The sequence below is a fragment of the Pedobacter terrae genome (genome assembly GCF_900100705.1).
Taxonomy (GTDB): Bacteria; Bacteroidota; Bacteroidia; order Sphingobacteriales; family Sphingobacteriaceae; genus Pedobacter; species Pedobacter terrae.
Genome location: NZ_FNCH01000002.1, coordinates 1 through 57,671, shown reverse-complemented (window position 1 = coordinate 57,671; position 57,671 = coordinate 1). Strand labels below are relative to the sequence as shown.

The window sequence follows — 57,671 nt, the reverse complement described above, 5'->3', positions numbered from 1 at the left end:
CCCAGATGGATCTTTAGCTGGTCTAATTTTTTAATTTTATTAGGCGTGTTTCTCGGCGTTCGTCGTAACTTTAAGGGCATAGGCTGGTTGGTCTTAATTTTGGTTGGTACTTATAATACCTTAATTCATATACCCGGACTTGATCTCGACCTATCTAAATATGCTTTAGGCTTTGGTTTGGTAATCGTTGGCTGCTTTTTAATTTTCAGACCAAAGCATGTTTCGCTTTCTAAGAAAAAGGATAAACGTAAAGCCAGTTTTGATTTTGAAGGCGAACCAGATCAAGAATCAGTAAATAGTAACGATGTTATTGATGTAATGGCGGTTTTTGGCGGTAGTCATCAAACGGTATATACCAAAAACTTTCAGGGGGGCGATATTACGGCCGTTTTTGGCGGGGCTGATATTGTAATGACGCAGGCTGATTTTCCTGAAACCGTATCCCTTGATGTAACAGCGGTTTTTGGTGGGATTAAATTAATTGTACCGCAAAATTGGGCTATAAAATCGAACGTAACGGCATTATTTGGTAGTGTTGAAGATAAAAGATCACATGTGATGCCGGTAGCAGAGCTAAAAAAGACATTGATTTTAGATGGAACAGCTTTATTTGGTGGGATTGAAATTAAAAGTTTCTAAACATTTATTATAAATATCGCCTATGAAATGGTTTGCAGTAAATTGTATCTATCAGGTAATTTGTGGTGAAGGAAAGCATACGCCCCAGTTTAATGAACAAACGCGTTTAATCCAGGCAAAAGGGATCAGGCAAGCCTTAAGTAAAGCTAATTTGAATGCCGTACATTTTAATCCTGCTCTTAACAATTGCCAGGGAGATAAAATAGTATGGAAGTTTTTAGGTGTAGGTGGGATATCTGAGGTTGTAGAACTTACAGATGGTGCAGAAGTAAGTTCGAAGATGGTTGAACCCCAATCGGTTTCATTATATCTGGAAAAGCTGGCGCACCGCAATAAATCATTAACTAATCAGAATCGTTTTGACAACTAGACCTTTATCCGTTCCGCAAATACAGAAACTATCAATCACCATTGCAATCGTGTGGACGGTAATGTGTGCTGCTGGATTGCATTATGTAGTTAATTTTTCCTGGTGGATAGCGATAACGGATAGCTTAACCAATAATTTTTTACTGGCATTGGCCTGTATCGGGGTAAGCAATATGCTGGGGTATTATCAGCCAAAAAACGAAAGAATGCTTTACGTACTGATTGTTGCACTGGCCCTTACATTTGTAATTATTTATGCCGCCAAATATAGCATGCTTTATATTTTTGCCGATTATAAAGAATATAAAGATTTTTATAACTTTTCTTTTGCGTTTAGAGGTTTAATCTCTTTTATGTGTTTGGGCTGGTGTGCCTTGGCAAATATATTATGGTATAGGTTAGAAGAACAGTCAGAAACACACGAAAGACTCTCTGCAGCAAAGAGTTTGGCTAAAGAAGCAGAGTTAAATAAGTTAAGGCACCAATTGCAGCCGCATTTTCTTTTTAACAGCCTAAATTCAGTATTTGCACTTACCATGGTTAACCCAAAAGAAGCTGGGGTAATGATTACAAAATTGGCTTCTTTTTTACGTGGTACCTTAAAACGTGACGATGAATTATGGGTTTCGGTTGAGGAGGAGATGGAGTACATCCAATTGTATCTCGATATCGAAAAAGTAAGATTTAGCCATAGATTGAATATTGAAGTGAATGTAGCCGAAGATACCTTAAACCTTTGCCTGCCAGGTACATTGTTGCAGCCCATTGTAGAAAACGCCATTAAATTTGGCCTTTATAATACCTCTGCTGGCATTACGATTAAAATTGATGTTACGGTTGAATATAATATTTTACAATTGCGCGTTCAAAACCCTTTCGATCCGGAAATGAAAGCTGCCGGAGGAACCGGATTTGGTTTAAGTGCCATTAAACGCAGGTTGTATCTGTTATTTGCGAATACCCATTTATTACAAACCGATATTGAGGCAAATAATTTATATATTACCACCCTAAAAATTCCACAAAAAAATGATCAGGACAATACTAATTGATGATGAGCCTTTAGCGAGAGATATTGTAAAGTATTACCTTTCAGATCATGCAGAAATAGAGATTGTAGCCGAGTGTGCTGACGGATTTGAAGGTTTAAAAGCCATCACCTTGCATAAGCCTGACCTCATTTTTCTCGACATACAGATGCCTAAAATTAGCGGTTTCGAAATGCTTGAGCTTGTTGAAGATAAACCTGCAGTAATTTTTACCACCGCTTTTGACGAGTATGCCATCAAGGCCTTTGAGGTTAATGCAGTAGATTATCTCCTCAAGCCAATTGATAAATCGCGCTTTGATGCTGCCATCAAAAAACTACCATGCAAATTAAATCAAACCGAGAATACAGAAGCTGTTTTAGATGCTGCAGCCTTAAGCCCGGCCCAAAACAATAGGGTAGTGGTTAAAAAAGACGGCGTAATTAAGATTATTCCTGTTGCTGATATTAACTATTTAGAGGCTGATGATGATTATGTGAAATTGAGTACCGTTGACGGTGCGTTCTACAAGAACAAAACCATGGCTTATTTTGAACAAACACTTGATGCCAATCAGTTTATCCGCATACACCGATCATACATCATTAACCTGGCACAGGTAACCAAAATTGAGTTAAAAGAGAAAGATAGTTATGTGGTGTTGTTGAAGTCTGATATCTGGTTGCCAGTAAGTAAAACGGGTTATTTGAAATTGAAGGCAGCATTGGGCTTGTAAAAAAAAGTAATATTTTATAACTGGCGTCACCCTGAATTTATTTCAGGGTCTACTTTGCAAGAAAGATGCTGAAATAAATTCAGCATGACGTTCGCAGGTAATAGTTATCGCGTCCTATTGCTAAGGATCATTGATAGAGACGTTTAGTAAAACATATAACAGATATTTATAAATAGCCACAGGGCCTCGTTTTTCAAAAGATTTTTTACATTTGCACTTAAATAGAAAAAATAATAATTAATCACGCTTGCATTTGTAGAGAAATCGCTTTATATTTGCACCTCTTAATTTTACAATAGATAATATACAGTCATGAAAAGAACATACCAACCTTCGCAAAGAAAGAGAAGAAACAAACACGGCTTCCGCGAAAGAATGGCAACAGCTAACGGCAGACGAGTATTAGCATCACGTCGTGCTAAAGGAAGAAAAAGATTAACAGTTTCTGACGAACGCAAGCATAAAGCATAATTTTTGATTGCTTTTCCGTTAATTCGGGATCGGCAGATCAAAATCTGCAATGATCAATCAAAAATATATGTACACATTCAGGAAAGAAGAACGGTTATGCAGCAGGAAACATTTAGACCTGTTGTTTAAAAACGGTTCTTCTTTTTTATTATACCCCTTTCGGATTTCTTATCTTTTTGTTGATGCATCTGCTGATGTGCAAGCACAGGTAGTAATCAATGTGCCTAAAAGAAGATATAAACGGGCGGTAGACCGCAATCTGCTCAAGCGTCGCATCCGCGAAGCTTATCGCCTAAATAAACAAGATAAATTATACTTGCCTTTACCTACAGATAGGGGATTGCTTTTGTTCTCTATCCAGTTTGTGGGGAAGAATAAGTATGAGTTTGCTTTTATTGAGAAAAAACTGAACGCTACCTTCAAACGTTTCCAAAATTTAATCCAGCCCGATGAAATTCATCAATAAAATTTTCGGATGGTTGTTTTTGGGTTTGATTAAAATCTATCAATATGCCATTTCGCCTATGCTCGGCGCAAATTGCCGCTTTACTCCAACCTGCTCTCAATATGGTATAGAAGCCATTAAAAAGCATGGCCCTTTTAAAGGTGGCTGGCTGGCACTGAAACGTATTGGCCGTTGTCATCCCTGGGGTAAGCACGGGCACGATCCGGTTCCATAGATGGGTTCATTTATTATGGATTGATTAGTTATTTTCGGTTCTTAGTTCTAATCTTAATAGTAGTCGTCTTTCGACTGAAGTGAAACGGAACGCCCGCCTGTGCGGACAGGCAGCGAGAAATCTATTTAGTCAAGTTTTGATTTTTTAAAGGTCCTTCATTGCATTCAGGATGACAGACAAGAAAGAGACTTGACTTCAGACAATGATTACGGACTCATTTAAACCATCTTCCATAGCCCCTCTTACATCGTCCATTTTTATTTATCTTTGTCTCATGGCTAAAATACTTCAAATAGAAACCGCTACGGCAATCTGTTCTGTGGCAGTATCTGTTAATGGTGAAACAATTTCTTTTAGAGAGGAGCAAGGACAAAACCTGCATGCGGCAAATTTAACCCTGTTTATCGGAGAGGCAGTTAAAGCTGCAGGCTTAAGCTATCAGGAGCTGGATGCCATCGCCGTAAGTAAAGGCCCCGGATCTTATACTGGCTTGCGTATTGGTGTTTCTACAGCTAAGGGACTTTGTTATGCCTTGGATAAGCCCTTAATTGCCATTGAAACATTAGAGATGATGGCTGCTGGCTATTTGTCTAAAAACCTGGATTATTCCGGTTTAATCTGCCCAATGATTGATGCCCGTAGAATGGAAGTATATACCTCAATTTTAGACCGGTCGTTAAACGTAATTACACCAACGGAAGCTAAAATTATTGATGAAACGAGTTTTAACGGGTTCCTTTCAGAACAAGTGATTACCTTTTTGGGCGATGGAGCAGCTAAATGTGCTGAAGTTTTAACACATCCGAATGCAAAATTCGATGCTGCTAATTTCAATTCTGCTAGCTATATGTCGAGGTTGGCTAACGAAGCTTTTAGTAGCAGTAAATTTGAAGACGTAGCCTACTTCGAGCCTTTTTACCTGAAAGATTTTGTAGTTACACCATCTAAGAAGCAACAAGTACAAGGTTAAGTCTATTTTCTTTTAAAAATCGAAAACAGGCTTTTAAAGAAACTATCATCATTGCTATGATCATTAATTCCCGGTATGATATCGGCAAATTGAGGATGGTTAACCACGTTTCCAAATTTAATGCCTACACCCATGTAAAAAGAACTGCCATTGGGCCCGCTTCCCACAGTAGCATCTCTTCTAATGGTACCTATGGTTTGGGAACTTGTTGCGATCAGATTATCGGTACCCATAAACAGTTCGAAATTGGGTGTTTGGTATTTTGCCTGTAATCCAACCATAAAAACACCATTTAAATTGTACAATGGTATTACGCTCCCTGAAAAGTCGTTGGCAATAAAAGTATTTACTAAAGCAATATCGCCACCTTTGTAAAATAGGTTTTTGGAAACAGCTAATGCAGGTTTGTATAAACCGTAGCGTTTAGACATATAAAAATCAAGTTTAGCATTCGTAGGGGCCAGAAACTTTTTGGGTTGTCCTGATTTCAAGAAGATATCTTTTATTTGCTGATTGGTATTCGACTGGTTGTTCTCAATATCATCGATAGTTTTTGGTTGTTCTAAAATTGTGCGTTGGGTATTGTTGCGCCACCAGATAAATCCTAAATCTTTAATGTTCGCCATTAAAAATAAACCTTTTTTCGTTGTATAATTACTGCCAAAACCTAATGATAAACCAGGGTTTTTAAAATTCGGGAAAAGGGTTTTATTACTTACTTCATTAAATTCAGAAAAATTGGCTGAATAAGTTCCGTTGAAGAGAATTACTGGTCCAGCTGCCTCAGGATCGATATATAATTGAGAGTTATAGATATTTATTTTATTGTAAAGCATGCCACTCAATACACTAGCTTTTAAACCAAACGCAAGTCTTTTGTTCCAATTTTCGCGATAAGTGAAGCTAAATTGATGGTAGCTTTGTTGATAACCTTTGGTGTCGAAGATTCCGGAATACAGCTGGTTTTTATTAAACCGATCGAAGGAATCGAAAATAGCTAAAGTTTCGTTGGTGTAATCGATATGGGCATCAGATCTGATCTGCCATGAAAAGCCCATTTCTTTCTGATACTTGTAAGAGCTGAAAAGCCTGAATGTTGCCACATAGATATTGCTGTTTTCAAAAAAATGATTAATCTCGCCTCTGCCGATCAGTAAACTTTCGGTATCAAAAACGCCCTGCTGGGTTAATTTTCTTATGACAAAATTAGAACTTCCCTTATTAATGGCATTTGTTCCAAAATATGGTAAAAAGAAATTAGAAGAGAATTTTCTTGATGAATCTAAAGTAAAAGATTTTTGAGACGGGTTTTCGAATGCATCGAACATGGTTTTAGTGCCAAAAAGCGCATATTGTTGCGCATTTGCAACCCCGAAGCTGGCTACTGCCAGTAACGTAAGTAAAAGTTTCTTCATGTAAAATAGTTTATTGGGATGGTTTACTTAACGGTTACTTAGCGAATCGGGTATTTTTGATTGTATGTGTTTGTTTAAAAGTAAGTTAGTAATAAATTTGTTTTTATCTGCACTCATTTGATAACAAAATGTATCGAAACTTTTTAAACCGCTATCGGCCCGCAAATGCCTGTAGAAATTCAGTTGAATATTATGCCTGAATATATCCACCGAATTCTTGGTATTGATGTAGTAACTTACATTTGAAGTGGTAGAAATTTCATTCACTACATCTAAATATTGCGGCGTTTGTATTAAAAGTCTGTTATTTTTATAATTATTTAAAAATGATTGTACTGTACTGGCATTATTGGCTACAACTAAATTATTATCAATAATGGCATAATAAGGCCTCGCAAATTTTTTAAAGGGCTCACCAAAATAACTGTATAAGATATCGGCCGATTTAAAGAGTTTAATGTCTTCGTTATAATCTGTACTTACATCAAGCAACAACTGTTTTGTTTTTTCGCCATTAGATAATGAAACTGCACCTAGTTTTTCGCCGGTGCTTAACTGAAAAAGAATAAACTGATTCTTCGTGTAATTGTTAAATATCAGGTTTAAATCTGTTCTGTAATCATTCTTTACGCTTTTGATTACCGCACTGGTTTTTGAAAGTATTTTCGTCTGTTCCTGCCAGGTATTTAATTTCTTAAGCCATTTGCCATAATCATCATAAGCATAAAGCATATAATTTGCAGTATTTTCGGGCAGAATATTTTGGATAGATGTCTTTTGGGCCGCAATGTTTTCGAATAGCTTAAGGTAATTATACTGATCTCTTATTTCTGTACTTCCATTAAAAAGAATTTTTTCCTTACTGAAATTGTAATTGAGTACAGCAAAACTGTTCTGTTGGTTAAATAGGGCAATTTCTCCGTTGATGTTACCTGCAATAATATTTTTGAGCAATAGCGGCGCCTGGTTAAAATTGATGTACATATTAGCCAGTACATTTTTGATCTGGTGGTTATTCTCTTTAATATATTCGGTAAAAGGATTTTCCGTTAAACGGATATTAGCATCATTAATCAGTTTTAAAGAAGTTGAAACCGTTAATACCTGGTTATGGATCCCCAAATAAACCTGTAGGCTATCATTTATTTTTACCGTATAAAGCGACTTCGAACTCTCAGTAATTACTTTTTTATGCCTTAGCTGATCATAGAATTTTTTGATGTCGTTATCGGGCTGAATTTGTAAGGTGATCAGGAAGTTAAGGGTTTTATTCGAATCAGGTAGCACACTAATATAAACCTGCTGATCTTTCAAATACCTGTTGAGCAGATGATCATCAACAATACTTGCCTTTAGCTGTTTTAGGAGGTTCATTTTATCTTTGCCCAAAACCTGCTGAATAAGTTGTTGCCCATCAATAATGTTGTAAAAACCTTTGTCGTTCTGAAAAGAAAATACCAAGGCCGCGTTATTGGTTGCCGATTGCAGCGCCAGGTCTTTTGCATCATTATCAATTCCCAATTTCGAAAAATACAGGTAGGCCATAAAGGCTACACCTAAAAATAATGCACTTGTTAGAATTACGATTTTTTTCATCTGCTGTGCAACAAATTTAATTTATTACATTGATTAGTGAGAAGTTCTTTACCAATTTATTAATTTAGCGACTGCTACTTGCAAATAACTATGAATAAACGAATAATCCTTACTGCTTCTTTTTTTGGCGCTGTTGCCGTTTTGTTGGGCGCATTTGGTGCCCACGGATTAAAGGCTTTAATTGATGGCCCGTCATTAGAAATTTGGCAGAAAGGTGTTGATTATCAGTTCTATCATACATTTGCTTTATTATACCTTTCTACCTTTGCCCGTTACCGGAACAAGCTGATTAATATTGCTTATTTCTGCTTCACATTTGGAATCATCCTTTTTTCAGGATCATTATATTTATTGGCTACCCGAAGCATATCGCATTTAGGTTTTACCGAATTTATTGGTCCGATAACGCCAATAGGCGGGCTTTTATTTGTATTGGGATGGATAATGCTCTTTTTTGCGGCATTTAAAGATAAATAATGAATACTTTCGAAAACGATATTTTTTCAGAAAGAGAAACACTTTTTGTGGAAGTTATTTTGCCATTATCTTTGGCGAAAAACTATACTTATCGGGTACCTTTTGATTTAAATGATCAGATCGCTGTAGGAAAACGGGTGGTGGTGCAATTTGGAAAGCATAGAATTTATACGGCCTTAATTAGTGCAATCAGCACAGTGCCGCCTACAGTTTACGAGGCAAAGTATATTATCGATGTGGTAGATGCAGAGCCTGTAATTACCCCCATGCAGCTTAAATTTTGGACATGGATGACCAATTATTACATGTGTAATGAAGGTGATGTAATGGCAGCTGCCCTACCTGCCAGTTTAAAATTGGCCAGTGAAACTATATTGATTCTTCGGGAAGATTATAATGAAGATACCGAACTTACCGATAAGGAAGAAATCATAATCAATGCACTGAAACAACAACAGAAACTCACCGTTAACGATGTTTCTAAGCTACTGGGGCAAAAAACAGTGTATCCGATCATCAATCATTTGCTGGATAAGGAACTCGTACTGGTAGCAGAAGAGGTGGTGCAGAAATATAAACCTTTGCTTAAATCATTCATTATTTTAAATGATTTTTACAGCGATGAAGAAAATCTGAAAGAGCTTTTTAATATTTTAGATAAAGCGCCTAAACAGTTAGATGCGCTATTGGCTTACCTGAAATTACAAAAATCAAATCTTCCGATTGCTAAAGAACAGCTTTTAGCCGAAAGTAATTGCGGTGCAGCGGCATTAAAAGCTTTAACCGACAAAGATATTTTTGTGGTAATGAAAAGGCCGGTTAGCCGTTTGGCTGCTCATGATGAAGAATTTAGTGTTAATTTTGAACTGAACGAAGGTCAGCAGAAAGCATTAGACCAGATTAACCAGCATTTTGAAGAGAAAGAGGTGGTTTTATTGCATGGGGTTACCGCATCAGGAAAAACGCAGGTTTATATTAAACTGATCGAAAAAATTATCCAGCATACCGATGGGCAGGTATTGTTCCTGTTGCCTGAAATTGCCTTAACCACACAAATTGTAGAGCGGATTAAACGTTACTTCGGCAATTCAATCGGCGTATATCATTCTAAATTTAACAATAGCGAAAGGGTAGAAATCTGGAACAAAGTGCGTACAGGTGCTTATAAAGTAATTCTTGGTGCCCGATCGGCAGTTTTTCTTCCCTTCGAACACCTGAAACTCATCGTGGTTGATGAAGAACATGAACCCTCGTATAAACAATACGATCCGGCCCCACGTTATCAGGCGAGGGATGCCGCCATTTATTTAGGATACCTGCATCAGGCCAAGGTGGTTTTAGGTTCAGCTACGCCGTCTTTAGAGAGTTATTATAATGCCTTACACGGTAAATATGGCCTTGTAGAGATGAAAGAGCGCTTTGGTGGGGTTCAGCTTCCTAATCAACAGGTGGTAAGTATTTCAGAAGAAACGAAGAAAAAAACAATGAGTTCGTATTTTTCCAGTGTGTTGATCAAAGATATCGATCTGGCACTTGCGAAAAAGGAACAGATTGTATTGTTTCAGAATAGGAGAGGTTACGCCACCATTCTTATTTGTGCAACCTGTGGTTATACACCAAAATGCGTAAACTGCGATGTAAGTTTAACCTATCATAAAAGCAGTGGTAAATTGCATTGCCATTATTGTGGCTACCAGCAGAGCAGCATTAATATTTGTCCGGCCTGTGGTTCGGTGCATGTAGAGCAAAAAGGCTTTGGTACCGAACGGATTGAAGAAGAACTCAGGTTGCTCTATCCGGAGGTGGCCATTGCCCGGTTGGATATGGATAGCACACGGACCAAAAATGGTTTGCAACAAATTCTGAATGATTTTCAGGAAAAGAAGACTGATATTTTAATTGGTACGCAGATGGTGGCCAAAGGATTGGATTTTGACAACCTGAACCTGATTGGCGTAATCAATGCCGATACCCTTTTAGGTTATCCCGATTTCCGCGCTTACGAAAGAAGTTTTCAACTGCTGGCGCAGGTTGCGGGTAGGGCGGGTAGAAGAGCCGATCAGGGAAACGTTTGCATCCAGACTTACGACGCAGAAAACCGAATCATTAAACAGGTGGTGAACAACGATTATGAGGGGATGTATAATGATGAGATTCTAGAACGGGAGAAATTTCTTTATCCGCCGTTTTCCAGGATGATATTTCTGTACATCAAACATAAAGATTCGCATGTTTTAGACCATGCTGCATTTAGCTTAGCCAATATCCTGAAAGGGAAATTTGGCAAACGTGTTTTAGGACCTGAACAACCTCTGGTAAGCCGTGTACGTAATCTTTATATCAAACAGATTATTATCAAAGCCGATAAGCATACAGCCATTCAAAAAGTTAAAGATGCATTAAGAGAAACGCTTACCCAGTTTAATGCAACTAAGGAGTTTAAAGGTGTTTTTACGCAAATTGATGTAGATCCGTACTAGAAATGATTGAATATGGAATGATTGAATTGTTTTTATTCTCTCCTTCAATATTCTCTCCTTCAATCCTTCTCTTATGTGGAAAATGTATCATTCTCTAACTCAGGTAATCCATTCACCAATTCAATTATTCTCTAATTTTCTCCTTGTATCACCACTAAAAAAAGCTAATTTTGAAGCTCATGGCGTATAAATTTGTTGATAATTACCGGGAACGTGGAGCGAGAAAAAAACTGGTTGAGTTGTTAAAATCTCGCGGAATTGAAGATGAAAATGTATTGACAGCCATAGGTAAAGTTCCACGGCATTTCTTTTTTGACGAAACTTTTTGGAACCAGGCTTACAAAGACATCGCTTTCCCCATAGGTGATGGGCAAACCATATCTCAGCCTTATACAGTTGCATATCAAAGTGAATTGCTCCACATTAAAAAAGGAGATAAAGTGCTGGAGATCGGAACCGGTTCGGGCTATCAAACCTGCATTTTAATGGAATTGGGTGCTACGGTTTTTACGATAGAAAGACAGGAGAATATTTACAACAGGACCATTCAGGTTTTGCCTGGAATGGGTTACAGACCAACATTTTATTGTGGCGATGGCTCTAAAGGAATTGCTGCCCATGCACCATACGACAAAATAATCGTTACCGCTGGTGCACCCCTGGTTCCTGAAATTTTATTAAAACAATTAAAAATAGGTGGCATTCTGGTGATCCCTGTGGGCGATGAAAAAACCCAAAAGATGGTTACGGTGATCCGTGTAAGCGAAACAGATTACGATAAAATTGTATTAGATACTTTTAGGTTTGTACCCTTAGTTGGCGACCAGGCATGGTGACATAAGTTTGGAGTTTGGAGTTTAGAATTGGGAGTTACATTAACGCTAAACTCCCAGCTCCAACCTACCTTTTCATTGCTCTATCCAACTCGCGCTTGGTATCTCTATCTTTAATGCTATCGCGTTTGTCGAATTCTTTTTTACCTTGGGCCAGTGCAATTTCCATTTTAGCAAAACCCCTTTCGTTGATGAAAATCCGTAAAGGAACTATAGTATAGCCTTTTTCTTCCCCTTTAAGCTTTAATTTTCTAATTTCTTTTTTCTGAAGTAATAAAGCACGGTCGCGTTTAATATCATGGTGATAAAATGAACTGTGGCTATATTCAGAGATATGGAGATTGCGTACAAAAAGATTGCCGCCAATAAACATGCAAAATGCATCCGTCATGTTGGCTTTACCTTGTCTTATTGCTTTTATTTCTGTTCCTAAAAGTGCAATTCCGGCTACGTATTTATCCAAAAGGTTGTAGTCGAAATAGGCCCTTTTATTTTTTATGTTGATGTCGTTTTTCAAAATTTTAATAAGTGTGTTACCGTAATATTATACAACGGTGTGTAAAACAAAATGTTTGGCCTAAAAATGCACCATTCATGCTGAACTCGTTTCAGCATCTTCTTAAAGATCCTGAAATAAATCCGATAGCTATCGGATCAAGATGACGACCATTTATGTGATTTGCCCTTAACTAGCTGCAAATATCCTAAAAATTGATGTGATAATTTAGTTTTAATTTATTTCGGGTTTAATGCAATCTCATTCTGAATTTATTTTATAAGTAGAGATGGTATTTTCAATTGTCTTGTAGCTAATTAGTGGTTAGCATCTTTCATAAAAAATGAACGCTGAAAATAAATTCGATAACTATCGGATCAGGGTGACGACTACAGATATGTCTATTTAAACTTGAATTCTCTGATTTTAGTGTGCTATTAGGGAAATTTACCGGCAGTTCCTTTGGCAGTCTCAGTCCCGATTTTTGCTGTAACAAAAGCAAAAAAGCTTTTGGTTTTCGCGGCATTCGATAGCTAAAGGATCGGGTTTATTTAACCTAGGCTATTGCCGGGAGAACAAGCCTGTCATCAGCTTACAAGCCCCCTTGTTTCTTAAACCTGACAGGAGCGAACACGAAGTGCAACGGAGTAAAGCGGATGGCGGGACTGCAGAACCGATGAAAAACTGACATTCATTTTCTGATGATGATGCTTGCATTAAAGAGAAGTCAAGTTTTATAACAACGTGCATATTTAAACCAGACTTCTCCCGGATAAAATATTCATCTGTTTGTAAAAGCTAGGGGATATATTATTATGTTCGTATTTATTCATTTAAGTTTGAATTAAAAATGTCGAAAATGAAATTCAGGAACATCGTTTTAATCTTATTGTTAGCCGTAACTTTTGAGGTAAATGCACAACAACCTACGCTATTACCACAGTTTACCTTTTATAAACTGGATGGAAAACCATTTTCAAACACTGATATTAAACAGGGAAAAAAGAATCTCTTTATGTTTTTTGATTGTACCTGTGAGCACTGCCAGCGGGAAAGCAAAAGCCTGAATGCAAATTATGCCAGGTTTAAAGATGTGAATATTTATATGATTACCATGGATGAGGCATATATTATTCCACAGTTTTTTAACTCGTATGCCAAAGGCTTAAATGCAAAACCTAATGTATTGGTATTACAGGATAAAAAGAGAATATTTATTCCAACATTTTTACCGGTAAAATATCCCGCCATGTACCTGTATTCACCTGCAGGTAAATTATTAATGTACCAATCAGGAGATGGGGGGATCAAAAAAATGATGACATTGGTGAGTAAGTAATCGTTTTTAACCACAGATAGGTAAGCATCATATCTGTGGCTCATTATTTTTAATGCACACGGTCTATCTGATAATTAACACGGGAATATTGACTTTGTGCCGTACAGAATCTACCGTGGTGCCGAAAATAAGGTCTTTTAAGCCTTTATGTCCGTGTGCACCCATTACCAAAAGTTCCATTCCATTGCGGTTACTGATATCTGCTATGGCTTTACCTGTGTTTCCAAAACCAATAAACGGTGTAGCATCATATCCAAGGTCTTCCAGATTAGCTTTGTAACGCTCCAGGTTAACAGCATCGCTCTGCGTTTCGTGGTCCATTACTTCCTTACCCAGATACCGTGCAGCAGCAGTTTCTACAATATGGATGAGGTAATAGTGCGCATCTTTGCCGCCTTGAATTAGCGCATGCCTGATGGTGTTTCTGTCATTTTTAGAGAAATCTACCGCAATTCCGATTTTTTTATAGGTAATCTTATCAATTTTGCCAATATCCAACGCATCACCATGTGGCACAATCTGTCTGGATGCATTTTTTTTCTGTTCTAACAAGGGGTGAAAGAAAACATAGAGAAGAAGTAGCACAATGAGGATTAAAGCCGGAATTACAATGGCATAAATCCACCAGTTATTGGCTTCTTTGGCCCAACCGCTTATTTCTTCCATTACCAGTTTCACATTCAGCGCGATGATCACAATGGCACTTGTCCAGGCCAAAACCTTTACCCATGGTTTAATGGCGAAGTCTTTCATCAGTTTTTTATCTGATGTAAAATGGATCAAAGGAATGATCGCAAAACCCAACTGTAAGCTTAACACCACCTGGCTCAGCACCAGTAGGCCGCCAAGGGCATCGTCTCCATAGTGCAAAATGGTAAAAAATGCAGGGATAATGGCCAGTAGACGGGTAATTAACCTTCTTAACCAGGGTTGGATCCGTAAATTGATATGTCCTTCCATAATAATTTGTCCGGCTAATGTTCCGGTAACCGTAGAGCTTTGTCCGGCAGCAATCAGTGCGATGGCAAATAGGGTTGGGGCTATATTGCCAAAAATATTGGAAAGTAATTTGTGTGCATCCTGAATTTCTGCCACCTCGTGTAAGCCATTTTTGTAAAAAGCTGCGGCAGCAAGAATCAATATGGCTGCATTAACGAAAAAGGCAAGGTTTAAAGCGACTGTGGTATCAATAAGGTTAAACTTTAAGGCTTCTTTAATGCCTTTGTTGCTCCGCTCAATTTTCCTGGTTTGTACCAAAGAGGAATGAAGGTAAAGGTTATGCGGCATTACCGTTGCACCAATAATTCCGATGGCAATATAAAGCGCATCGCCATTAAGTATAGAGGGCTCAAAACCTTTGGCTACTTCTTTAAGGGAAGGTTCTACAATAAACATCTCCACCAGAAAGGAAATCCCGACAATAAAGACCATCGAAACGATAAAACCTTCCATTGCCCTCATGCCTTTATTGAGTAAAAAAAGCAATAAAATGGTGTCGAAAATGGTAATGCTAATGCCCCAGATTAGTGGTAAGCCAAAAAGTAGCTGTAAACCAATGGCCATCCCTATAATTTCGGCAAGATCGCAGGCAATGATTGCAGTTTGTGCCAAAGCAAACAATGGAATGTTGGCCCAGCGGGGATAAGCTTGTTTCGAGGCTTGCGCCAAATCTAATCCTCTAACGATGCCTAAGCGGGCGCTTAGCGATTGTAAAAGCAAAGCGATGAGGTTCGACATCAGTAAAACCCAAATTAATTGGTAACCGAATTTACTTCCGCCTGCTAAATCTGTTGCCCAGTTACCCGGATCCATGTAGCCAACACTGATTAAATAAGCCGGACCAATGAAAGCCAAAATCCTGCGCCAGCCTTTTCTTTTATCGGTATTTACACTTTGATGTACTTCACTTAACGATTCAGTTTTTGCCATTACTGCTGATTAAAATATGTTTTGCAACTTCTCTACTAATATTAACTTGTTTATCTGATACCTGGATCTCAACCGAACCATCGAAATCGGTAACATCACTAACCTGGATTTGTTTGCCCAGGGTAAGCCCTAATTTTTCTAAATGTTTTAAAAATGCAGAACTGTGCTGACTTACGCCGGTAATGGTGCCAGAATCGCCCACTTTTAATTCAATCAATTTAATAAACTGGGTTTTGGCAAATCTTCCGTTTTTATCGGGGATCGGATCGCCATGGGGGTCTGCTTTCGGAAAGCCCAAAAACTCATCCAATCTTTCAATCAGCTCAATCGATTTAATATGCTCCAATTCTTCGGCCACATCATGTACCTCATCCCACTTAAAGTTTAATTTGTCTACCAAAAAAACTTCCCATAATCTATGTTTACGTACAATATCTATCGCTGTGTTTTTTCCCTTCTCTGTTAAGGTAACACCTTGGTATTTAATATAATCAATGAGGCCCTTATCGGCTAATTTTTTAATCATATCGGTAACCGATGCGGGTTTGGTTTGCATCTGCTCCGCAATGGCATTGGTTTGCACATTGGTGGTTTTCTCTGCCAGATGATAAATAGTCTTTAGATAGTTCTCTTCGGTATAACTTTGCATTTATATTTATCTAATTTTATTTTTAGGTAAATCTAAAAATTATTGTTTAAAATATATATGATAAATTATGTTAAAATTTAGAATATAATTTGGTTATGTTTGTATTCTGAAATACCTTTAACACCATATGGCATCTGAATTAGATAAAATAGACTTTAAAATTTTAAGAATTCTTCAAGAGAACGGAAGAATTACTAACTTGCTTTTATCACAGGAAATTGGATTATCACCTGCGCCAACTTTAGAGCGTGTGCGTAAGCTTGAAATGGCAGGATATATTAAAAGTTACCATGCTTTGGTGGATGAAGAAAAACTGGGTTTAGGTATTAAAACCTTTATTCAGATTCAACTCGATTTTCATAAAAACAATACCATCCAGATCTTTTTGGATGAAGTAAATCAAATCAAAGAAATCACAGAGTGTCATCACGTTACCGGTCAGGCCGATTTTTTACTAAAGGTTTATGTGAAAGATATTAAGGCTTACGAACGTTTAATTATGGATAAAATCAGTAAGATTTCTGTAGTGAAAACCTTCCAAACTATGATGATCATGTCTACCACAAAAAAAGAACCTATTGTTCCTTTAGAGTATTAGATTAACAATCAAATAAGAAAAAGGCGATAACCATTAGTAGCTTCTTATCATTGAGTGATTATTCTTTCTGGCTCGCACCCTGAACTTCCGCCCGGCCGGTCGGACAGGTGTTTCAGGGTCTTTTATGTAATAGATCTCTCCATTTCGCTGCGCTTCAGTCAAGATGACGACTTTTTCATTGAAGTCTGTCAAGGAGAACCCTTAGTTTCTTTGTGGGTCAATATTTAGGCAGTGTTTTTTCCAATCCGCATCATTCATTTCAAATTTCACTTCCCCTTTATTTACCACTTTTTTCCAGCCCTGCCTGGTGTAAAATTCTTCTGCACGGGTATTGGGAGCTGTGCCTAACCACACAAGATCCTGTGTTTGATTAAAATACCAATCCATCATCAAGCGGTGCAATTCTTTGCCGATGCCTTTACCTTCGAACTCCGGACGCAGAAAGAGCGCCCAGATGTTATGCTCTTTTAAATCTACAATAGAGAAACCCACTACTGCTCCATCAACTTCGCAAACCCAACCTTTACCACGTTGCGTAATAAATTCTTCGCAATCCTGGTCAGTAACCAGTGCCGGATCGGACAAAATGTTCTCTTTTACGGTATGCCTGACAATTTGCATCGCCGCTATGTCAGTCGTTTTTGCTTCGCGGAAAATCATTTTTGATAAGTTATTGAGAAAATAATTTATTTGAAAAAGCCTTTTAAATGCGCTAATCGTTGATTATTAATCGTAAAGCTAATCAATAAAATGTTTATGACAAATGAATGATTGTGAATTCTGGAATTGGTTCTACATTTGCTTAACGGTGTTAGATTATTTACACCTAATATTCCAATCATGGGAAGTAAAGAAAGAATTCTACGTTTAAAAGATGAAACCAGAACAAAAATTCTGGATGCTGCCTTGAACATTGTTCAAACAGAGGGCTGGCAGGCATTGAGTATGCGTAAAATTGCCGACCAGATTGAATATACCGCTCCAATAATTTACGAATATTTTTCTAACAAAGAGGGCATCCTGCTTGAATTAACCAGGAGAGGTTACCAGATCTTGGCAAAGGATATTCGTGCAGCACGCGACAAACATGAAACCGCAGCAGATAAAATGGAAGCCATGTGGGTTGCCTATTGGAATTTTGCCTTTTCACACACAGAATTTTATCAGTTAATGTACGGTGTAGATATGGTTTGTTGCACCGTGAAAAAGTCATTAAATGAAGCTGAAACGGTTTCGAATATGTTGGGCGATGTTATTGAATCTTTATTCGAGAAAAAACCGGTTTCTGAGGATGACATCTGTCGGAAATATTACACCTATTGGTCGATCATTCACGGCTTGATTTCCATCAATCTGGTTCGCCCTAACGGAAGAACAACTGATGAATTAAACCAGCAAATTTTAAAAGATGCCATCAAAGGCATTACATTATCTATTAACAGTTAGCATTTTTTTTAACAGTAACTTAACGCTGTTAGATTATTTATACACTCTAATTCCAATTAAATTTAATCCATATGAAATCTCTACATCGCTTGTATCCCTTACTTAACACTGTTAAACAGTTTAGTAGTGTTAAGTCACTGTTAACAGTTTCACTACTCTCTATAATTTTAGTTAGTTGTAAATCTTCGCCAGATCAGTCAGCGGCTGCGCCACCGCCGCCAGCCTTGCCGGTAAGCGCCATTAATGCCAGCACAGAAACCACATATATCGAATACCCGGCTTCTATTCAGGGGGCTGTTGATATTGATGTGCGTCCGCAAGTGAGTGGTTACTTACAAAGCGTACTGGTTAACGAAGGCGCTTATGTTACCGCCGGACAGACCCTATTTAAAATTAACGAAAACCCTTATCGCGAGGCTTTAAATAATGCAAAAGCCAGTTTACATGCAGCAGAAGCAGCTATTTTAAATGCACAGCTGGAAGTAGATAAGTTAACACCACTGGTTCAGAATAAAGTAGTTTCTGATATTCAGCTAAAAACGGCTAAAACGGCCTATAAAATTGCGCAGGCTAATGCCGAACAAGCTAAGGCTAACGTTGCATCAGCAAAAATTAATTTAGGTTATACCAATGTTAAGGCTACAGTAAGTGGTTACATCGGTCGTATCCCAAAGAAACAAGGAAGCTTGGTTTCACCAACAGATCAGATTGCTTTAACGCAGTTATCTGATATCCACGAGGTACACGTTTACTTCTCCCTGGCAGAAAACGACTTCAATAATTTTAACGCCAACTACCCGGGTAAAACACCTGCAGATAGGATTAAACATTTGCCTGCGGTAGAACTTTTATTAGCCGATAATTCTGCTTACCCGATTAAAGGCAAAATTGATATGATCGATGGTCAGTTTGATAAAAATACCGGTGCAATTACACTTAGAGCAAGTTTTCCTAATGCCAGCGGAACGCTTCGTTCTGGTAATACGGGCAAAATCCGTTTAGGTCTGCAACATGACAATGCCATTCTGGTACCGCAGGCATCAACAGTAGAAATGCAGGACAAAGTATTTGTATTTACCGTTGGCGACAGCAGTAAGGTGAAAAAGCAAGCCATTACCATTGTAGGTAAAGCCGGCGAAAATTACCTGGTTAAAGATGGAGTTAAGGTTGGCGACCAGATTGTGTTAAGCGGCGTTGATAAATTACAGGAAGGTATGGTGATCCAGCCTCAAAAAGCGGCCGATAAAGTAGCGGTGGCAAAAACAAAGAAATAATAAAAAATTAAAGTTAAAGCAATCATGTTTCAGAAATTTATAGACAGGCCTGTACTTTCAACCGTTATTTCCATTTTATTGGTGATAGTGGGGATACTGGGCTTAACCAAGTTGCCCTTAGAGCGCTTTCCAAATATCGCCCCTCCGTCGGTATTGGTAACTGCGGTTTACCCCGGGGCTAATGCCGAAACGATTTTACGTTCGGTAACACCATCCCTGGAGGAAGCCATTAACGGTGTGGAGAACATGACTTACATGACCTCCAGCGCCAGTAACGATGGTACGCTGGCCATTACGGTTTACTTTCAGCAAGGTACCAACCCCGATCAGGCAGCGGTTAACGTGCAAAACCGGGTTTCGCAGGCTACCAGTCAGTTACCTGCAGAGGTAGTGCAATATGGTATCACTACCACCAAACAGCAAAACAGTTTTATTGGCGCCATAGGGGTGTACTCTGAAGACCCAAAAAAATACGATGCCGTTTTTGTAAATAACTATGCGCAGATCAATATCATTCCCGAACTTAAACGGATCCCGGGTGTAGGTTCTGCCAGTGTATTTGGTGGTATTAAAGATTATTCGATGCGGATTTGGTTAAACCCAAGTCAGCTGGCTACTTATAAAATTACACCAAATGAAGTCATCACCGCCATTCAGGACAAAAACCTGGAAGCAGCTCCCGGTAGGTTTGGAGAAAGAAGCAGTGAAGCTTTTGAATATATCATTAAATATAAAGGTAAACTGACCAAACCAGAGGAATATCAGAATATTGCGATCCGTTCCAATTCTGATGGTTCTATATTACGTTTAAAAGATGTGGCCCGTGTTGAACTGGGTGCTTACAGTTATGGTAGCGTGAACCGTTTAAACGGACACGATGGAATTACCATTGGTGTAATTCAGTTATCAGGCTCTAATGCCAACGAAATACAGATTGCCATTGATAAATTGTTGGCTAAACTTTCAAAAGATTTCCCTGCAGGTATTAAATATAACCAGTTTTACCGCACCAAGACCGATCTTGATGAATCCATCAACCAGGTAGAGCATACGTTGATCGAAGCCTTTTTACTGGTATTCATCGTGGTATTTATCTTCCTTCAAGATTTCAGGTCTACCTTAATTCCGGCCATAGCCGTTCCAGTGGCCATTATTGGTACCTTCTTTTTTATGCAGCTTTTCGGTTTCTCTGTTAACCTATTAACCTTGTTTGCGCTGGTGCTGGCCATTGGTATTGTGGTAGATGATGCGATTGTGGTGGTAGAAGCGGTGCATGCCAAAATGGAAGAAAACCCTTCCCTTAGCCCAAAAGCGGCCACAACCGAGGCCATGAACGAAATTACCGGTGCCATTATATCCATTACCTTGGTAATGGCGGCCGTATTTTTACCGGTAGGTTTTATGACCGGTTCTACAGGTATATTTTACAAACAATTTGCCTTAACCATGGCTATTGCCATCATTATATCGGCCGTTAATGCCTTAACTTTAAGTCCGGCGCTGGCAGCTTTGTTTCTAAAAAATAAACATGCTGACGCTGATCATAAAGCGCCTAAAAAAGGTTTTGTAGAAAAGTTTTATGCAGGCTTTAACGGTGGTTTCAGTTACATGACCAACCGGTATGTTGGTGGGCTAAAAGTATTGATCCGTCATAAATGGCTCAGCATGGCCGGTCTGGCCTTAGTGGTGCTGATAACTATTTTTCTGGTAGGCAGGACCAAAACAGGTTTTATTCCAACAGAAGATCAGGGTTTTGTGGCCATCGCTGTGGCTAGTCCATCCGGAACATCCTTAGCCAATACCAACAAAATGTTAAAACAGGCTGAAGCAGAGTTGAGGGCAATGCCATCGGCAAGATTTGTGATGTCGCTGGCCGGTTATAACTTTTTAACCGCATCCAACAGTCCATCAGCCGGACAGATTTTCTTATTGTTAAAACCAAATGAAGAAAGGGGTGCTGTAAAAAATATCGACGAGATTCAAAATATTGTTAGGGCCAAAATGGCGGCCATATCTTCCGGTACTTTCTTCGTATTCAGTTTTCCAACGGTACCAGGCTTTAGTAATGTAGAGGCCATGAACGTGATGTTACAGGATAAAACCAACGGTAGGCTCGATAAATTTAGTGGTGTAGCGAATAACTTCATCGCGAAGTTAATGGCGAAACCGGCCATTGCCTATGCCTTTACTTCTTATAAAACAGATTATCCACAATTACAGCTGGATGTGAACGACGAAAAGGCCGATCAGCTGGGGGTAAGTAAAAAAGATATCTTACAAACCATGCAAACGTATTTCGGTACGGCGCAGGCTTCAGATTTTAACCGCTTTGGTAAATACTACCGTGTGGTGGTGCAGGCTGATGTTGCCGACAGAACCGATCCGGCCAGTATAGACAGGGTGTTTGTGAAAAACAAAAACGGAGAAAGTGTGCCCATCAGTACCCTGGTTAAATTAACCCGTGTATATGGTTCGGAAACGGCTTCGCGTTATAACCTGTTTAACTCTATTGAAGTAAATGCCATCCCGAAACCAGGTTTCAGTTCTGGTGACGCGATCAAAGCGATAGAAGAAACAGCTAAAGAACAATTGCCAACGGGTTATGCTTATGAATTCTCCGGACAAACCCGTGAGGAGATTTCATCAGGCGGACAGTCGACTGTGATCTTCCTGCTTTGTCTGGTATTTGTTTACTTCTTATTATCTGCACAGTATGAAAGTTACATTTTACCATTGGCGGTAATCCTTTCTATCCCGACAGGTGTATTCGGTGTGTTTGTGGTATTGGGTTTAACCGGTATCGAAAATAACATTTACGTACAGGTAGCGCTCATTATGCTCATCGGGCTGTTGGCAAAAAACGCCATCCTGATTGTAGAGTTTGCCGTGCAGCGACGAAAGGCCGGATTGAGTTTGGTTGATGCCGCTATTGAAGCAGCACGATTAAGGATCAGGCCGATCATCATGACCTCACTGGCCTTTGTGTTCGGTTTATTCCCGATGAGTATTGCAACAGGTCCATCGGCACAAGGTAACCACTCCATCAGTATTGGCGCTGCGGGGGGTATGGTATCAGGCGTAGTGTTAGGTTTATTCATTATCCCGGTACTTTTTGTCATCTTCCAGGCTTTACAGGAAAAAATATCAAAAAAATCATCAAATGAGGTTGTTCGCCACCGTGAAGAACCTATAAATCATACAGTTTATGAAACGGTTTAATATCATTACCATCCTGCTCCTGGCGTTAATCTGGAGCGGATGTTCGGTTTCGAAAAATACAGCGCTGCCCAATATTGCACCTGGCTTATTCAGAAATGGCTCATCAACAGACTCTTCAAGCATTGGCACCATGCCGCTGAAAAGTTTTATCACCGACCTTACTGTTCAAAATTTAATTGATACGGCTTTGGTTAAAAATTACGATATGCAGATTGCGTTAAAAAATATTGATGCGGCTGAAGTATTGTTTAAACAATCTAAACTGGGTTACTTGCCTGAACTGAAACTACAGGTGTCGGCAAATTCTAGCCGCCCTAGCGATAACAGTTTAAATGGGTTAAGCCTGAACCAGTTTACAGGTACCACACACATTGAAGATTATAATGCCAATCTGGGTGTGGTTTGGGAAGCCGATATCTGGGGTAAAATACGCAATCAAAAAGCTGGCGCTTTAGCCAGTTTTTTGCAGACTGAGGAAGCACGTAAAGCCGTTCAAACCCGTTTGGTGGCCAATGTAGCACAAGGTTATTATAATTTACTGATGCTCGATGCACAACTGGAAATCGCTAAAAAGACTTTGAAACTGAATGATAGTACGTTGAGGATTATCAATTTACAGTTCGATGCCGGTCAGGTTACTTCTTTGGCGATACAACAGGCCCAGGCACAACAGTTGGTTGCCGCACAGCTGGTACCGCGTTTGGAGCAAAATGTAACCCTGCAGGAGAATGCACTAAGTGTATTGATTGGTACTTTGCCTAAAGCGATTAACCGCGAGAGCCGTTTAGATAAGATGAATATTCCACAGGATTTAAATGCGGGTTTTCCTTCATCGATGTTAAGCCGCAGGCCTGATATTAAAAGTGCAGAACTGGCTTTAACCATTGCCAATGCAAGGGTTGGTGTAGCGAAAGCCAGTTTATATCCCTCGCTGGTAATTACCGCAAGCGGAGGCATCAACTCGTTTAAAGCCAGCAACTGGTTTAATGTACCGGCATCGTTATTCGGATTGGTAGGGGCAGGCATTACCCAACCGATTTTTCAGCGCGGACAATTAAAAAGCAATTTAGCGCTTGCTAAAATCGACCGGGAGAAATCGGTGATCCAGTTCCGTCAGTCGGTATTAAATGCGGTTGGTGAAGTATCTGATGAGTTAACGAAGGTAGAGAAGTTAAAAACGCAATACAGCATCGCTCAAAAACGGACACAGACTTTACAACAGGCCTCGCGTAATGCCAATCTGTTGTTTAAAAGTGGCATGGCGAACTACCTGGAAGTAATTACGGCGCAAGGTAATTTATTGCAGAGCGAACTGGAATTAACCACCATTAAAACGGAGCAGCTTAATGCTGTGGTAGGATTGTACCGCTCGTTAGGGGGTGGTTGGAATTAATTTGTAAAATTCTGTATCTAAACCTATAAGGTTTTTAAAACCTTATAGGTTTGTGTATAAATTTAGGCACTAAGAGCGCGATGTTCTTGGTGCTTTTTTTATGGATGATAAAATGTTTCTATAGCGATCGCTATAATGCGGTCGTCATTCCCGCGCAGGCGGGAATCTTAATGCTTTCGCTATTCTTTGCCCTTCCCTCGGGCTTGCCTCGGTTAGCCACCGAAGGGCTTTTACTTTTTCCTTGATAAAAAAGTAACAAACCTGAGCGCAGCGAAAGCATGCCTGCCATTAAAAACAACAAACACATAGGCATAACTGAAAGGCTGGCATCGTTTTTTATCAGATAATGTTGTTTTTATCGGTATAAAAGATTGCTGCGCAATTCCTTGTAAAAAGCTACGGAAATCTTTATTGCGGCAGCATCGAGGCTCTCAGCCTGGCTGAGAGCCTCGCTCTCGCTTTGATCCTGCCTTGGGTTGTGGGGTTATGAGGGGTTAACTGCAAAGATTTCCGTGCTTTTTCCGGCGGAAATCCGCGAGGCCGGGTAGCAGGGTGCAGATCGCATGGTGCCTGTTAATATTTTCTAATATGGTTGTTATTCAACCAATAAATCCGTCATTCCCGCGCATGCGGGAATCTTAATGCGCTAGTTATTCTTTACCCTTAGCTCGGGCTTGCCTCGGTTCACCGCCACCGAGAGTCTCTTTCTTTTCTCTCGATAGAAAAGAAACAAACCTGAGCGCAGCGAAAGCATGCCTGCCACTAAAAACAACAAACACAAAGGCATAACTGAAAGGCTTGGATCTGATGTCGGATAAATTCGTCAAAGCTTTGAGGTCGTCAGCACAAGCCCCGATGAAGGATCGGGGAGGGCGTGCTGCCTCTGTGTAGTGGTAGTTTGAAAGTAGGTGCAAAAGCTTTAACGTTTTCTCCTTCCATCATATCCCAGGCCGGATAGCAAGGTGCAGATGGGATGATTGGAGTGATTTCTTATTCAAAAATCGTCATCTCGACCGTAGCGGAGAGATCTTTGAACTTCATAAAACGAAACCGTTTGGCTTACGCAAGATCAAATGGCCTTACTTTTTGGAAAGGCAAAATCGACCATAAATGAACACATTAAAAACGTTTATGAAGAAAAAGAGTTGGAAGAAAGCACCACGATGCAGAAATTCGGAATTTCCGAATTTCTGCAAAAACCGTTTAACTACTACAACCTCGATGTAATTATCTCTGTAGGCTATCGGGTAAAAAGCTTGCAGGGTACCAAATTTAGGTAATGGGCAACCGCCAGACTGAGAGCATATATTATTAAAGGCTTTACCATGAACGATGAACTGCTAAAATAAGCAGGATGCATAGAATCATAGCGTTATTCCAAACGCGATAAAATCGTCATTTCGACTGGAGCGCAGCATAATGCCCGCCTGTGCGGACAGGCCTGCCCGTACAGGCGGGGAGAAATCTTTGAAAAGTATTTAATCAACATCCGCAGTTAACAACATTATACTTGCAGTTGATAGGTTTATACCTGCCGATGGCAGAATTATCAGCGCAGTTAACAACATTATAATTGCAGTTTGTAGGTTTATGTCTGCTGATGGCAGCATTGTTAGCGCAGTTGATAATTCTGAACTTGCGGTTGATCGTTCTAAACTTGCAGTTAACAATATTATACTTGCAGTTGGTAGGTTTATGTTTGCCGTTAAAAGTTATATCAACGCAGTTAATAACATTAAACTTGCTGTTGGTGGTTTTATATTTGCAGTTGATGGTTTTATCAATGCAGTTAACTACTCTATTGGAGAGGGAGGTTATTCTTATTTGGCAGTTAACAGTTTTTAGTTTGCAGTTAACAACATTATAACTGCAGCTAACCGTTTACAGCATGCCTTTTAAATAAAAACAGCAACCGATTTTATTTCTGTTGCTGTTTTAGGATGTATATTGGGGCGGGATGATTTTTTTCATTACAGGTTAAATTTTTACCGTTTTAAACGGGATGCCCGAAATTTGTTTGTACTGCGGGGTATTTACGCCGAATAACGATTTGCAGTAATTCTTGGTATCTAAAGCGAGTGCAACTATACCGGTTTCTGCATCGTACAGGATTTTGTTGCGGTTAAGCCTAAGGGTACTTAACTCGGATGTTCTGGCTACCACATCGCGGTTTTTCTGCAACAAATCGTTGTAAAGGGTGGTAAGCGTGGCCGGCTGCAGCTCTACCTCATTGGGCTTATAGTTAGGGATGGTAGCCAACAGTTTAATCTGTTTATCAAAAGTATCTAGCTGGCTATCGAAACTTTGTTGCGAGGCCGATACCTGGTTAACAACAGTTCCACTTGCTGCCAGCTTCTGTTTGTCTTCTTCTGTTAACTTTACCGATGCCCTTTGACCCTGAATTTTGCGATTGTGGGTAACGGCATTATCAATTACCTGCTGCGCCACATCACTCGCTTTTATCGCATTTACGATTCTGGTACTCAATTGTTTTAAAGGTTTAAAAGCCAGATCGCGCAGGGCTATGGCGTTGCTGTTTTTAGCAGCCGCATCGTGCACTTGCTCGTTAATGGTTTTGGCTGCAGTGGCTTTCTCGGTTAAAGCACTCAGCTGGATGTTGGCATTGCTGGGGTTGTACACCGCGCCATAACCGGTTACATAACTCAACAGGGTTTCAAAGTTGGCTACGTTTTTGGCGTGGCCGGTCTCATTCGTTTTAGACATCACTTGTAGTTTTAAAAAGTAAATAAATTAGATTAATTGGCATTAAGTTAATATTATTTTCTTTACAACTAAAAGGAGTGGAGAGATTTTTTTTAAAAGAATGGGGGAAACCGTACAGAGGGGGCTTATGAATTGCAGAGATTTGATTGAATAATTTAAAACCAAAATTTATGGCCAGTTACAGATTAAATTTGAACCAACAAACCAATGGTGATTATGAGGTTCACGAAGCGGGATGCAGGTATTATCCTGAACAAAATTATGATTACTTAGGGGTATTTAGTTCTTGTGCACCAGCAGTTGCTGAGGCGAAAAGAAAACATCCTTACAAGAAAATTAATGGATGTATTCATTGCTCAGAGCCTTGTCATACTTCGTAACCGAGAGAACCTCTTTAATTGAGGTTCTCTTTTTCATTTTGATTGGTTGAAATTAAGCAGTTTTTGGTATTGTGAGGGCGATAAAAATTTAACAATTTACGCACCTTAACAAACCAGCAAATATTATCTTATACTACTGTTAATGGCAATCAAAAAATCAGAATTATATAGCTCGTTATGGGCAAGTTGTGATGAACTACGTGGCGGAATGGACGCCTCTCAATATAAAGATTATGTACTTACGATGTTGTTTGTAAAGTATATTTCCGATAAATATAAAGGTGACCCGTTTGGTGCCATCGCCGTTCCCGAAGGAGCATCTTTTGATAATATGGTGGATTTAGTAGGAAATGCTGAAATTGGCGATAAAATCAATAAGCAAATTCTTAATCCGATTAAGGAAGCCAACAAGCTCAATGAATTTCCAGATTTTAATGACGAAAATAAACTGGGTAAGGGAAAGGATTTAGTTGACACCGTTTCTGAATTGATAAGAATATTCAATGATCCAAAGCTTGATTTTTCTAAGAATTCTGCGGAGGGTGATGATATTCTGGGTGATGCTTATGAATACCTAATGCGTCATTTTGCAACTGAAAGCGGAAAAAGTAAAGGACAGTTTTATACTCCTTCAGAGGTATCAAGGGTGTTGGCAAAAGTAATTGGTATCAATCAGAATAATTCTTCAATACAAACAACAGCTTATGATCCGACTTGTGGTTCTGGTTCTTTATTGCTTAAAGTTGCAAATGAAGCAGGCAAAAGTATAACACTTTATGGCCAAGAGAAGGAAACGACCACAGCCAATTTAGCTAAAATGAATATGATTTTGCATAATAACCCAACCGCGGAAATTATTGCAGATAACACGTTGAGCCGTCCGTTTTACAAAGAAGAAAATGGTTCACTTAAAAAGTTTGATTACGTGGTGGCCAATCCGCCTTTTTCTTTGAAAAGCTGGAGCAATGGCGTGAATGTGGATAGCGATGATTACGATCGTTTTGCTTTGGGGGTTCCGCCGGAGAAGAATGGCGATTATGCCTTTCTTTTGCACATTTTAAAATCCCTAAAAGCCAATGGAAAAGCTGCGGTAGTATTGCCCCATGGTGTTTTGTTCCGTGGAAATGCAGAGGGTGAAATCCGTAAAAATATTTTGAAGAAAGGTTACATTAAAGCTATTATCGGATTGCCTGCCAACCTGTTTTACGGTACAGGTATTCCGGCCTGTATTATTGTTTTAGATAAAGAAAACGCCGAACAGCGTAAAGGTCTGTTTATGATAGATGCGAGCAAAGGCTTTGTGAAAGACGGTAACAAAAATAGATTGCGTGAGCAAGACATCCGCAAAATTACCGATGTATTTGATTCTTTTGCCGAGGTGCCTAAATTTAGCCGAATGGTGTCGATTGCGGAAATTGCCGACCCTAAAAATGATTACAACCTCAACATTCCACGCTATATTGATACACAGGAAGCGGAAGATATACAGGATTTGGCGGGGCATTTGTTGGGTGGCATTCCACAGAAAGATGTGGATAGTTTGCAGTCGTATTGGGATTTATTCCCTTCGCTGAAAGCTGATCTGTTCAGCCCTGCCCGTGTCGGATATTTTGAATTGAATGTATCTGCGGAAAACATTAAAACCACCATTTTCAATCATCCCGAATTTGTCGCTTTTAATACCCAAATGCACACGGCTTTTGATGAATGGTTGCACCAACAGCAAAGCGAATGGTACCAGTTGGATAAAGGCTTTACCGTAAAAGAAGCCATCGACCAATCAGCACAAACCATACTGAGCCATTTTGAAAACAATGCTTTGGTAAACCGTTATGCAATGTACCAACACCTGATGCAATACTGGAACGAGGTGATGCAGGACGATTTTTATTCTATTGCTTTAGACGGCTGGAAGGCAGGAAACGAATTCACCCGGCTTGTGATCAAAGGCAAAAAAGGAAAAGATGGAAAAACCGCGAAGGATAAAGAAATTGCAGGTCTGGCGGGCATTGAAGGGAGAATGGTGACGCCGGAAATGCTGATACATTATTTCTTCGCTGCACAAAACGAAAGTTTACAGGATTTAGAAAACCAATTGAACCTTACCCAGGAAGCCCTTGCGGAAATAGAAGAGGAAAATAGCGGAGAGGAAGGCATATTCAGTGATCTGGAAAAAATCAATCTTAAAAATGTAAAAGACTTTTACAAACAGCGTAAAGCCGAAAATGCCCCGAAGGAAGAATTGAAATACATTAAAAACTATATTGATACCCAGGAAGCTTTGGGTGGCATTACCAAACTGATAAAAATTGCAAAGGAGAATTTGGAAATAAAAGTATTGACACAATATCCTTTATTAACTGAAGCTGAAATAAAAGATATGGTGATTAACCATAAATGGACACCTGTATTGCAACATGCATTGAAAAGCGAACAGGAAAAGCTGAGCCAAAACCTCACACAACGCATTAAGGAACTGGCAGACCGCTACCAACAGGCTTTGCCCGTTTTGGAAACCAAAACAATGGAAGCTTCTCAAAAAGTATTGGCTCACCTGCAAAAAATGGGATTGGTATGGTAAAGGAAATTGTTATGAAGCAGACAGAGATTGGGATGTTGCCACACGATTGGGAGGTTGAAAGTATTGGAAATCTTACGAGTAAAATAATTGGAGGTGGTACGCCTTCAAGAATTGTAAAAGAATATTGGAATGGAAAAATTCCTTGGATGACCGTAAAGGATTTTACGTCATTTAATCCAAATTTCACACAAGAGAATATCACGGAATTAGGTTTGAAAAATAGTGCAACTCGGATAGTTCCTGCGGGAAATTTAATTATTGCCACAAGAATTGCTCTTGGGAAAATTGTTAAATACAATGTTGACGTAACTATAAATCAAGATTTAAAAACAATTAATCTTTTTCCAAAAATCAAAAAAGACTATTTTATTTATTCTTATAGAAATATTGAGGAAAAAATAATTGAAAAGGGTAGTGGAAGTACTGTTCTAGGATTATCAGTGGCAGATTTGAACTCTTTCCGAATTCCCCTTCCGCCATTACCCGAACAAGAAGCGATAGCGGAAGCCTTGAGTGATGCCGATGCTTGGATAGAAAGCCTGGAGCAACTCATCGCCAAAAAATGTCTAATCAAACAAGGGGCAATGCAGGAATTGTTGTCGCCTAAGGAGGATTGGGAAGTGAAGAAGTTGGGGGAGGTAACTATAGACGGAGGATTGATTAGAGGTCCATTTGGCGGTGCTTTGAAGAAGGAATTTTTTGTCAAAAACGGATATAAAGTTTATGAACAAAAAAATGCAATCTATAAATCAGTTCACCTAGGAAAGTATTTTGTTGATACTGCTAAGTTTAAAGAATTAGGAAGATTTGAAGTTAAGACAAATGATTTTATTCTTAGTTGTTCTGGAACTATTGGAAAGTTATTTAGAATACCTCAAATATTTCAAAAAGGCATTATCAATCAAGCTCTTTTGATTATCAGGCTTAATTCTGGCTTAATTGATTTTGGATATTTTGGACATATATTTCAATATGATACTATACAGTCAAAAATCATAGACGATACTCAAGGAGGAGCAATGAAAAACTTGGTAGGAATGTCAGAATTCAGAAATACAGAAATTCCGTTACCATCCCTCACCGAGCAAATCCGCATCGCCACGATATTATCTGATATGGATACAGAGCTGGAAGCTTTGGAAGGGCAACTGGGCAAATCAAGAAAGGTAAAACAAGGGATGATGCAGGAATTGCTGACGGGGAGAACAAGACTTATATAACAAAATAAATTAGCGCAAAAACTCATGGAAATTCTAAATGAATGGTTTAAAAACCACGAAGCGCTATCATCGGTGTTATCAACATTATTGATAGGGCTAATTGCACTTGGTGTAACTTGGATTTATTCTGCCAAGGCAAAAAAGATAAGCGAGGACGAAATTTTTTATAACTTATATTCTAAGTTCAACGAGAGGTATGACGAAATTAATGATGATTTAGCAGAGCTTTTTATAAGGAAAGATCAAATTAAAACAATTGAAGAATTAAAGGCAACTCACTATTATAATATAGTAATTGATTTTTTTAATATCTGTGCGGAAGAACATTAATGGAATAGCAAAGAGAGAATTGAAAAGGAAGTATGGGAAGCATGGAATTACGGTATGAATGAATGGTACAATAAAATTGAAGTTCTTAAACTTTTGTGGAAAGAAGAAACAGCTGGGGAAAAATACAAATCATACTATCTCAAAGCAGGAGATAATCTATTCATTGAATAATTATAAACATAACGCTCAATTATGCCCTGTAATCACAAATTTATTGAAGATTTAAACTTAGAGAATTTAGATTTTCAACCAACAACTTTAATAGTTGGCACTTTTAACCCGGCTTGGCCAGCAAATAACCAATCCCAATGGTTTTACGGCAGAACAAGAAATAATTATTTTTGGGATGTTTTACCAGCTTTGTACCAACAACCAGCATTAAGAAATCTACTTGCAGACGAAATACCAGTTATTTGGAAAATGTTTTGCAAAAGACACAAAATAGCCATTACAGATTTAGTTCGTTCGGTAAACGATGCCGATAAATTGAATAACGAACATCATATCTTTTTAGGAGATTACTCTGATAGCAATATTGCAAATAGCTTTAATGATTTCGCTCTAACAGATGTTATCAGTCTTTTAAGACAACACCCATCCATAAAATCTGTTTATTTAACAACAAAAGCACAAATTCCATTTTTTAATGAAATTTGGAATGCAATAGAAAATTATTGTCTAGAAAATAATATTCATTGCCGTAGATTATTAACACCATCTGGTAGCGCCCGCTATCAAATACCTGCTGGTTATGTACCACAGTTTCCTGTTTTTAATGGTGTTTTAGCCAATTACATTTTAGAGAATTGGCAGCGAGAGTGGCATGAACAGAATTTAGGATAATAATTACATTAAAAACTAAAATATATGATAAGAGATTATCTCAAACCTCTATATGATACTTTTGACAATTTTATTTTATCATATATCATTTCAAAAAATAGTATTTTAACAAATGCATTTGATATTTTAAGCCCAACTTTTGTAAATGAGGCAATTACTTGTTTTGTTGAAAATTATGATGAAAGTAGTGCAAATTTCGAAGATAAAGTTAAAGGTCAATTTGCTACTGCAACGGCAGAGGCTAAATTAAATTTTGCTCATGCAGAATGGCTATGGTGCTTTGCAGTTGGTGATATCAGCCAATGGCGTAAAGAGTATTATATTTTCAACAGGATTGGCGTAGAAGCTAAAGACTTAAACCCAGGAATTTTTCCAATTTCATTTGGTCATGCAGGGCAATGGCATACTAATAATAAATATTGGGAGATTGTTTTCTGTTTGAGATTGATACAGGTCTTAGATGCTTATCAGAAAGACAGTTCAGTATCGGATGTTAAGATTTTAAAAGATGTGGTAGAAGAGTTTTGTAACCATCTTAAATATTCTTCAAACCTCAACAAGCTGAAAGATTACGCCAGTATTATTGAGCCGTTAAAAGGTAGAAAATACGCCATGAGTAATATTTTGCTGTATTTGGCAAATCCTGATAAACATGAGCGTATCGCATCCGATAATCATAAACAAAAAATTGTAAACTCATTTAGTTCGCTTGAAGACGATAATGCTAAAGAAAATACGATTGATGAAAGAGTTTTATCTATTCGTGCAAAAATTAGCTCATTAATTAACGACGAAAATTTTGATTTCTATGACCATTCTTCTATCAAAAAAGTTTGGAATACAGGAGATGATGATTTAGAATTTGATGAGTTGCAGGCATTGCTTTTTAAGAAAGCTGTTGTTTTTTATGGACCTCCAGGTACTAGCAAGACTTATAAAGCAAAAGAATTAGCAGGCGCATATATTCTAAATCAATATATAAAGGACAAATCTCGATTAGTAGAATACTTAGCAAATCCAGAGGACATCACTAAAAATAGAATTCATCATTTGCAATTACATGCCAACTATACTTATGAGAATTTTATAGGCGGTTATCTCTTAAAAGGAGGCGATACTGTTTTAACTCAAGGAAGTTTGATGATGATATGCGAAAAAGCTAGAAAGGATTTGAATAATAATCTTCAATTAGACATTCCACATGTTTTAATATTAGATGAAATGAACCGTGTAGATTTGTCTAAGTTGTTTGGCGAAGTTTTTTCGGCATTAGAGCAAAGAGATTATGATATTTCGATTGGTGTGGAAGATTTAAAAGTAAATATTCCTCGAAATCTACACATTATTGGTACGATGAATGAAATTGATTTTTCGGTAGAGCAAATTGATTTCGCACTGCGGAGAAGGTTTTTGTGGTTTTTCTATGGTTATCGTCCAGAAAGATTACGTGACATCATTCATCAAAAAGCTAACGGCAGTAACAGTAGAGTTATTAAAGATGATTTAGAACGCTTTTACGGTAATGTTAAGCTACTAAATGCTCATATAGCTAGTAGAGAAGAACTAGGTAAAATGTACGAGATTGGACATGCCTTTTTCGGTGATATTGTTGCCATTTATAATCAATACAGAAATATGAAGGGGTACAGCCGTAAAAGCAATTTTATGTTTGAAACTAATGGTCCTGCTCAAATTTTATGGAATATATCTATTAAACCAATATTAGAAGCATTTTTGGGTCACGAAGATGAAGTAGTGAAGAAGAATTTATTGAGCGATTTGGAGAAAATATTTTTAAAATAGTAGGTTGTGACTACGGATAATAAAAAATATATCGAGGCTAAAGACTGTCTTCCACTTGCTGTTAACGAGGAGGAAAGTAATGCTTTATTATATTTTATAAAAGAAGTAGAACCTCATATTTTACATTTTTCACATAGGCAAAAAGAAAAAGAGCCGTTGGTTTATTTTGATTATAACAAAAGACAATGGTTTGCGAACCGGTACATAGGTGAATGTGAATTTGTACATCATCACCAGACCTATGTGTTGCGTATTACGCCCAGATTTGGAGACCAATTGCTGCTCAAGCTTTTCGAATATGTTTATGCTACAAAGTTGCCACCATCTTATCATTCATTAGCAAAAAATAAAGGTCTTGATTTACATAAGTTATTGATTTCAATAATGTGGATAAGCCTACTAAAAAAAGCACTCAAGCATGGTTTATTAAAAAAAAATAAAAAGATAAAGGAAGAAGGAACAACCATTAGAGGAAATTTTTTATTGCGAGAAAGTTTGTTAGCTGTAAAAGTGAGCAACACTTTAAGCTTTGAATATACATTGAAGGATGTAAATAATCTTCCAAATCAAATACTGTATAAGGCATACCAAATATTAAAAAGAGATTACTTTTTATCAGATAATTTATTGCCCAATGTCATCAAATCTGATTTAAGCAAATTAGGTTCTTTGATGCATACCAAACAATCTATAAAATTATCTGATTACAAAAAAATACGTTTAAGCAGTATGTTTAAAGGTTATAGGGCAATGTTAGATTTTTCCTGGAAAATTATTAATGCAAAAGAGCTGAGTATTGAAAACAGTAATACCTTAGGGAAAAGTTTCTTTCTGGATATGGCAGAATTATGGGAAGTATTTGTACTGAAAACTGTATCAAAAAACTTAATTCCAAAAGGATGGAATTTAATCGAAAACGAGCATGAAGTCTACAAAAATACATTTTATCGGAGAAAACTCATTCCAGATATCGTGATTGAGAATGAAGATAAAATTTTAATTATAGATGCCAAATACAAAAGAATGAACTTCATTAAAGATGATGTGGATAGAACTGATATTTTTCAAATACATACCTATTCTTATTATTTTGATGATGTAGATAAATCAGTCTACTCAAGTTTGGTTTACCCTATAGAAAAGGAGCTAGATGATAAAACTAATAAACAATCAATTCTTGATAAGTCAAATCATAAAAGTTCATTTTTTATAGAAGGAATAGAAGTTCATAATCCAGACTTATTTGACGCTAAAATTATTAAATTTATCAACTCTATAATTGACAAAACATCATCCTAATGATTAACCCCATAGAACGCATCACTCAAAACCGCATCATCCAGCTCTTCCAAAAAGAATTAGGCTACACTTATTATGGCAATTGGGAAAAACGCGAACACAATAGCAATGTAGAAGAGGTGATTCTGAAACAGAATTTGTTACAGCGTGGTTATTCAGAAACTTTGGCAGATAAAGCGGTAAAAGAAGTTTATGATTTAGCGACTACCAATTCTGGTAATCTATATCACCGCAATAAAGCCATGTATTCGATTTTGCGTTATGGGGTAAAAGCCAGACCAGATTTAGGCGAACAGTTTGATACCATTTTTCCAATTGATTGGCAAAATTTCGGGAAGAACGAGTTTGGAATTGCAGAAGAAGTTACGCTAACGAAAGGAGAAAATAATCGCCGCCCAGATGTGGTGCTGTATATTAATGGGATTGCTGTAGGAGTATTGGAATTAAAAAGAGGAACTACTGATATTTCAGAAAGTATTAACCAATCCATTTCGAATCAAAGGGTATTGTTTAATGAGTGGTTTTACACTACCGTGCAGTTATTAATGGCAGGTAATAACACTCAGGGATTGAAATATGGTACTATAAAAACAGAAAATAAATATTACTTAGCTTGGAAAGAAGATGAAGCGGATAATGAAGGTTATAAGTTAGATAAATACATTAAGAAACTTTGCCAAAAAGAGCGTTTGATCGATTTGGTATACAATGGCGTGGTGTTCGATGCTGGTCAAAAAAAGCTGCCGCGCCCACACCAATATTTTGCATTAAAGGAAGCCCAAAATTTTGTAAAAAGAAAGGAAGGTGGTATCATTTGGCACACGCAAGGTTCGGGTAAATCGCTGATGATGGTGATGCTTGGCAAATGGATTTTGGAAAATATTGCCAATTCACGTATTGTAATCCTGACAGACCGTACCGAATTAGATGATCAAATTGAACGTGTTTTTAAAGATGTAGGTGAAACAGATGTTGCTAAAACGAGGTCTGGTAAAGAGCTAATGGCTTTTTTAACTTCATCAAGGCCGAGATTAGTTTGCTCACTCATCCATAAATTTGGAAATAAAACAGAAACTGATTTTGATGCATTTATTAAAGACTTACAAAACAATCCAGTGCAAACGCAAGGAGAGATTTTCGTTTTCATTGATGAATGCCATCGTACGCAAAGTGGTAAATTGAATCAGGTGATGAAAGCCGTATTACACAACGCGGTATTTATTGGCTTTACCGGAACTCCTTTGTTAAAAGAGGATAAAAAGACAACGATGGATGTGTTCGGTAGATACATTCATACCTACAAATTTAACGAGGCCGTAGAAGATGGGGTAGTAAAAGATTTGATGTATGAGGGTAGGGCTATTGAACAAAAACTTACGTCTCAAAGTAAGGTAGATCAATGGTTTGAAGCCAAAACTGCGGGTTTAAATGATTTCCAAAAAAACGAGATCAAGAAGAAGTGGGGCACGATGCAAAATGTACTGAGTTCTAAAAGCAGAATGGAAAAAATTGTAACAGATATCATCGTCGATTTCTCTGTTAAGCCACGTTTGAAATCTCAAAATGGAAATGCTATACTAGTTGCATCGAGTATTTATGAAGCTGCCAAATATTATAGCCTTTTCTTAAATACTGAACTGAAAAATAAATGTGCCATTATTACTTCTTATAATCCTCATGCAAGTGACGTTTCGTTAGAGGATACAGGTGCTGATAGTGAGACGGATAAAGAATTTATTTATAAAATTTATACCGATTTATTAAAAGATGTTAGTATAAAAGGAAATAAATCTAAAACAGAAACTTACGAAGCAGATGCCAAAGAAGGTTTCCGTAAAGAGCCCGCTAGAATGAAATTGCTAATTGTGGTTTCGAAGTTATTGACCGGTTTTGATGCACCTCCGTGCAGTTACATCTACATCGATAAAAAAATGCAGGATCATACTTTATTTCAGGCCATTTGTAGGGTAAATCGGTTAGATACTGATGATAAAGATTACGGCTACATTATAGATTATATGGAACTTTTTGGCAAAGTAACCGATGCTATAAATGTGTATACTTCCGAATTGGATAGCGAAGGGTTTACCAAAGAAGAAGTAGGTATTCAATTGAAAGACCGCCGGAAGATAGCTAAAGATAGATTGTTTACCGCTTTAGAAACGGTAGAAAGCATCTGCGAAAACGTAGCCGCGCCTAAAGACGGGTTAGCATACATTCGTTATTTCTGTGGTAATACTGAAATTGCAGAAGATTTAAAGGCTACGGAGTACAAACGAATGGCACTTTACAAAGCCATAGTAGAATATATAAGGGCTTATGCAAATGTAAAAGCTGACTTTTTTTCTGCAGAATTTACAGGTGCAGAAATTAAACGGTTTAATGATAAACTGGAGGACTATTTAAACCTTCGGGAAATTATCCGTAAGGCATCTGGCGAGACAATAGACTTAAAGGCCTACGAAGCTGATATGCGTTTCTTGATTGATACTTATATTAAAGCTGAAGAATCGGAAGTGATTTCTCCTTTCGAAAATATCTCCTTATTGGATTTGTTAGAGACAGATATGGATACAGCCATTGATAACTTACCTAATGAAATTAAGGGAAATCCTGAAGCGGTAGCAGAGGTGATAGAAAACAATGTGCGTAGCAAGATTGTGGAAGAACATTTACTTGATCCAAAATATTTTGATCATATGAGTGTTTTACTACAAGAGCTTATCGAAAGAAGGAAGCAAGAAACCATCAATTATCAGCAATATTTAAAAGAAATAGCCGCTCTTATTAAGCAAGTAAACCAAGGTAAGGAAGACGGCTTGCCAAAATCATTAAATACCAAAGGAAAAATAGCGCTGTATCATACATTAGAGGACGATGAACAATTAACCTTAGCTTGCGAAGATGCCGTTCAATATGCTAAGCAAGATGGCTTTAGAGAGAATTTAGCTAAACAGAAGCTGGTTAAAAAAGCTATTTATCATGTGGTTGAAGATGTAAAAAAAGTAGAAGAGGTGTACAGAATAATTGATTCCCATAAAGATGAATACTAATGACCAGTAACATTTTACATATTGGTTCTGTAGAAATTGAGGTGACTTTTAAAGATATTAAAAATTTGCATCTGAGTGTTCATCCACCCCATGGCAAGGTAACCATTGCATCGCCAGATTTTTATGATCTGGAGAAAGTTAAGATTTATGCTGCAACTAAATTGGGATGGATTAAAAGAGAACAAGCAAAAATACTTAGCCAGGAGCGGGAAGAACCTAAGCTGATGATTACTCGAGAAAGTCATCAATTTTTGGGTAAGCGTTATTTATTAAAAGTTATTGAAGCCAATAGACCAAAATTAACTCTAAAACATAATACGATTGAGCTTTATACATTGCCAAGTGCTACATTTGAGCAAAAACAACAGACACTTTACAATTGGTATAAAAAAGAATTAGAAGCAAAGATTGGAAACCTGCTATTTGATTATGCAAAAATAATGAATATTACAAACATCAATTTTGGTATTAGAAAAATGAAAACCAAATGGGGGAGCTGCAATATCGAAAAAAGAATGCTTTGGTTTAATATTGAACTAGCTAAGAAACCAATTGACTGTATAGAATATATTATTGTGCACGAACTTGTACATTTATTGGAAAGAAATCATAATAAAAACTTTATTATTTTGATGTACAGGTTTTTACCAAGCTGGAGAGTGCAGAAGAAGATTTTAAATGAATTGCCTCTTTAAGTTAAAATCTTCACTTGTAGATGGATTAGATATGTTTCGTATATCTTCAACAGATTCAATTCTGTTCATAGTAGAGTTCAATTAAGCGCCACGATCTAACTGCTACTTCTCTTCAATTAAACCGAAAACCTTCTATTTGTCAATTGATTTAGAAAAATCAAGTAAATCAGATACCGATATTTTTAAATGGTCAGCAATCAATTTAAGGCTACTGATAGAAACGTTGGTTTCAGCTCTTTCGATACGACCTATTTGTCTAGTATCGATTTCAGTTAATTCTGCCAGCTTCTCTTGTGTAATTTTTCGAAGATCGCGAATTTCCACAATGCGTTTTCCAATTTTGACTAAGTATTCTTGATCCCGATATTGTTTTCCCACAGTGCAAAGTCCAAATATTATTGAAAAAATATTAGGACTTATTTGTCCTTTTGTTCTGGTTTTATTATATTTGATTAATTAATAAAGAGTTATAAATAAGAGTTTTGCAGCTCCAAATCTCAGGCCGTTGATGCAAAACAGTAGATTTATAGCCCATTCTTGTATAGTTTATGTTATTTTAGCATTTCTAAATGAGAGTGGGTTTCTGCTGTAATTCCATATCAACGTAAGGCCTGAGAAACTTTAAGGAGCTATGGTAGGTAGAAGCCCACTTTTATATTTTACCCCAACAAGACTCGTAAAACCATACGAGTATGAAAGCTAAATCCATTACCATTGCAGGGAAACCGCTTTCGCGGTTTTATCAACTGCCTTTTGAAAAGGGGAGCAGGGTGTTAAGGTTAGCGGCGCTGGAGCAGATCGCTAGCGATCCGATAGTTATCGGATTGCACAACACATTTAGTGTAGGTAAAAAGCCTGAGCCGTTGGCCATCACATCACTTTCTTTTGATCAGGGTTTGTTAATCGTTCATGTTAAATTGGGAGGGGAAGAGGCACGGGTTTACATTGGGGTAGAATACGATTGCCTGTTGGTGAGCTGCAGTGTGGATACGGATGAAAGCTATTTTGGGCGTTATGCTTACCTTACTTTGAGGGCCATGATGCGGAACGGTTACTGCGATTTTCAGCAATATTACTGGCCGGCATGTTTTGCTTTGGGCAACAAGCGGTCGAGCTATGTAGATGTGGTGAAGAAACCTGGAGGTATTACCATTACCTTGAAGAAAAAGTTTAGTGGTTTGTTTAGGCCTGGTGATGATTTGCCGGATGTTACGGAACGCGTGGTAGTACCGCGTGAAAGGTTATTGAATAAACAGGCTATGGCACGTTTGGCACCGGTTAGCATTGGTTATTGTTTCGCCAATACCGATCTACAGCATTTCCACAGCAACCATTATCCATTTTTAATTCCTTATGTTTTTGCGGCCACGGCGTACCTTAAAACGGTTAAATCATTCAAACGTTTCGTGCTGAATCCGCACGATGTGGATGGCATAAGCCTCTCGCCGCAACAGGAGGAGCTGAACAGCATTTGCTTCGCCATGAAAGAAATAGCTGCCATCCGCTTTAACGCCAATGCCCACCTGCCCGAAAAGGTAGCCGAAACCCATACACTTAACGATGCTAACCAGCTGGCACTTTTAAAGTTATGGAACAAGGCTTTGCCGCTATTGATGTTACAACGTTTTACACATTATTTTTATACTTACGGTATGCGCAATGTTACCGGCAAACCTGTAATGCGGGATATGAAAATGGTTGAATTTGCGATGGAGGTGCCTGTTTTAAGTTTCGTGCTTAAGGATGAGGGAGATTATTATGAACTGGAATTGAAGATTAAGGTGAAAGGGAAATTGTTGCATCTGAATACCGATCAGCCCGGCCTGTTTTTGGTTTGCGATAGCGCTAAACCGTATTTATGGTATTTGCTTGAGGCAGAAATGGATTATAAAATGGTTTGGTTTTTTAGTAAAGTAAATTTTAAGGTGCAGGTGATTAAAGGGTATTACAGGGAATTTTTTGAGGGGTTTGTGGAGGGGGTGGAGCGGTGGTATGAGGTGAAGAGGGGGTAAAGTTTTTCCGCTCTATGCCGCGAGGGCATCAAACTTTTGAAGCATCAAAAGTATGCAAAAATGCTTCGTCAATCCAGCAATGGGCCTTTTGCACATAGCCACCACACATCAAAAAAACAGCGGCACTTTGTTTTGTGTCGGGAGGGGGTTAATGAGTGTTTGTGGGAACTTCAAGACACAAAACTCACTGCGTTTGAGGTTTGGTAGTGCTGGTTGTGCTGGTCTGCATCTGTTTTTTTGATTCAGCTGGCCCTTGGGATTGACGGGCGTGCTTCGGTTAAGGTTTTGGGATTTTGAAAGGCAGTTAGCAAAGCGCCTAAGAACCAATATTCGGCCAAAATCTGCGAAGCCGGATAGGATGGAGTATAAGGTTAGTTTATAGTACAGTCGTCATTCCCGCGCAGGCGGGAATCTTAAAGCAAACGCTAGGCTGTTCTCCTTCGCTCAGTCTTGCCTCGGCTACCGATGAAAAATCGGTACAGGTCCACCGCCGCCGAGGGGCTCTTTCTTTTCTCCTGATAGAAAAGAAACAAAAGATCAAGGCTTGGATCTGATGTCGGATAAATTCGTCAAAGCTTTTTTGGTCGCCAGCACAAGCCCCCGATGAAGGATCGGGGAGGGCGTGCTGCCTCTGGGCAGTGGTAGTTCGGAAGGAAGTGCGAAAGCTTTAACGTTTTCTCCTTCCATCATATCCTAGGCCGGATAGCATGGTGCAGATAGCATTGAGCATATAGCAAGGTGCGTATTGCAGGATGCGATAATTTGTTTTTTAGTCCTTTCCCTTTCAGGGGAAAGGTGCCGATAGGCGGATAGGGGTTTAGGACGCTCGCTATAATACGGTCGTCATTCTCGCGCATGCGGGAATCTTAAATCGGTTGCTATTTTCTTGCCCTTTGCTCGGGCTTGCCTCGGTTAGCCACCGAATGGCTTTTACCTTTTTCTTGATAAAAAGGTAAACAAAAATCAAGGCTTGGATCTGATGTCGGATAAATTCGTCAAAGCTTTGAGGTCGTCAGCACAAGCCCCGATGAAGGATCGGGGAGGGCGTGCTGCCTCTGGCAGTGGTAGTTCGAAAGGAGCTGCAAAAGCTTTAACGTTTTCTCCTTCCATCATATCCTAGGCCGGATAGCATGGTGCAGATAGCATTGCGCCTATAGCAAGGTGCGTATTGCAGGATGCGATAATTTGTTTTTTAGTCCTTTCCCTTTCAGGGGAAGGTGCCGATAGGCGGATAGGGGTTTAGGGCGCTCGCTATCATACGACCGTCATTGCGAGGTACGAAGCAATCTTAATGCGTTGGCTTATTGTTTTCCAATCGCTCAGTCTTGCCTCGGCTACCGATGAAAAATCGGTACAGGTCCACCGCCGCAGAGGGGCTCTTTCTTTTTTCAGTGTTCGTTAATGTTTTTAGTGGTCTTCAAGCTTGCTGCGCAGGTTGGCTTGGCCCAAAAGAAACAGACCTGAGCGCAGCGAAAGCATGCCTGCCATTAAAAACAACAAATACAAAGGCATAACTGAAAGGCTTGCATCGTTTTTTATGTGACCATATTGTTTTTATCGGTATAAAAGATTGCTGCGCAATTCTTGTAAAAAGCTACGGAAATCTTATTTGCGGCAGCATCGAGGCTCTTAGCCCTGGCTTTATTCCACCGCTCTCGCTTTGATCCTGCCTTGGGTTGTGGGGGTATGAGGGGGAACTGCAAAGATTTCCGTGCTTTTTCCGGCGAAAATCTGCGAGGCCGGATAGCAGGGTGGAGATAGCATTGTGCGTTATGATAGTTTTTAATAAAGCGTTGTTCCACCAATAAATCCATCATTGCGAAAAACCCGTCATTTCGACCGTAGCGCCTGCCCGTACAGGCGGGGAGAAATCTTTTAAGTTGGGTTAATAGATTCTTTGCTCTCAGCACAGGCTTGCCTCGGTTAGCCACCGAAGGGCTCTTTCTTTTGGCTTGGCCCAAAAGAAACAAAAACCCAAGGCTTGCATCCTTCCTTGTAAAAAGCTACGGAAAATCTTATTTGCGGCAGCATCGAGGCTCTTAGCCCTGGCTTTGTCCCACCGCGCTCGCTTTGATCCTGCCTTGGGCTGTGAGGTTATGAGGGGGAAGTGCAAAGATTTCCGTGCTTTTTCCAGCGAAAATCTGCGAGGCCGGATAGCATGATGCAGACAGCAGGGTGTATAAGATAGCTTCTAATATGGTATTTGTTCCATCAATAAATCCGTCATTTCGACCGTAGCGCCTGCCCGTACAGGCGGGGAGAAATCTTTTAAGTTGGGTTAATAGATTCTTTGCTCTCAGCACAGGCTTGCCTCGGTTAGCCACCGAAGGGCTCTTTCTTTTCTCTTGATAGAAAAGAAACAAACCTGAGCACAGCGAAAGCATGCCTGCCATTAAAAACAACAAACACAAAGGCATAACTGAAAGGCTTGGATCTGATGTCGGATAAATTCGTCAAAGCTTTGAGGTCGTCAGCACAAGCCCCGATGAAGAATCGGGGAGGGCGTGCTGCCTCTGTGTAGTGGTAGGTTGAAAGTAGGTGCAAAAGCTTTAACGTTTTCTCCTTCCATCATATCCTAGGCCGGATAGCATGGTGCAGATAGCATTGTGCATATATCAAGGTGCGTATTGCAGGATGCGATAATTTGTTTTTTAGTCCTTTCCCTTTCAGAGGAAAGGTGCCGATAGGCGGATAGGGGTTTAAGTCGCTCGCTATAACGTGGTTCAAAGATTTCTCCATTCCGCTGCGCTACAGTCGAAATGACGACAGATTGTTACTCAGAAAAATCTGTGAGGCCGGATAGCATGGTGCAGATCGCATTGTGCATATAGCAAGTTGCGTATTGCAGGATGCGATAATTTGTTTTTTAGTCCTTTCCCTTTCAGGGGAAAGGTGCCGATAGGCGGATAGGGGATTAAGGCGCTAAAAAAGTAACGCTTGTACGCGTTCTTTGCGATCCCACTTTTGTGCCCTTTGCGGTTATATATGCACTTAAACCTTCTTCACTGATTTCAAAAATACAAAACCCACTACACCCGATAAAACAGATGCGGTTAATATCGCAAATTTCGCTTCGGAGATATGTAGCGCATCGCTAAAAGAGAGCAGGGCAATAAAAATCGACATGGTAAAACCGATTCCGGAGAGCATGCCCAAACCCAGTACGTGTTTCCAGCCAGCGCCTGTGGGTAGGTTAGCCCATTTTAATTTCACGGCTAACCAACTGAAAAGGGTTACACCAATGGTTTTGCCTGCGAATAAACCGATGATAATGCCCAAACCTAAAGGTGATGCTAATCCGGCCAGCATTTCTTTCTGGAAAGTGATATTTGTATTGGCCAGAGCGAAAATGGGCATGATGATGTAGTTGACGGGCCTGGTTAAAAAATGCTCCAGTTTTTCTAAAGGTGATTCTGCATTAGTATTGTTGGTAGGGATGGTAAAAGCCAATAATACGCCTGCAATGGTGGCGTGGATGCCCGAGTGGTGGATGAAATACCAAAGGAAGATGCCGGGGATGAGGTAGAATACCAGTTTCTTTACACCAAAATAATTCATGAGCGCTAAAAGAACGAGAATCCCCCCGGCCATGGCCAGGTATTCGAAATGGATTTGTTTGGTATAAAAGATTGCAATGACGAGGATGGCGCCAAGATCATCAACAATGGCCAGTGCAGCCAGGAATATTTTTAAACTGCTAGGTATGCTTTTCCCGAGCATCGCGATTATGGCAAGGGCAAAGGCAATATCAGTAGCCATGGGTATGCCCCAGCCAGATGCAGAGGCTTCTCCTTTATTGAATAAGATATAAAAGAGTGCAGGTATAAACATGCCACCGAGTGCGGCAACTACGGGTAAGGATGCACTTTTCACAGAAGATAACTCGCCTTCTACGAGTTCGCGTTTGATTTCGAGTCCGACAAGCAGGAAAAATATGGCCATTAAGGCATCGTTTATCCAGGCGAGGATACTGTAGTTTACGGCACCAAAACCAAGTTTTGTTGTTAAAAAGGTTTCGAAACTTTCTTTTGAAGCGCTATTGGCAATGATTAGGGAGATGGTCACACAGATCAATAATAGAAAACCGCCTACTTGTCCGGAGCGGAAGAAACGCTTAAATACTTCCAGATTGATTAATTTAGCCATGGGGTAAAAATAGTGAAATAAGGGGAAAAAGGGAGGTTTTTTGTGGAGAAATGTAAGGCGCTAATACGGTCGGCATTACGGCGTACGATTTGCAAGTTTTGCCCTTCACGCAGTCTTGCCTCGGTTAGCCACCGAAGGGCTCTTTCTTTTGGCTTGGCCCAAAAGAAACAAACCTGAGCGCAGCGAAAGCATGACAACCGATAAAACAAACAATAAAAGGTCATAAACCCAAGGCTTGCATCCTTCCTTGTAAAAAGCTACGGAAAATCTTATTTGCGGCAGCATCGAGGCTCTTAACCCCTTGCTTTGTCCGACGCGCTCGCTTTGATCCTGCCTTGGGTTGTGGGGTTATGAGGGGTAACTGCGAAGATTTCCGTGCTTTTTCTGGCGGAAATCTGCGAGGCCGGATAGCAGGGTGCAGACAGCAGGGTGTATAAGATAGCTTCTAATATGGTATTTGTTCCATCAATAAATCCGTCATTTCGACCGTAGCGGAGAAATCTTTTAAATTTGATTTCAATAACCTGGTACAAAGATCTCTCCATTCCGTTGCACTCCAGTCGAGATGAAGACCCTTTTATTAGAGTCCGTTATCTCAACTGTAGTGGTCGTCATCCGATAGCTATCGGATCCCGCGCAGGCGGGAACCTTAATGCACTGGCTACTCTTTGTCCACGGCTCGGGCTTGCCTCGGTTAGCCACCGAAGGGCTCTTTCTTTTCTCTTGATAGAAAAGAAACAAAAGATCAAGGCTTGGATCTGATGTTGGATAAATTCGTCAAAGCTTTGAGGTCGTCAGCACAAGCCCCGATGAAGAATCGGGGAGGGCGTGCTGCCTCTGTGTAGTGGTAGGTTGAAAGTAGGTGCAAAAGCTTTAACGTTTTCTCCTTCCATCATATCCCAGGCCAGGCAGCAGGGTGCAGATAGCATTGCGCATATAGCAAGGTGCGTATTGCAGGATGCAGAAATTTGTCTTTCAAGCCCTTTCCCTTTCAGGGGAAAGGTGCCGATAGGCGGATAGGGGTTTTGGGCGCTCGCTAGAAAACGGTCGTCATCCGATAGTAATCGGATGACGGCCATCTGTTAAAATAAAAATCAAGGTTTCTTGCCAATATTTAAACGGATATTGATTTCAAAATCGCCATCGGTATAACCGCTAATAGCGGAAGTAGCCGTATTGTAGTAGGCCATAAAATACAGGGTCGATTTGTAGTTCATCCCAAAACCAATGGTAGCATTTTGCGTATTGTGGTACATGGCCATTACGTATAACTTATCGTTGGCAAAGTTTGCGTTTAAACCGGCATCCCATAAATTTTCGTAATTCTTGATGCCCCTGAACACCCCTTTTGGCTCCAGGCTGATGCCGTTTATACCCGACCCCAGCATGAACTTATAACCTACTGCCGAATAAAATGTGGGTTTATCGGCATAGTTTAAATCGTCTTTTCTAAAAACGGAACGCATATTAGGCACGGCCCCCTCAACGGTTAATCCTTTTGAGGTGTAGGAAATTCCGAAATCGCCATCCAGGTAATAACCCCTATCGTTAAAACGGGCGATCGATGGATCATTAATATCGCTGTTTCTTACACTGTTCAAATCGAGTTTATCCTGACTGGCGCCAAAAGAGATTCCGAAATTCAGTTTCTGATCGTCGTTATTTAAGGGTAGGTGATAGGCAAAGGTTCCAACGGCCTTGGTGCGCTGGATGCCACCCGATTTTTCGTTGTAGATATTTACGCCCCAACCCACTTTGTTTACCTGCTGATCTAAAGTTACACTTTGGGTAATGGGAGCCCCCGGAATGTTTGACCATTGTTTGCGGAAACTGCCGTTGATGTTAAAACCTTCGTTAATACCCGCCATAGATGGGTTGACCAGGTAACGGTTTTGGAAATATTGCGCATTGAGCGGAAGGATCTGTGCCTTTACACTGCAAGCAAATAATGTACTGGCTGCAAATAGAAACGTTACGCGACGCATTTGCTGTATGGTTTTGGTAATTGCTTTCATGTCTGTAATTAGTCTCTAATGATGTTGATGTAACCTTTAAATGTACCGATGCCATTGCCTAAATCGATGATGTAATAATAGGTTCCTTCGTTTAAGGGGCTACCGTTTATGGTTCCGTCCCAATCGTTGGCATAGGTATGTTTGGTGTATAATATCCTCCCGGCCTTATCGAAAATCTTTAAGGTGTTGTTTGGATAGTAATCGATGTTCTTTACAATAAATTTATCATTGTAACCATCGCCATTAGGGGTAATCACGGTACTGGCTTCGAGTTTATAATCTTCTATTACCGTAATGGCAATGTTTTGATCGCTTACACAACCACTCGCATTGGCTATCGTAACGCGGTAAGTACCGCTCTGTTTTGGGCGGATGGTTAGGGCAGCAGTGTTCTGGCCGCTAAGGATATCTGCGCCTGTCCAGCTAAATTGCGTACCACCGGTAGCGGTTAACACGATTGCATCGCCTTTAGAAACGGATAAACCTTTATTACTGCTGATGGAAACCACCGGTAAAGCATTTACGGTGATGGTAGCCGATCCGGTTTGGGTTTGGCCACAGTTGGCATCTTTTACATTAACTAAATGATAGGCAAAAGTACCCGCCACATTAGTTGGGGCCGAAACTGTTACCGACGCGCTTGTTGCGCTAGTACTTACCGTTTGGCTTGCGCCGCCGTTAATATTGTAGGTAAACGTATAAGGGGCCGTTCCGTTTGCGCCGGTAAAGATGATGCTTTGGGGCGCTCCGTTTATACAAACTGCAGCTGTACCTGTAACGGTTGCCGTGGCGGTTGAAGTTACCGTTAATTTGAAAGTTTTGGTTGTTTTGTCTACTCCACCAAAATCAGTCCCGCCATTATCAATCACGGTAACCGTAATATTGGCCGCACCACTTACATTGTTTTTTAAGTGGTAAGTAATGGTTCCTTTATCGGCACCGTTTGCTGCCACAGTTAATACATCAAACAGGTTGGCATTATCTGAGGTAACAGCAAGTGTAGTATTTTGCGCAGTTTCCGGACCAGCAGAAATTCCGGTTAAAGCAATCGTCTGGTTGGCTGATGTGTAACAAACGGCCTGATCGGCTACGGCATCGAGAGTTGGCGCACCATTGCCGAATAAATACCTGGTTTTAATCGGATAATGATCGGTTGTGGTAGAACTGTAATTGGTTACCAGGTTTTTAACGCCGTCTAAAACCTCGGCCGAGGCAGGAATATAGTTAAGGTTAAGGCTTTTGGTAATAATCACATTATCAATCACAGTATTAAAGCCGGCGGTAGATTGTTTTCCGGCTAAACTTAAAGGCAGGGTAACCGGGAAATAATTTGCTGCATCTTGTGTAAAATCGGAATATGAAGTGCCGGTACCCGCAGGCATTGGGGCAATGGTTTTATCAGCATCCAGTACATCGTTAAAATCGCCGAGAATAATCACTTTTTTACCGGCTAGGTTAGCATCAAGCCAATCTTTTAATTGTTTGTTGCCATTTTTCCTCCGGTTGTAAGAATCAATCTGATCGGCAGTTGTGCCTGTGTTGGCTTTGGCATGAATCTCTACGAAGTAAACCGTATCCAGTTTATTGTTGATCTTTACCTGTGCCTGCATCATGTAAGGGAAACGGCCTGACGACCAGTTTTTATAAGGTGTACCATCGGCACTGGTTGCCGGTACAGCAGGGTTATAGGTATCTCTTAAAATGCCTAAAGTAGAAATGGGTTTAATCAGATCGGTGCGATACATAAAGGCCAGTTTTTGTGCCAATGGATAATCGGCATCGGCTTTATTATCGGCGTATGATCCGAACTCACTAAATACAACATTATATCCGGCAGGTAAAACCGTGTTCCTGAATAAAGTGGTATCTACCACCTCTGCAAAGCCATAAATATCTGCATTGATATTGTTGACCACTGTTTTAACATTTGCGGCCTGTAAGGCATCGTTTGATGGATCCTGGGCCGGGCTGCCAAACCATTCGATGTTCCAGTTTACCACTTCAAGGGTGTTGGCAATATCGAAAGTATTTCCGCTTAAAGCAACGGTTTTATTTGCCGAACCGGAAGTGGCAATATTTACATTGCCGGTATAACTGGTATTCACCGCGGTTGGCGAAAATTTCGCATAAACGGTTGGCGAAGTATTGTTGATATCGGCTTTCGGATAGGTAATGCTGCTGCTATAGGTTCCGGTGCTGGTTTTAGACAGTGTGAAGTTGGCCGGAGCAGTTAAGGTAACATCGCCGGTTAAGTTCCCTGCAGAAAAACCAAATGTATTTGCTGCTGAAGTGGTATTTGCCGCCTGGAAACCGAAACTGATGCTCGAAGGCGAAGTGGTAATGTCGACTGCAGGTGGCGTGTTCGAATTGGTAACGGCAAAATCATCAACTGTCCAGCGGCTGGCCGATGAAGTGGTAGAATTATATACAATAGCTACATAAACAGGTATAGCTTTGTAGGCTGATAAATCGATATTGTCTGATTTGGTCCATTTATCGCTGCCCGTTTCAGGGAATTTACCGTCTAAACTGGTCCATGTGGCGAGTCCAGGATTACCTGAACCCGTATAGTTGGTCGAGATTTTTAACTGCAGTTTATCTCCCGCGAAGGCAGATCTGGTCCAGAATGATAAAATGGCGTAATTGAATGATGAAATATTTAAGGTCGGAGAGATTAACCAGTCTTCGTTAAGGATGTTCCCGCCCGAGTAGCCATTAATCTGCACGGCGTTACCTCCACTGCCTGCACCTGTTGGATCGGAAGCATCGTGACCAAAAGTAGTGGTACAGCCCCAGGTTTGTGGACCGGTTACGCTGTATTGGTAAAAACCATCAGATAAGGCTGCACTGCCCACCGTGGTACAGTTTTCGAAATTGAAAGCCGTTTGGTTAGGATCAATAGCCGGGCCGCTTAAAGCCAGTGAAACTGAGGTGGCACCTGCGCTGGCATGTACAATGGCTCCGTTTGCATTGCCAACTGCTGTTGGACTAAATTTAACATAAACCGTTTGGTTGGTGGCTAAATCTGCAACGGTATAGCTAAGGGTGTTGGCGAACGTGGTATTATCTTTCGAAATGGAAAAAGGACCGGTTACAGTCAGCGTGGTATTGTTGGTTAAATTACCTGCCGATAATACGTAAGTTTTGGCTGCAGATGTAGTGTTAATGGCCTGATTACTGAAGGCCAGTGTTTTTGGCGTAACTACCAGATATGGACCTGACGTTGACACCGGTTCTGTTACCGAGCTGTTTTGCGGATTCGGTGTTCTTACAATAAAATCAGCAGCATTGTCATCACTATCATACCCGTTACCGGCAAACTCTTCTGTGCCGCCAGTGCCCAAGGTGGTGGCATCAGATGTGGCACTTGCTTTTCTTTCTATAGAAGAGGTATTGCTTGGTGCCGGTGCAGGGGCGGTGCCTTCAAAACCGTTTGCGGTAGCACCAAAACCTACCAGATCGATAACTGTTGCGCCTGTTGGCAAACTACCGGTTTGTGCGGTAATGCTATTACTTAATAGTACTTTACCTGCGGTACCACTCATTGCAATGGTGCCGATTTTATCAGGTGTTGGCAGATTGGTAGTGCCGCCTGTACCTGCCGATTGCTGAATGAGGTAAAATCCTTTTGGTGCAATGGAACCGGATAATGTTGTTACCGTCCAGTTGCCTGTACCAGTTGCGCTGGCATATTGCACGCTCCAGCCGGTTAAATCAACCGCACTAAGTGTTGGATTGTATAACTCGATGAAGTCGTTTTTATAAACTGCACCCGAGTTGCCACCACCACCATAAGCTTCAGAAATAACCACATGGTTAGCACCAGTTGGTTCTTTTACTGTTGAGTTTTGAGGATTTGGTGATGTAACCACAAAATCGGTACTGTTATTATCGGTATCGTAACCATTACCGTTAAATTCTTCGGTACCGCCTACTGCTAAAGTAGCCGCTGTTGAAGTGGCACTTGCTTTACGCTCGGCCGAAGCGGTATTGCTTAACACTGCGGTAGCTGCGGTTTCGTAACCAGAAGCGGTTGGACCTACACCGATTTTATCAACTATGGCAGCACCTGTTGGGTTTGCACCGGTAAGGGCAGTGGTATCATTGCTCAGCACAATTTTAAAGGCAGTACCCGACATATTGATGGTACCTGTAACATCGGGCGTAGGTAAATTAATTGTTCCACCTGTACCTGCGGCTTCTTGCACCAGGTAAAAACTTTTGGCAGGGATACTGCCCGTAAGCGGAGTGACCTGCCACGATGTTCCGGCTGCTGCTGCATATTGTACGCTCCAGCCGGTTAAATCAACCGCGGTATTGCCCGGGTTATATAATTCGATAAAGTCGTTTTTATAAGTTGCGCCGGTGTTGCCACCACCACCATAAACTTCGGAGATTACGATAGGTGTTGGTGCCACCGGCGGCGTGGTACCCACACCTGTTGTTGCAATATTCTGTGTGGTTGCACCAGTGCTCGCAATACTGATATTGCCTGATGCGGTAGATGCCGCTGTGGGACTAAAACGTGCATAAACTGTTTTGCCCGTAGTCAGCTCAGCCACGCTATATACCAAAGAAGTACTATAGGTAACATTATCTTTAGAAAGATAAAAAGGTGCTGTAGTGGTTACATTAACCACATCGGTTAAACCCGTTGCACTTAAATTGAAAGTTTGCGCAGTAGAATTGGTACCCGTATTTTGAGAACCGAAATCGAAAGCGGTTTGGTTTACCGTTAAAATGGTTGATAAGCCATTTCCGCTTACGGCAACATTAACAGGAGTGGCGCCGGTACTGGTATTGGTTATATTGCCACTGGCATTGCCTGCAGCTGTTGGACTAAAACGCACATAAACTAATGGCGACGCTGCAACCTCGGCTGTAGTATAACTGATGGCATTGCTGAAAGTAACATTGTCTTTTGAAACCGAGAAGGGTGCAGTAGCATTTACAGAAACATTTGCGGTAAGATTGGCACCTCCTAAAGTATAACTTTGTGCCGTAGAATTTGAATTGATATTCTGATCGCCGAAAACCAATTCGGTATTTGACGCTGAAAGAACCGGCGTTGCGGTAGCGCTGCCTTTTGGCGTAATGCTAAAATCGTCGACAGTATAAATGCCGTCGCTTCCTAAATCGTCTGTGTCTGTCCAGCGGATATAAAGTGTGGCACCATTTACCCATGTAATGGCAGTGATGCTTCCTGAAATAGCGGTTTGGTTTGCAGGTTGGTTCCCGTCAACACCAGCTGCAGCAGTTGTGGTGGTTAACTTTTCGTTAAGTGCCATTCCTGTAAGTGGCAACCAGGTGGCCGATGCATCGGCAATGCCCGTGGCATTAAAACTATATTCGAAATTCAGATTTTCGTTTACGGTGGCGTTTGAACCGGTTCTCCACTGTTCCATTACACCTGATAAATCGATTGAAGTTACGGTTGAGCCTGTATTGTTCTGAAAGCCGGCACCAAATCGGGGTACCAACGCGCCAGAGGCCAAACTCCCTAAAGAGCGGTCGGCCGCTCCGGATGTACCTGCATTGTAAGCGGCACCGCTGTTTGATGAAGTGGTATAAACCGCTAAGGTTAAGGCCGAACCCGTGGCTGCGGCACTTGTGCCGCTGGCTTTAACCGCGCTCCATCCGGTTACTTTTGAAGTTCCGGTTGCCGTCATGCCGTCGAAATTTTCTGATTTAGCTGTATTTAGTGCAGTTAAAGAAACCTGCGCAGATAAATAATTTACAAAAACCAGAAAAAATAAAATGAGAAGTAAAGGTTTTTTCATATAGTAAGTTGTGTTTATAACAAATGTATATGCAAATGCCTTATTATCAGATTAACTTAATGTTAATTCGAACGAATGTGGAAAAATAAATGTTATGTGGGGTAATTTTTTGTTATTGGATACGTTAATCTGTCTTTTTGTGTTTAACGTATTGGCTATTTACCGGTTATGGCTTTGGTGATCTAGATATATGTAGTCACTCAGGCCCTAGTGGGGAAACCGAAGGCGCTACGAAGCAAAATCTTTTTGATTTGGCTCAAAGATCTCCTCATTTCACTGCGTTGCAGTTGAGATGATGATTAATGATTGATTTGCTTGCCTCGGCTACCGATGAAAAATCGGTACAGGTCCACCGCCGCCGAGGGGCTCTTTCTTTTCTCTTGATAGAAAAGAAACAAACCTGAGGACAGCGAAAGCATGCCTGCCATTAAAAACAACAAACACAAAGGCATAACTGAAAGGCTTGCATCCGTTTTTTATGTGATCGTATTGTTTTTATCGGTATAAAAGATTGCTACGCAATTCTTGTAAAAAGCTACGGAAATCTTATTTGCGGCAGCATCGAGGCTCTTAGCCCTTGCTTTATTCCATCGCTCTCGCTTTGATCCTGCCTTGGATTGTGGGGCAATGATGAGGCAGTGCAAAGATTTCCGTGCTTTTTCCTGCGAAAATCTGCGAGGCCGGATAGCATGGTGCAGATCGCATGGCGCGTATTGCAGGATGCGATAATTTGTTTTTTAGTCCTTTCCCTTTCAGGGGAAAGGTGCCGATAGGCGGATTGGGGTTTAGGGCGATCGCTATAATACGGTCGTCATCCGATAGCTATCGGATCCCGCGCAGGCGGGAATCTTAAAGCGGTTGCTATTTTATTGCCCTTTGCTCGGGCTTGCCTCGGCTACCGATGAAAAATCGGTACAGGTCCACCGCCGCCGAGGGGCTCTTTCTTTTGGCTTGGCCCAAAAGAAACAAACCTGAGCGCAGCGAAAGCATGCCTGCCATTGAAGACAACAATAAAAAGGCATAACTGAAAGGCATGCATCCGTTTTTTATGTGATCGTATTGTTTTTATCGGTATAAAAGATTGCTACGCAATTCTTGTAAAAAGCTACGGAAATCTTATTTGCGGCAGCATCGAGGCTCTTAGCCCTTGCTTTATTCCACCGCTCTCGCTTTGATCCTGCCTTGGATTGTGGGGCAATGATGAGGCAGTGCAAAGATTTTCGTACGTTTCCCTGCGAAAATCTGCGAGGCCGGATAACATGGTTCATATAGCAAGGTGCGTGTTGCAGGATGCGGTAATTTGTTTTTTAGTCCTTTCCCTTTCAGGGGAAAGGTGCCGATAGGCGGATTGGGGTTTAAGGCGCTTGTTACAAATACTCCTCGATATTTCCTTTACCCTCACGAATCACTTCGAATTCGCCCGTAGTACAATCAATTACGGTAGAAGCCTCATTATCGCCATAACCACCGTCAATAACCAGATCCACCAGGTTTTCGTATTTTTCATGAATCAGTTCGGGATCGGTAGAATACTCAATTACATCATCATCATCTTTTATTGAGGTAGACAGAATAGGGTTACCGAGTTCTTTTACAATACAGCGGGCAATGTTGTTATCGGGCACACGTATCCCCACCGTTTTTTTATTAGAACTTAACAATTTGGGTACGTTGTTATTGGCATTAAAAATAAAGGTAAAAGGCCCCGGCAGTGCTTTTTTTAACACCCTGAAAGTGGTATTGTCAATTGGTTTAATGTAATCCGCAATGTGTTTTAAATCATGGCATATGAAAGAAAAATTGGCTTTCTCAGGTTTTATTCCGCGTATTCTGCAGATTTTTTCAATAGCTTTCGGATTGGTGATATCGCAACCCAAACCGTATATCGTATCGGTTGGATAGATAATCACACCGCCTTTTTTAAGTACATCAACTACTTGTTCTATAGCCCTCTCGTTGGGGTTTTCTGGATAAATCTTGATAAGCATAACGTAAAAATAACAATTTAATACGTTTGTTGTTTAAATAACATTAATCATAAACATTCTAAATATGTACAAATAATTGTACAGGTTTTTTATTATCTTTAATTTTGAAGATTATAAACGAGCATCATGGAAATCACAAATTATACCTCCTTTAGGCAGAGTTTAAAATTTTATTTAGACAAGGTTTTTTCTAACCATACTCCTTTGTTTGTTACCCGGGCAAAAGGCGAGGATGTAGTGGTTTTATCTAAAGCAGATTATGACAGCATGCTAGAGACCTTTTATCTTTTAAAAAGCCCGAAAAACGCACTTAGGCTGGAGCAGGGACTAAAAGATTATGAAAATGGCCTGGCAAAAGAACAAGAGCTGATAGAGAATGATTAAATTGTTTCTGGATGGTGCATGGGAGGACTACCTGTATTGGCAATCGGTTGATAAATCGGTTCTCAAGAAAATAAATGCCCTGATAAAAGAAATCGAACGCACACCTTTTGAAGGAACCGGGAAGCCTGAGCCACTAAAACATCAATATACTGGATGGTGGTCGAGAAGAATTAATTTAGAACACAGACTAGTTTATAAAGTAGAAGGTAATAAAATTATTTTTCTGCAATGCAGATATCATACCTAATAATACTAAAATATGAGAAAAGCTTTCGTAGCGATTGCCGCATTTTTAATCGCCCTGACCATTATGCTGGGGCTTTACCATCCTTTTTTATGGTGGACATTCATTTTTACAGGTCCTTTTGTACTGCTCGGTATTTATGATTTATACCAGCCTAAACACAGTATCGTTAGGAATTACCCTGTATTTGGGCGTTTAAGGTATTTCATGGAAGAGTTGAGGCCTAAAGTGTACCAGTATTTTGTAGAAAGTGATACCAATGGTACACCTTATAATCGGTTAAACCGTTCGTTGATTTACCAGCGTGCCAAAACTGATAACGATACGATTCCATTCGGAACGCAGTTGAATGTTTACGAAAACGGTTATGAATGGTTAAGCCATAGTATTGCAGCCATTTCGCACCACGAATTGAATTTAGATCCGCGGGTTACCGTGGGCGGCCCGGATTGTAAGAAACCTTATTCTGCCAGTATTTATAATATTTCGGCCATGAGCTTTGGTTCATTAAGCCAGAATGCCATTCTGGCTTTAAACGGCGGTGCTAAAATGGGTAATTTTGCCCACAACACAGGCGAAGGCGGGATTAGCGATTACCACCGTCAGCCGGGAGGCGATTTAATCTGGCAAATTGGTACGGGGTATTTTGGTTGCCGTAATGCCGATGGTACTTTCAATTACGATGCCTATGCCGAGCGGGCGCAAACTGATCAGGTGAAGATGATCGAGATTAAACTTTCGCAAGGTGCCAAACCCGGGCATGGTGGTATGCTGCCAGCCAAAAAGGTAACACCGGAAGTGGCCAGGATCCGTTTAGTGCCCGAAGGTAAAGATGTATTATCGCCACCTGCACACTCGGCCTTTAACACACCTATCGGTTTGTTGGAGTTTGTGAAAAAATTGCGCGATTTGTCTGGTGGCAAACCGGTAGGGTTTAAATTGTGTATTGGTCGTAAAAGCGAATTTTATGCCATTTGTAAGGCCATGATAGAAACCGGGATTTATCCTGATTTTATTACCGTTGATGGTGGCGAAGGCGGAACAGGTGCTGCACCACAGGAGTTTTCGAATTCGGTAGGTATGCCTTTGCGCGAAGGGGTGGCTTTTGTATATGATGTTTTAAATGGTTTTGATCTGAAAAAACACATCAAAATCATTGCTTCGGGTAAAGTGGCAACAGGGTTCGATCTGGTTAAAAATATTGCCCTCGGTGCTGATATGTGTAATGCCGCACGCGGAATGATGTTTGCTTTGGGCTGCATCCAGGCGTTAGAGTGTAATAGCAATACTTGCCCAACAGGGGTGGCTACACAGGATCCAAGTTTAATGAAAGGTTTGGTGGTGGAAGATAAAACCGTTCGTGTTAAAAACTTCCATAACCTTACGGTGGCCAGCGCGGTAGAATTGTTAGGTGCAGCTGGTTTAAGAGAAACGCATCAGTTAAGCCGGGCGTACATCAACAGGCGCGTGAGTCCGAGTGTAATGCAGAGTTATCTGGAGACTTTTCCTTATATTCCAGCTGGTAGTTTGTTAAAAACTCCATATCCCACACGCTACGAATTGGGAATGGCCTTGAGTACTTCGCAGAGTTTTGCGCCGACCGATTATAAGGTTTCAGCAGTAGATTATGCGCATGCCAATCCTTATGGAGATACGATGCATGATGATGGAAGATAAATAGCGGACGACATCCGAAGTTTGAAGGGATGATGCGCAGGCAAGAGTTCGTGAGGCTGACAACGGGATTTTAGCCTTCTTTGAAAAGCAAGGGCCGTGGTGGATAAGCTTCCGAAGTCTAAAAAGGCTTTAAGTACGGTATGACTACGTAAGTCTGAAGTATGGCAACTCATTAGTTTTTTTTTGGAAAGCAAGGCAGTAGTGCTTAGGTTTGGGTAGTCCTGCTTTTTGCTGCAAGTCCTCATCCGATTGAAGGATCGGATTCTGGGCTTTACGCGTCATCCGATAGATTCTGTGTTAATTTGCAAATAAAATATTTTATTTTTGTTTCATGGGCGGTCAAGAACTAGCCAGTGTAGCGTGCTGATCCTTTAGGTTTAGTGCGCTACTTTCTTTTAAAACCGAGTATTCTTTTTGATATTCCTGTTTGCTATTATAAATCACATATATCATTTCTAAC

General features: G+C 40.0%; 45 protein-coding genes (1 of these 45 running past the window's edge). 32 read left to right on the top strand and 13 right to left on the bottom strand.

Annotated features, from left to right (window positions below):
- The 8 genes from BLR60_RS03385 to tsaB form a co-directional block, all read left to right on the top strand.
- A protein-coding gene (locus BLR60_RS03385; RefSeq protein WP_090496811.1) for a LiaF transmembrane domain-containing protein crosses the window boundary here: on the top strand, positions 1–639 show its 3' portion. The gene continues 120 nt to the left of window position 1, outside the view; 639 of the gene's 759 nt are visible here — the last part of the coding sequence; its start codon lies off the left edge, out of view; the stop codon is at positions 637–639.
- 22 nt (positions 640–661) lie between these two features.
- The gene (locus tag BLR60_RS03380; protein ID WP_090496810.1) at positions 662–1,009 is read left to right on the top strand and encodes a DUF4288 domain-containing protein; all 348 of its coding nucleotides are present in this window, start codon (positions 662–664) and stop codon (positions 1,007–1,009) included.
- Positions 999–2,060, top strand: a complete 1,062-nt coding sequence (locus BLR60_RS03375) for a sensor histidine kinase (protein ID WP_244155580.1) — start codon at positions 999–1,001, stop codon at positions 2,058–2,060. Before BLR60_RS03380 ends, BLR60_RS03375 begins: the two co-directional genes overlap by 11 nt.
- Positions 2,038–2,772 carry a LytR/AlgR family response regulator transcription factor gene (locus tag BLR60_RS03370; protein ID WP_090496808.1) on the top strand — a complete coding sequence of 245 codons (735 nt, stop codon included), beginning with the start codon at positions 2,038–2,040 and terminating at the stop codon, positions 2,770–2,772. Before BLR60_RS03375 ends, BLR60_RS03370 begins: the two co-directional genes overlap by 23 nt.
- 312 nt (positions 2,773–3,084) lie before the next feature.
- A complete protein-coding gene (gene rpmH / locus BLR60_RS03365) occupies positions 3,085–3,243 on the top strand; it encodes a 50S ribosomal protein L34 (protein ID WP_010601723.1) in 159 nt (52 codons plus the stop codon).
- A 49-nt stretch (positions 3,244–3,292) separates the two neighbouring features.
- Complete coding sequence (locus BLR60_RS03360; protein WP_244155579.1) at positions 3,293–3,709, top strand: ribonuclease P protein component; 417 nt, start codon at positions 3,293–3,295, stop codon at positions 3,707–3,709.
- Entirely contained in the window at positions 3,693–3,923 is a 231-nt protein-coding gene (gene yidD / locus BLR60_RS03355) for a membrane protein insertion efficiency factor YidD (protein ID WP_090496806.1), read from the top strand. Before BLR60_RS03360 ends, yidD begins: the two co-directional genes overlap by 17 nt.
- Before the next feature lie 274 nt (positions 3,924–4,197).
- Complete coding sequence (gene tsaB, locus BLR60_RS03350; RefSeq protein WP_090496805.1) at positions 4,198–4,893, top strand: tRNA (adenosine(37)-N6)-threonylcarbamoyltransferase complex dimerization subunit type 1 TsaB; 696 nt, start codon at positions 4,198–4,200, stop codon at positions 4,891–4,893.
- Between the two features lie 2 nt (positions 4,894–4,895).
- Here tsaB and BLR60_RS03345 read toward each other — a convergent pair whose 3' ends face one another.
- Together BLR60_RS03345 and BLR60_RS03340 are read right to left on the bottom strand one after the other, a co-directional pair.
- Complete coding sequence (locus BLR60_RS03345) at positions 4,896–6,308, bottom strand: DUF5723 family protein (RefSeq protein ID WP_090496803.1); 1,413 nt, start codon at positions 6,306–6,308, stop codon at positions 4,896–4,898.
- Positions 6,309–6,335: 27 nt separating this feature from the next.
- Positions 6,336–7,904 (bottom strand): hypothetical protein, encoded by a 1,569-nt coding sequence (locus tag BLR60_RS03340; protein WP_090496801.1) that lies wholly within the window; start codon positions 7,902–7,904, stop codon positions 6,336–6,338.
- Positions 7,905–7,994: 90 nt separating this feature from the next.
- On the opposite strand from BLR60_RS03340, the gene BLR60_RS03335 reads away from it, so the two are divergent.
- The 3 genes from BLR60_RS03335 to BLR60_RS03325 all read left to right on the top strand — a co-directional run bounded on the left by BLR60_RS03335 (position 7,995) and on the right by BLR60_RS03325 (position 11,697).
- Positions 7,995–8,381: a DUF423 domain-containing protein gene (locus BLR60_RS03335; RefSeq protein WP_029279875.1), complete on the top strand. Its 387-nt coding sequence runs from the start codon at positions 7,995–7,997 to the stop codon at positions 8,379–8,381.
- Positions 8,381–10,861 carry a replication restart helicase PriA gene (gene priA / locus BLR60_RS03330; RefSeq protein WP_090496799.1) on the top strand — a complete coding sequence of 827 codons (2,481 nt, stop codon included), beginning with the start codon at positions 8,381–8,383 and terminating at the stop codon, positions 10,859–10,861. Before BLR60_RS03335 ends, priA begins: the two co-directional genes overlap by 1 nt.
- A gap of 179 nt (positions 10,862–11,040) precedes the next feature.
- Positions 11,041–11,697 carry a protein-L-isoaspartate(D-aspartate) O-methyltransferase gene (locus BLR60_RS03325; protein ID WP_090496797.1) on the top strand — a complete coding sequence of 219 codons (657 nt, stop codon included), beginning with the start codon at positions 11,041–11,043 and terminating at the stop codon, positions 11,695–11,697.
- 64 nt (positions 11,698–11,761) lie between these two features.
- Here BLR60_RS03325 and smpB read toward each other — a convergent pair whose 3' ends face one another.
- Entirely contained in the window at positions 11,762–12,211 is a 450-nt protein-coding gene (gene smpB, locus BLR60_RS03320) for an SsrA-binding protein (protein WP_090496795.1), read from the bottom strand.
- Between the two features lie 838 nt (positions 12,212–13,049).
- Here smpB and BLR60_RS03315 point away from each other — a divergent pair.
- Positions 13,050–13,529: a TlpA family protein disulfide reductase gene (locus BLR60_RS03315; protein ID WP_167354673.1), complete on the top strand. Its 480-nt coding sequence runs from the start codon at positions 13,050–13,052 to the stop codon at positions 13,527–13,529.
- 63 nt (positions 13,530–13,592) lie between these two features.
- On the opposite strand, the gene BLR60_RS03310 is transcribed toward BLR60_RS03315, so the two are convergent.
- Both BLR60_RS03310 and BLR60_RS03305 read right to left on the bottom strand, forming a co-directional pair.
- Positions 13,593–15,458: an Nramp family divalent metal transporter gene (locus BLR60_RS03310; RefSeq protein WP_090496790.1), complete on the bottom strand. Its 1,866-nt coding sequence runs from the start codon at positions 15,456–15,458 to the stop codon at positions 13,593–13,595.
- Positions 15,445–16,107 (bottom strand): metal-dependent transcriptional regulator, encoded by a 663-nt coding sequence (locus BLR60_RS03305; protein WP_090496789.1) that lies wholly within the window; start codon positions 16,105–16,107, stop codon positions 15,445–15,447. The genes BLR60_RS03310 and BLR60_RS03305 overlap by 14 nt, the downstream gene beginning before the upstream one ends.
- Before the next feature lie 127 nt (positions 16,108–16,234).
- Between BLR60_RS03305 and BLR60_RS03300 the strand changes: the two genes are divergently transcribed.
- On the top strand, positions 16,235–16,705 hold the full coding sequence (locus BLR60_RS03300; protein ID WP_025142637.1) for an Lrp/AsnC family transcriptional regulator: 471 nt from the start codon (positions 16,235–16,237) through the stop codon (positions 16,703–16,705).
- Between the two features lie 201 nt (positions 16,706–16,906).
- On the opposite strand, the gene BLR60_RS03295 is transcribed toward BLR60_RS03300, so the two are convergent.
- The gene (locus tag BLR60_RS03295; RefSeq protein ID WP_090496787.1) at positions 16,907–17,365 is read right to left on the bottom strand and encodes a GNAT family N-acetyltransferase; all 459 of its coding nucleotides are present in this window, start codon (positions 17,363–17,365) and stop codon (positions 16,907–16,909) included.
- Positions 17,366–17,545: 180 nt separating this feature from the next.
- Between BLR60_RS03295 and BLR60_RS03290 the strand changes: the two genes are divergently transcribed.
- From BLR60_RS03290 to BLR60_RS03265, 6 genes are all read left to right on the top strand, one after another.
- Entirely contained in the window at positions 17,546–18,151 is a 606-nt protein-coding gene (locus tag BLR60_RS03290; RefSeq protein ID WP_090496784.1) for a TetR/AcrR family transcriptional regulator, read from the top strand.
- Positions 18,152–18,222: 71 nt separating this feature from the next.
- Positions 18,223–19,425: an efflux RND transporter periplasmic adaptor subunit gene (locus tag BLR60_RS03285; protein ID WP_090496782.1), complete on the top strand. Its 1,203-nt coding sequence runs from the start codon at positions 18,223–18,225 to the stop codon at positions 19,423–19,425.
- A gap of 24 nt (positions 19,426–19,449) precedes the next feature.
- Positions 19,450–22,644, top strand: a complete 3,195-nt coding sequence (locus BLR60_RS03280; RefSeq protein WP_090496780.1) for an efflux RND transporter permease subunit — start codon at positions 19,450–19,452, stop codon at positions 22,642–22,644.
- Positions 22,631–24,037, top strand: coding sequence for a TolC family protein (locus BLR60_RS03275; protein WP_090496778.1), 1,407 nt, complete (start codon positions 22,631–22,633; stop codon positions 24,035–24,037). The genes BLR60_RS03280 and BLR60_RS03275 overlap by 14 nt, the downstream gene beginning before the upstream one ends.
- A 1,073-nt stretch (positions 24,038–25,110) precedes the next feature.
- Positions 25,111–25,317, top strand: a complete 207-nt coding sequence (gene rhuM / locus BLR60_RS03270) for a RhuM family protein (RefSeq protein WP_208600560.1) — start codon at positions 25,111–25,113, stop codon at positions 25,315–25,317.
- Positions 25,318–25,627: 310 nt separating this feature from the next.
- A complete protein-coding gene (locus tag BLR60_RS03265) occupies positions 25,628–25,882 on the top strand; it encodes a hypothetical protein (RefSeq protein WP_090496776.1) in 255 nt (84 codons plus the stop codon).
- 132 nt (positions 25,883–26,014) lie between these two features.
- On the opposite strand, the gene BLR60_RS03260 is transcribed toward BLR60_RS03265, so the two are convergent.
- On the bottom strand, positions 26,015–26,761 hold the full coding sequence (locus tag BLR60_RS03260) for a hypothetical protein (protein ID WP_090496774.1): 747 nt from the start codon (positions 26,759–26,761) through the stop codon (positions 26,015–26,017).
- Between the two features lie 170 nt (positions 26,762–26,931).
- On the opposite strand from BLR60_RS03260, the gene BLR60_RS25040 reads away from it, so the two are divergent.
- The 9 genes from BLR60_RS25040 to BLR60_RS03215 all read left to right on the top strand — a co-directional run bounded on the left by BLR60_RS25040 (position 26,932) and on the right by BLR60_RS03215 (position 38,965).
- Positions 26,932–27,141, top strand: a complete 210-nt coding sequence (locus BLR60_RS25040) for a hypothetical protein (RefSeq protein ID WP_090496772.1) — start codon at positions 26,932–26,934, stop codon at positions 27,139–27,141.
- Positions 27,142–27,283: 142 nt separating this feature from the next.
- Positions 27,284–29,722: a type I restriction-modification system subunit M gene (locus BLR60_RS03250; RefSeq protein WP_090496770.1), complete on the top strand. Its 2,439-nt coding sequence runs from the start codon at positions 27,284–27,286 to the stop codon at positions 29,720–29,722.
- A complete protein-coding gene (locus BLR60_RS03245) occupies positions 29,716–30,942 on the top strand; it encodes a restriction endonuclease subunit S (protein ID WP_090496768.1) in 1,227 nt (408 codons plus the stop codon). The genes BLR60_RS03250 and BLR60_RS03245 overlap by 7 nt, the downstream gene beginning before the upstream one ends.
- A gap of 24 nt (positions 30,943–30,966) precedes the next feature.
- A complete protein-coding gene (locus BLR60_RS03240) occupies positions 30,967–31,272 on the top strand; it encodes a hypothetical protein (RefSeq protein WP_090496766.1) in 306 nt (101 codons plus the stop codon).
- A gap of 192 nt (positions 31,273–31,464) precedes the next feature.
- Positions 31,465–32,115 carry a hypothetical protein gene (locus tag BLR60_RS03235; protein WP_090496764.1) on the top strand — a complete coding sequence of 217 codons (651 nt, stop codon included), beginning with the start codon at positions 31,465–31,467 and terminating at the stop codon, positions 32,113–32,115.
- Between the two features lie 24 nt (positions 32,116–32,139).
- The gene (locus tag BLR60_RS03230) at positions 32,140–33,918 is read left to right on the top strand and encodes an McrB family protein (protein ID WP_090496762.1); all 1,779 of its coding nucleotides are present in this window, start codon (positions 32,140–32,142) and stop codon (positions 33,916–33,918) included.
- 6 nt (positions 33,919–33,924) lie between these two features.
- On the top strand, positions 33,925–35,217 hold the full coding sequence (locus BLR60_RS03225) for a 5-methylcytosine restriction system specificity protein McrC (protein ID WP_090496760.1): 1,293 nt from the start codon (positions 33,925–33,927) through the stop codon (positions 35,215–35,217).
- Positions 35,217–38,270, top strand: a complete 3,054-nt coding sequence (locus tag BLR60_RS03220) for a type I restriction endonuclease subunit R (RefSeq protein WP_090496757.1) — start codon at positions 35,217–35,219, stop codon at positions 38,268–38,270. The genes BLR60_RS03225 and BLR60_RS03220 overlap by 1 nt, the downstream gene beginning before the upstream one ends.
- On the top strand, positions 38,270–38,965 hold the full coding sequence (locus BLR60_RS03215) for a M48 family metallopeptidase (protein ID WP_090496755.1): 696 nt from the start codon (positions 38,270–38,272) through the stop codon (positions 38,963–38,965). Before BLR60_RS03220 ends, BLR60_RS03215 begins: the two co-directional genes overlap by 1 nt.
- 132 nt (positions 38,966–39,097) lie before the next feature.
- Here the strand turns inward: BLR60_RS03215 and BLR60_RS03210 are convergent, their stop codons facing one another.
- Positions 39,098–39,343 carry a helix-turn-helix domain-containing protein gene (locus BLR60_RS03210; RefSeq protein ID WP_090496753.1) on the bottom strand — a complete coding sequence of 82 codons (246 nt, stop codon included), beginning with the start codon at positions 39,341–39,343 and terminating at the stop codon, positions 39,098–39,100.
- 314 nt (positions 39,344–39,657) lie between these two features.
- On the opposite strand from BLR60_RS03210, the gene BLR60_RS03205 reads away from it, so the two are divergent.
- The gene (locus BLR60_RS03205; protein WP_090496751.1) at positions 39,658–40,977 is read left to right on the top strand and encodes a hypothetical protein; all 1,320 of its coding nucleotides are present in this window, start codon (positions 39,658–39,660) and stop codon (positions 40,975–40,977) included.
- Positions 40,978–43,016: 2,039 nt separating this feature from the next.
- On the opposite strand, the gene BLR60_RS25035 is transcribed toward BLR60_RS03205, so the two are convergent.
- From BLR60_RS25035 to BLR60_RS03170, 5 genes are all read right to left on the bottom strand, one after another.
- Positions 43,017–43,394, bottom strand: coding sequence for a hypothetical protein (locus BLR60_RS25035; protein ID WP_143009016.1), 378 nt, complete (start codon positions 43,392–43,394; stop codon positions 43,017–43,019).
- A gap of 574 nt (positions 43,395–43,968) precedes the next feature.
- A complete protein-coding gene (gene nhaA, locus BLR60_RS03190; RefSeq protein ID WP_090496746.1) occupies positions 43,969–45,123 on the bottom strand; it encodes a Na+/H+ antiporter NhaA in 1,155 nt (384 codons plus the stop codon).
- 1,094 nt (positions 45,124–46,217) lie between these two features.
- Positions 46,218–47,138 (bottom strand): PorP/SprF family type IX secretion system membrane protein, encoded by a 921-nt coding sequence (locus BLR60_RS03180; RefSeq protein WP_090496742.1) that lies wholly within the window; start codon positions 47,136–47,138, stop codon positions 46,218–46,220.
- A gap of 8 nt (positions 47,139–47,146) precedes the next feature.
- A complete protein-coding gene (locus tag BLR60_RS03175; RefSeq protein WP_090496740.1) occupies positions 47,147–52,918 on the bottom strand; it encodes a lamin tail domain-containing protein in 5,772 nt (1,923 codons plus the stop codon).
- Between the two features lie 1,367 nt (positions 52,919–54,285).
- Complete coding sequence (locus tag BLR60_RS03170) at positions 54,286–54,906, bottom strand: L-threonylcarbamoyladenylate synthase (RefSeq protein ID WP_090496738.1); 621 nt, start codon at positions 54,904–54,906, stop codon at positions 54,286–54,288.
- A gap of 126 nt (positions 54,907–55,032) precedes the next feature.
- On the opposite strand from BLR60_RS03170, the gene BLR60_RS03165 reads away from it, so the two are divergent.
- The 3 genes from BLR60_RS03165 to BLR60_RS03155 are packed head-to-tail and all read left to right on the top strand — an operon-like array spanning position 55,033 to position 57,211.
- Positions 55,033–55,290 carry a type II toxin-antitoxin system Phd/YefM family antitoxin gene (locus BLR60_RS03165; protein ID WP_090496737.1) on the top strand — a complete coding sequence of 86 codons (258 nt, stop codon included), beginning with the start codon at positions 55,033–55,035 and terminating at the stop codon, positions 55,288–55,290.
- Positions 55,283–55,537, top strand: coding sequence for a Txe/YoeB family addiction module toxin (locus BLR60_RS03160; RefSeq protein ID WP_090496735.1), 255 nt, complete (start codon positions 55,283–55,285; stop codon positions 55,535–55,537). Before BLR60_RS03165 ends, BLR60_RS03160 begins: the two co-directional genes overlap by 8 nt.
- Positions 55,538–55,549: 12 nt before the next feature.
- Positions 55,550–57,211, top strand: coding sequence for an FMN-binding glutamate synthase family protein (locus BLR60_RS03155; protein ID WP_090496733.1), 1,662 nt, complete (start codon positions 55,550–55,552; stop codon positions 57,209–57,211).
- Positions 57,212–57,671: the final 460 nt, after the last annotated feature.

What these genes read in the sequence shown, in the direction of transcription:
- BLR60_RS03380 (WP_090496810.1), top strand. Translation starts at nt 662, where the DNA reads ATGAAATGGTTTGCAGTAAATTGTATCTATCAGGTAATTTGTGGTGAA.
- BLR60_RS03370 (WP_090496808.1), top strand. Translation starts at nt 2,038, where the DNA reads ATGATCAGGACAATACTAATTGATGATGAGCCTTTAGCGAGAGATATT.
- rpmH (WP_010601723.1), top strand. Translation starts at nt 3,085, where the DNA reads ATGAAAAGAACATACCAACCTTCGCAAAGAAAGAGAAGAAACAAACAC.
- BLR60_RS03360 (WP_244155579.1), top strand. Translation starts at nt 3,293, where the DNA reads ATGATCAATCAAAAATATATGTACACATTCAGGAAAGAAGAACGGTTA.
- yidD (WP_090496806.1), top strand. Translation starts at nt 3,693, where the DNA reads ATGAAATTCATCAATAAAATTTTCGGATGGTTGTTTTTGGGTTTGATT.
- tsaB (WP_090496805.1), top strand. Translation starts at nt 4,198, where the DNA reads ATGGCTAAAATACTTCAAATAGAAACCGCTACGGCAATCTGTTCTGTG.
- BLR60_RS03345 (WP_090496803.1), bottom strand. Translation starts at nt 6,308, where the DNA reads ATGAAGAAACTTTTACTTACGTTACTGGCAGTAGCCAGCTTCGGGGTT.
- BLR60_RS03340 (WP_090496801.1), bottom strand. Translation starts at nt 7,904, where the DNA reads ATGAAAAAAATCGTAATTCTAACAAGTGCATTATTTTTAGGTGTAGCC.
- BLR60_RS03335 (WP_029279875.1), top strand. Translation starts at nt 7,995, where the DNA reads ATGAATAAACGAATAATCCTTACTGCTTCTTTTTTTGGCGCTGTTGCC.
- priA (WP_090496799.1), top strand. Translation starts at nt 8,381, where the DNA reads ATGAATACTTTCGAAAACGATATTTTTTCAGAAAGAGAAACACTTTTT.
- BLR60_RS03325 (WP_090496797.1), top strand. Translation starts at nt 11,041, where the DNA reads ATGGCGTATAAATTTGTTGATAATTACCGGGAACGTGGAGCGAGAAAA.
- BLR60_RS03315 (WP_167354673.1), top strand. Translation starts at nt 13,050, where the DNA reads ATGAAATTCAGGAACATCGTTTTAATCTTATTGTTAGCCGTAACTTTT.
- BLR60_RS03310 (WP_090496790.1), bottom strand. Translation starts at nt 15,458, where the DNA reads ATGGCAAAAACTGAATCGTTAAGTGAAGTACATCAAAGTGTAAATACC.
- BLR60_RS03305 (WP_090496789.1), bottom strand. Translation starts at nt 16,107, where the DNA reads ATGCAAAGTTATACCGAAGAGAACTATCTAAAGACTATTTATCATCTG.
- BLR60_RS03300 (WP_025142637.1), top strand. Translation starts at nt 16,235, where the DNA reads ATGGCATCTGAATTAGATAAAATAGACTTTAAAATTTTAAGAATTCTT.
- BLR60_RS03295 (WP_090496787.1), bottom strand. Translation starts at nt 17,365, where the DNA reads ATGATTTTCCGCGAAGCAAAAACGACTGACATAGCGGCGATGCAAATT.
- BLR60_RS03290 (WP_090496784.1), top strand. Translation starts at nt 17,546, where the DNA reads ATGGGAAGTAAAGAAAGAATTCTACGTTTAAAAGATGAAACCAGAACA.
- BLR60_RS03285 (WP_090496782.1), top strand. Translation starts at nt 18,223, where the DNA reads ATGAAATCTCTACATCGCTTGTATCCCTTACTTAACACTGTTAAACAG.
- BLR60_RS03280 (WP_090496780.1), top strand. Translation starts at nt 19,450, where the DNA reads ATGTTTCAGAAATTTATAGACAGGCCTGTACTTTCAACCGTTATTTCC.
- BLR60_RS03275 (WP_090496778.1), top strand. Translation starts at nt 22,631, where the DNA reads ATGAAACGGTTTAATATCATTACCATCCTGCTCCTGGCGTTAATCTGG.
- rhuM (WP_208600560.1), top strand. Translation starts at nt 25,111, where the DNA reads ATGGCCTTACTTTTTGGAAAGGCAAAATCGACCATAAATGAACACATT.
- BLR60_RS03265 (WP_090496776.1), top strand. Translation starts at nt 25,628, where the DNA reads ATGTCTGCTGATGGCAGCATTGTTAGCGCAGTTGATAATTCTGAACTT.
- BLR60_RS03260 (WP_090496774.1), bottom strand. Translation starts at nt 26,761, where the DNA reads ATGTCTAAAACGAATGAGACCGGCCACGCCAAAAACGTAGCCAACTTT.
- BLR60_RS25040 (WP_090496772.1), top strand. Translation starts at nt 26,932, where the DNA reads ATGGCCAGTTACAGATTAAATTTGAACCAACAAACCAATGGTGATTAT.
- BLR60_RS03250 (WP_090496770.1), top strand. Translation starts at nt 27,284, where the DNA reads ATGGCAATCAAAAAATCAGAATTATATAGCTCGTTATGGGCAAGTTGT.
- BLR60_RS03245 (WP_090496768.1), top strand. Translation starts at nt 29,716, where the DNA reads ATGGTAAAGGAAATTGTTATGAAGCAGACAGAGATTGGGATGTTGCCA.
- BLR60_RS03240 (WP_090496766.1), top strand. Translation starts at nt 30,967, where the DNA reads ATGGAAATTCTAAATGAATGGTTTAAAAACCACGAAGCGCTATCATCG.
- BLR60_RS03235 (WP_090496764.1), top strand. Translation starts at nt 31,465, where the DNA reads ATGCCCTGTAATCACAAATTTATTGAAGATTTAAACTTAGAGAATTTA.
- BLR60_RS03230 (WP_090496762.1), top strand. Translation starts at nt 32,140, where the DNA reads ATGATAAGAGATTATCTCAAACCTCTATATGATACTTTTGACAATTTT.
- BLR60_RS03220 (WP_090496757.1), top strand. Translation starts at nt 35,217, where the DNA reads ATGATTAACCCCATAGAACGCATCACTCAAAACCGCATCATCCAGCTC.
- BLR60_RS03215 (WP_090496755.1), top strand. Translation starts at nt 38,270, where the DNA reads ATGACCAGTAACATTTTACATATTGGTTCTGTAGAAATTGAGGTGACT.
- BLR60_RS03205 (WP_090496751.1), top strand. Translation starts at nt 39,658, where the DNA reads ATGAAAGCTAAATCCATTACCATTGCAGGGAAACCGCTTTCGCGGTTT.
- BLR60_RS25035 (WP_143009016.1), bottom strand. Translation starts at nt 43,394, where the DNA reads ATGCCTTTGTGTTTGTTGTTTTTAATGGCAGGCATGCTTTCGCTGTGC.
- nhaA (WP_090496746.1), bottom strand. Translation starts at nt 45,123, where the DNA reads ATGGCTAAATTAATCAATCTGGAAGTATTTAAGCGTTTCTTCCGCTCC.
- BLR60_RS03180 (WP_090496742.1), bottom strand. Translation starts at nt 47,138, where the DNA reads ATGAAAGCAATTACCAAAACCATACAGCAAATGCGTCGCGTAACGTTT.
- BLR60_RS03175 (WP_090496740.1), bottom strand. Translation starts at nt 52,918, where the DNA reads ATGAAAAAACCTTTACTTCTCATTTTATTTTTTCTGGTTTTTGTAAAT.
- BLR60_RS03170 (WP_090496738.1), bottom strand. Translation starts at nt 54,906, where the DNA reads ATGCTTATCAAGATTTATCCAGAAAACCCCAACGAGAGGGCTATAGAA.
- BLR60_RS03165 (WP_090496737.1), top strand. Translation starts at nt 55,033, where the DNA reads ATGGAAATCACAAATTATACCTCCTTTAGGCAGAGTTTAAAATTTTAT.
- BLR60_RS03160 (WP_090496735.1), top strand. Translation starts at nt 55,283, where the DNA reads ATGATTAAATTGTTTCTGGATGGTGCATGGGAGGACTACCTGTATTGG.
- BLR60_RS03155 (WP_090496733.1), top strand. Translation starts at nt 55,550, where the DNA reads ATGAGAAAAGCTTTCGTAGCGATTGCCGCATTTTTAATCGCCCTGACC.